The 42,225-nt window shown below is 35.5% G+C and carries 39 protein-coding genes, 2 tRNA genes and 1 pseudogene (1 of these 42 cut by a window edge); 27 read left to right on the forward strand and 15 right to left on the reverse strand.

The annotated features are described in order from the left end of the window. From degS to ABEA36_RS11860, 4 genes are all read right to left on the reverse strand, one after another. Positions 1 to 279, reverse strand: partial view of an outer membrane-stress sensor serine endopeptidase DegS gene (degS, locus tag ABEA36_RS11845; RefSeq protein ID WP_345492421.1) — the beginning only. 771 nt of this gene lie to the left of the window's left edge; 279 of the gene's 1,050 nt are visible here — the first part of the coding sequence; its start codon is at positions 277 to 279; its stop codon lies beyond the left edge, outside the window. Positions 280 to 476: 197 nt separating this feature from the next. Further along, complete coding sequence (locus tag ABEA36_RS11850) at positions 477 to 1,859, reverse strand: Do family serine endopeptidase (RefSeq protein WP_345492423.1); 1,383 nt, start codon at positions 1,857 to 1,859, stop codon at positions 477 to 479. 125 nt (positions 1,860 to 1,984) lie between these two features. After that, positions 1,985 to 2,404 carry a Z-ring associated ZapG family protein gene (locus ABEA36_RS11855; RefSeq protein WP_345492425.1) on the reverse strand — a complete coding sequence of 140 codons (420 nt, stop codon included), beginning with the start codon at positions 2,402 to 2,404 and terminating at the stop codon, positions 1,985 to 1,987. 58 nt (positions 2,405 to 2,462) lie between these two features. Next, positions 2,463 to 2,930 carry a DUF721 domain-containing protein gene (locus ABEA36_RS11860; protein WP_345492427.1) on the reverse strand — a complete coding sequence of 156 codons (468 nt, stop codon included), beginning with the start codon at positions 2,928 to 2,930 and terminating at the stop codon, positions 2,463 to 2,465. Between the two features lie 241 nt (positions 2,931 to 3,171). Here ABEA36_RS11860 and rsgA point away from each other — a divergent pair, with 241 nt between their 5' ends. Next, positions 3,172 to 4,203: a small ribosomal subunit biogenesis GTPase RsgA gene (gene rsgA, locus ABEA36_RS11865; protein ID WP_345492429.1), complete on the forward strand. Its 1,032-nt coding sequence runs from the start codon at positions 3,172 to 3,174 to the stop codon at positions 4,201 to 4,203. A gap of 38 nt (positions 4,204 to 4,241) precedes the next feature. Here the strand turns inward: rsgA and ABEA36_RS11870 are convergent, their stop codons facing one another. Together ABEA36_RS11870 and ABEA36_RS11875 are read right to left on the reverse strand one after the other, a co-directional pair. Further along, on the reverse strand, positions 4,242 to 4,802 hold the full coding sequence (locus tag ABEA36_RS11870) for an HdeD family acid-resistance protein (protein ID WP_345492431.1): 561 nt from the start codon (positions 4,800 to 4,802) through the stop codon (positions 4,242 to 4,244). A 167-nt stretch (positions 4,803 to 4,969) separates the two neighbouring features. Beyond that, positions 4,970 to 5,230 carry a helix-turn-helix domain-containing protein gene (locus ABEA36_RS11875; protein WP_345492433.1) on the reverse strand — a complete coding sequence of 87 codons (261 nt, stop codon included), beginning with the start codon at positions 5,228 to 5,230 and terminating at the stop codon, positions 4,970 to 4,972. Positions 5,231 to 5,396: 166 nt separating this feature from the next. Here ABEA36_RS11875 and ABEA36_RS11880 point away from each other — a divergent pair, with 166 nt between their 5' ends. The 4 genes from ABEA36_RS11880 to ABEA36_RS11895 all read left to right on the forward strand — a co-directional run bounded on the left by ABEA36_RS11880 (position 5,397) and on the right by ABEA36_RS11895 (position 9,122). Next, a complete protein-coding gene (locus ABEA36_RS11880) occupies positions 5,397 to 5,765 on the forward strand; it encodes a DNA-binding protein (RefSeq protein ID WP_345492435.1) in 369 nt (122 codons plus the stop codon). A 113-nt stretch (positions 5,766 to 5,878) separates the two neighbouring features. After that, complete coding sequence (gene proQ, locus ABEA36_RS11885; RefSeq protein ID WP_345492437.1) at positions 5,879 to 6,511, forward strand: RNA chaperone ProQ; 633 nt, start codon at positions 5,879 to 5,881, stop codon at positions 6,509 to 6,511. Between the two features lie 36 nt (positions 6,512 to 6,547). After that, positions 6,548 to 8,611 (forward strand): carboxy terminal-processing peptidase, encoded by a 2,064-nt coding sequence (gene prc / locus ABEA36_RS11890; protein WP_425571945.1) that lies wholly within the window; start codon positions 6,548 to 6,550, stop codon positions 8,609 to 8,611. Positions 8,612 to 9,034: 423 nt separating this feature from the next. Then, positions 9,035 to 9,122: transfer RNA gene (locus ABEA36_RS11895), tRNA-Ser, on the forward strand. 200 nt (positions 9,123 to 9,322) lie between these two features. On the opposite strand, the gene chaA is transcribed toward ABEA36_RS11895, so the two are convergent. After that, a complete protein-coding gene (gene chaA, locus ABEA36_RS11900) occupies positions 9,323 to 10,414 on the reverse strand; it encodes a sodium-potassium/proton antiporter ChaA (RefSeq protein WP_345492441.1) in 1,092 nt (363 codons plus the stop codon). A gap of 239 nt (positions 10,415 to 10,653) precedes the next feature. Between chaA and lpcA the strand changes: the two genes are divergently transcribed. Both lpcA and ABEA36_RS11910 read left to right on the forward strand, forming a co-directional pair. Then, positions 10,654 to 11,238 (forward strand): D-sedoheptulose 7-phosphate isomerase, encoded by a 585-nt coding sequence (gene lpcA, locus ABEA36_RS11905; protein WP_345492443.1) that lies wholly within the window; start codon positions 10,654 to 10,656, stop codon positions 11,236 to 11,238. 30 nt (positions 11,239 to 11,268) lie between these two features. After that, on the forward strand, positions 11,269 to 12,036 hold the full coding sequence (locus tag ABEA36_RS11910) for a class II glutamine amidotransferase (protein WP_345492445.1): 768 nt from the start codon (positions 11,269 to 11,271) through the stop codon (positions 12,034 to 12,036). A 1-nt stretch (position 12,037) separates the two neighbouring features. On the opposite strand, the gene mdtH is transcribed toward ABEA36_RS11910, so the two are convergent. The 5 genes from mdtH to pncB all read right to left on the reverse strand — a co-directional run bounded on the left by mdtH (position 12,038) and on the right by pncB (position 17,750). Then, positions 12,038 to 13,249: a multidrug efflux MFS transporter MdtH gene (gene mdtH / locus ABEA36_RS11915; RefSeq protein WP_345492447.1), complete on the reverse strand. Its 1,212-nt coding sequence runs from the start codon at positions 13,247 to 13,249 to the stop codon at positions 12,038 to 12,040. After that, positions 13,250 to 13,708, reverse strand: a complete 459-nt coding sequence (locus ABEA36_RS11920) for a methylglyoxal synthase (RefSeq protein ID WP_345492449.1) — start codon at positions 13,706 to 13,708, stop codon at positions 13,250 to 13,252. A 154-nt stretch (positions 13,709 to 13,862) separates the two neighbouring features. Further along, a complete protein-coding gene (locus tag ABEA36_RS11925; RefSeq protein ID WP_345492451.1) occupies positions 13,863 to 14,858 on the reverse strand; it encodes a porin in 996 nt (331 codons plus the stop codon). Between the two features lie 263 nt (positions 14,859 to 15,121). Next, positions 15,122 to 16,525: an asparagine--tRNA ligase gene (asnS, locus tag ABEA36_RS11930; protein ID WP_345492453.1), complete on the reverse strand. Its 1,404-nt coding sequence runs from the start codon at positions 16,523 to 16,525 to the stop codon at positions 15,122 to 15,124. A 25-nt stretch (positions 16,526 to 16,550) separates the two neighbouring features. Then, complete coding sequence (pncB, locus tag ABEA36_RS11935) at positions 16,551 to 17,750, reverse strand: nicotinate phosphoribosyltransferase (protein ID WP_345492455.1); 1,200 nt, start codon at positions 17,748 to 17,750, stop codon at positions 16,551 to 16,553. 137 nt (positions 17,751 to 17,887) lie between these two features. Between pncB and pepN the strand changes: the two genes are divergently transcribed. From pepN to ibaG, 8 genes are all read left to right on the forward strand, one after another. Then, a complete protein-coding gene (gene pepN / locus ABEA36_RS11940; protein WP_345492457.1) occupies positions 17,888 to 20,506 on the forward strand; it encodes an aminopeptidase N in 2,619 nt (872 codons plus the stop codon). Positions 20,507 to 20,599: 93 nt separating this feature from the next. Next, entirely contained in the window at positions 20,600 to 20,938 is a 339-nt protein-coding gene (locus ABEA36_RS11945; protein ID WP_345492459.1) for a rhodanese-like domain-containing protein, read from the forward strand. Between the two features lie 111 nt (positions 20,939 to 21,049). Further along, entirely contained in the window at positions 21,050 to 21,880 is an 831-nt protein-coding gene (gene mlaF, locus ABEA36_RS11950) for a phospholipid ABC transporter ATP-binding protein MlaF (protein ID WP_345492461.1), read from the forward strand. Next, positions 21,880 to 22,659, forward strand: a complete 780-nt coding sequence (gene mlaE / locus ABEA36_RS11955) for a lipid asymmetry maintenance ABC transporter permease subunit MlaE (protein ID WP_345492463.1) — start codon at positions 21,880 to 21,882, stop codon at positions 22,657 to 22,659. Before mlaF ends, mlaE begins: the two co-directional genes overlap by 1 nt. Before the next feature lie 12 nt (positions 22,660 to 22,671). Beyond that, entirely contained in the window at positions 22,672 to 23,247 is a 576-nt protein-coding gene (gene mlaD, locus ABEA36_RS11960) for an outer membrane lipid asymmetry maintenance protein MlaD (RefSeq protein ID WP_345492465.1), read from the forward strand. Positions 23,248 to 23,258: 11 nt separating this feature from the next. Beyond that, positions 23,259 to 23,918, forward strand: coding sequence for a phospholipid-binding protein MlaC (mlaC, locus tag ABEA36_RS11965; RefSeq protein ID WP_345492467.1), 660 nt, complete (start codon positions 23,259 to 23,261; stop codon positions 23,916 to 23,918). Positions 23,919 to 24,011: 93 nt separating this feature from the next. Further along, on the forward strand, positions 24,012 to 24,284 hold the full coding sequence (locus tag ABEA36_RS11970; protein WP_345492469.1) for an STAS domain-containing protein: 273 nt from the start codon (positions 24,012 to 24,014) through the stop codon (positions 24,282 to 24,284). Between the two features lie 32 nt (positions 24,285 to 24,316). Next, positions 24,317 to 24,574: a BolA family iron metabolism protein IbaG gene (gene ibaG / locus ABEA36_RS11975; protein ID WP_345492471.1), complete on the forward strand. Its 258-nt coding sequence runs from the start codon at positions 24,317 to 24,319 to the stop codon at positions 24,572 to 24,574. Between the two features lie 56 nt (positions 24,575 to 24,630). Here the strand turns inward: ibaG and ABEA36_RS11980 are convergent, their stop codons facing one another. After that, complete coding sequence (locus ABEA36_RS11980) at positions 24,631 to 25,656, reverse strand: CobW family GTP-binding protein (protein WP_345492473.1); 1,026 nt, start codon at positions 25,654 to 25,656, stop codon at positions 24,631 to 24,633. Positions 25,657 to 25,698: 42 nt separating this feature from the next. Then, positions 25,699 to 25,896, reverse strand: coding sequence for a YbdD/YjiX family protein (locus tag ABEA36_RS11985; RefSeq protein WP_345492475.1), 198 nt, complete (start codon positions 25,894 to 25,896; stop codon positions 25,699 to 25,701). A gap of 244 nt (positions 25,897 to 26,140) precedes the next feature. Here ABEA36_RS11985 and murA point away from each other — a divergent pair, with 244 nt between their 5' ends. From murA to ABEA36_RS12025, 9 genes and pseudogenes are all read left to right on the forward strand, one after another. Further along, complete coding sequence (gene murA / locus ABEA36_RS11990; RefSeq protein WP_345492477.1) at positions 26,141 to 27,391, forward strand: UDP-N-acetylglucosamine 1-carboxyvinyltransferase; 1,251 nt, start codon at positions 26,141 to 26,143, stop codon at positions 27,389 to 27,391. Positions 27,392 to 27,422: 31 nt separating this feature from the next. Further along, complete coding sequence (locus ABEA36_RS11995) at positions 27,423 to 28,631, forward strand: oligosaccharide flippase family protein (protein WP_345492479.1); 1,209 nt, start codon at positions 27,423 to 27,425, stop codon at positions 28,629 to 28,631. Further along, positions 28,612 to 29,799 (forward strand): capsular polysaccharide export protein, LipB/KpsS family, encoded by a 1,188-nt coding sequence (locus ABEA36_RS12000; RefSeq protein WP_345492481.1) that lies wholly within the window; start codon positions 28,612 to 28,614, stop codon positions 29,797 to 29,799. The genes ABEA36_RS11995 and ABEA36_RS12000 overlap by 20 nt, the downstream gene beginning before the upstream one ends. Positions 29,800 to 29,842: 43 nt before the next feature. Then, a complete protein-coding gene (locus tag ABEA36_RS12005) occupies positions 29,843 to 30,655 on the forward strand; it encodes a glycosyltransferase (RefSeq protein ID WP_345492483.1) in 813 nt (270 codons plus the stop codon). A 27-nt stretch (positions 30,656 to 30,682) separates the two neighbouring features. Then, the gene (locus ABEA36_RS12010; protein ID WP_345492485.1) at positions 30,683 to 31,840 is read left to right on the forward strand and encodes a hypothetical protein; all 1,158 of its coding nucleotides are present in this window, start codon (positions 30,683 to 30,685) and stop codon (positions 31,838 to 31,840) included. A 25-nt stretch (positions 31,841 to 31,865) separates the two neighbouring features. Beyond that, positions 31,866 to 32,942, forward strand: coding sequence for a glycosyltransferase (locus ABEA36_RS12015; protein WP_345492487.1), 1,077 nt, complete (start codon positions 31,866 to 31,868; stop codon positions 32,940 to 32,942). Between the two features lie 410 nt (positions 32,943 to 33,352). After that, a pseudogene (locus tag ABEA36_RS13295) lies at positions 33,353 to 33,430 on the forward strand (hypothetical protein); the annotation flags it as partial. A gap of 162 nt (positions 33,431 to 33,592) precedes the next feature. Further along, a complete protein-coding gene (locus ABEA36_RS12020) occupies positions 33,593 to 34,972 on the forward strand; it encodes an undecaprenyl-phosphate glucose phosphotransferase (RefSeq protein WP_345492489.1) in 1,380 nt (459 codons plus the stop codon). A gap of 55 nt (positions 34,973 to 35,027) precedes the next feature. Next, a complete protein-coding gene (locus ABEA36_RS12025; RefSeq protein WP_345492517.1) occupies positions 35,028 to 35,606 on the forward strand; it encodes a DJ-1 family glyoxalase III in 579 nt (192 codons plus the stop codon). Positions 35,607 to 35,702: 96 nt separating this feature from the next. Here the strand turns inward: ABEA36_RS12025 and thiI are convergent, their stop codons facing one another. Continuing rightward, positions 35,703 to 37,148, reverse strand: coding sequence for a tRNA uracil 4-sulfurtransferase ThiI (gene thiI, locus ABEA36_RS12030; RefSeq protein WP_345492491.1), 1,446 nt, complete (start codon positions 37,146 to 37,148; stop codon positions 35,703 to 35,705). 214 nt (positions 37,149 to 37,362) lie between these two features. Between thiI and secG the strand changes: the two genes are divergently transcribed. From secG to ABEA36_RS12045, 3 genes are all read left to right on the forward strand, one after another. Next, a complete protein-coding gene (gene secG, locus ABEA36_RS12035) occupies positions 37,363 to 37,740 on the forward strand; it encodes a preprotein translocase subunit SecG (protein ID WP_345492493.1) in 378 nt (125 codons plus the stop codon). A 13-nt stretch (positions 37,741 to 37,753) separates the two neighbouring features. Then, a tRNA-Leu gene (locus tag ABEA36_RS12040) sits at positions 37,754 to 37,839 on the forward strand. Between the two features lie 888 nt (positions 37,840 to 38,727). Further along, positions 38,728 to 42,225: invasin domain 3-containing protein (locus ABEA36_RS12045; protein ID WP_345492495.1), on the forward strand; the 3,498-nt coding region annotated here is incomplete at its 3' end.

Genomic DNA, 42,225 nt, shown 5'->3' on the forward strand with positions numbered 1-42,225 from the left:
GGTAATAATATAGCCATCTTGGCTCATGATCACACCAGAACCAAGTGGTGTGATGCCTTTACTGACATTTTCAGGCACAGAGGAAATGGAACGACTATAAATATTAACAACAGCAGGCGCGGCTGCTTTGACGGCTTGGTTATAACTTAGGGGTTCGTTATTAAAAATGGTATCTGGTAAAGATAACTGATTACCATTACGCAATGACGGAAAAATAATAAGTAGTACGATTGCCAAAACAGAGCCAATCAGAGCTGGCCAGAGTATTTTTTTTAGCATAAGTTATCCTGTCAAATCATGTCACTTTATCTGTTTTGATAATACCACAGAAATAAAAAAAGCTAATGCAGCAAAGTCATTTTTATTCATCTAATATCAATTATTTAACAGTGATTAGAATGATTTGTGTATGATGGTAAGTCTCATTCATTAATAAAAAGGAGCGTTTAACGCCCCTTTGTGATGAGAAAAATGAGTTAACGTAGAATCAAGTATACTCGGCTGTTCCCACGTACAATATTTAACGCGATTGCAGCGGGTTTACTATCAATAATTTTACGTAAATCAGCAATATTATTAATAGGGTTTCTATTTACCCCTGTGATCACGTCACCTTCTTGTAGGCCTAAACGTGAAGCCGGTGAACCAGCCACAATTTTATCAATTAATACGCCTTCTTGACCATTAGCTTCACCATTAATCAAGTTAGCCCCTTCTAAATTAGGGTGTAACGTTTTTGCCTCAGTTGAAGATTCGTCGCTATTTTTAAGTTTCACTTTAACATTTAACGCCTTTCCATCACGGATTAAGCCCAGCGTCACATCTCGTCCTGCACCCGCAGTCGCAATTTTAGCGCGTAACTCGGCAAAGCTTTCAATCGGTTTTCCATTCATTGATACAATCACGTCACCGGCCTTAATTCCAGCCTCTTTTGCGGCTGACTCATCGAGTACTTCACTCACAAAGGCGCCTTTTTGTACATCAAGATCAAATGCTTTAGCAATATCAGAGGTCAGTTCATTTCCTTTGATTCCTAATACACCACGTTTAACTTGACCAAATTCAGTTAATTGGTCAGTTAAACTTTTCACCATATTACTTGGTATAGCAAAACCAATACCTACATTTCCGCCACCAGGCGCAATAATTGCGGTGTTGATACCAATTAGCTCACCATTTAGATTAACTAATGCACCACCAGAATTACCGCGGTTAATCGAAGCATCGGTTTGAATAAAGTTTTCAAATCCATTCATATTCAGGCCGGTACGAGCAAGAGCTGAGATAATACCAGAGGTAACGGTTTGCCCAATACCAAATGGATTACCAATGGCCACAGCAAAGTCGCCAACGCGTAATTTATCCGAATCAGCCATTGGGATTGCGTTAAGATTTTTAGCGTTGTCGACTTGTAATAAGGCGATATCTGTTAAGGGATCCTTACCAATTAATTTGGCGGTAAATTCTCGACCATCATTGACTTGAATCATAATTTTATCTGCATTATCGATGACATGGTTATTAGTGACTACGTAGCCTTTATCTGCATCAATAATGACACCTGAACCTTGTCCAGTAAAGGCTCTTGACTGGTTTTCTGGGTAACCAAAAAATCGTCTAAACTCTTCGGGAATATTATTTTGAACTTGAGCTGTCCCCTCAACCTTAATACTAACAACCGACGGCAATACGTGTTCAAGCATCGGCGCTAAGCTGGGTAGTGCTTGAGTTTTACCTTCCGATGAAGTAATAAAAGAGGGCAATTTAATCTCTGCTTGGGCTACAGAACCAAGGCATAAGCCAATTGCTAATGTTAAAACAGTTAAACTTTTTTTAGGGAAATTAAATGTATTATTCATTTTTATAACTCTCACTTTTTTATGTAACACAAAGTAAAATTAACCAAATGGATTAATAGACTCAACGTGATTGAGTCTATTTTAAAGAATCTTTAGCTTATCTATAGCTAAATAGGAAGATGATTTTAGTCTTTTGTTTCTTCAGTTTTTAATAATCCTGATGGATTGCCTGAATAATCTTTAGGTGGCGTCGTACCTGTCAGCGGATTATCGATATGGGTTTCATCTTCGCTTAAATGCATAGTGGGTGCAACTTTTAAACTATCAAGATCTTCTTGAGAAATTAAATTGCTCGAATTTTCAGCCATATGTTGATACAAGCGACGAAACTCTTTTGCCATATTATCTAAAATTTCAGCACTATGAGAGAAATGCTTCACAATCATTTGTTTTTGCGCAACAAGTTCTTGTTTGGCTTCATCAAGATCACGTTTGACTTGGTTATATTTTCGTGACTTAGGACTTAGCACATTAGTAAAGATGACGCCAATAATAAGACCTAAAACTAAGCCAATGATCAGATAAGTTGTCATTTCCGAATCCATGTTATCTCCTTGATATTATAAATGTAATTTATTTTAACTTACGTGTTATTTGCTGTAGTTAACTATTGTCTATTTTTGTTGCGTGCTTGGCAAGCTTAATCAAACTGCTTTTTAACTTTGGTGAACAGTTATCAGCAAGAGCTAACAGCATTTCGGCACTTTGAAGTGTTATTTTTCGCTGATAAACAGCCGCATCATCACAGTGTAGTTCGCATCGATTACGATTAAGTTCAGGATTAATTTTAAATTGAATTGAGGCCAATCCACTTAAACCATTTTGGCGTAACTGTGAGCGGAGTTTTTCTTGCTCGTAACGTAACCGTGTTAGCCAACTGGCTGATGAGACTTCAATAATCAAAATACCAAGCCGATAGTTTGCAACACGGCATTGCTCAGCTAATGGCGGGGGTAAAAGTCGATTGAGTAAATGATTTAGTGTGGATAATGCTTTACCTCGCTCTTGAATCGTCAAAAGCGATGGGGCTTTAAATAAGTTAAATAGAGCCTTTGGTTCACTATGGCGCATTATTGTAATCAATACCCAACAAATAATAATAATGATTAATTTACTACAAGTTAGTCATGAAGTCCTAATCAAAAAAAGAGAATTTACACAATATTAAATATTATTTACAGCCAAAACTCAGTCATGATTTGTTTTTATGTGATGAATAAAAATAATTCTTATAAAATAAAACCATCGTTTTTATAATTAGGATATACTGAGTGACAGTAATTCATCGATAAAGTAAAGACAATGAGGATTTGTGGCTAAAAATCGATTATCGAAAGTTCAACAAAGACGTGTTGAGGAAAAACACAACAAAAAGCTTGTTAAACCAGAAGAACACTATGATGATGGGGCTTTTTCTGCGCCACAAGACGGTGTGGTCATTAGTCGCTATGGTAAGGTTGCGGATGTTGAAAACCAACAAGGACAGATTTTTCGTTGCAATATTCGGCGTACGTTAAGTTCAATTGTGACTGGGGATAAGGTGATTTGGCGACAAAATATTGATCCTCTCGTCAATAGTATAATTGAAGCGGTACATCCTCGTCATTCTGAATTAGTCCGTCCCGATTTTTATGATGGTATTAAGCCTGTAGCAGCCAATATTGATCAAATAATGATTATTTCAGCAGTATTGCCTGAATTATCATTAAATATTATTGATCGTTACTTAGTCGCTTGTGCCGCGACCGATATTGATCCTGTGATTGTTCTCAATAAAGTGGATTTACTTGATAGCCAACATTTGGCTGAATTGACATCATATTTAGATTACTACCGTCAACTGAATTACCGCGTACTGCTACTATCTTGCAAAAATGAACAAGGTTTGGACGAATTTAAGCACACTTTACAAAATAAAACCTCAATTTTAGTTGGGCAATCTGGCGTTGGTAAATCAAGTATTATTCACCAACTGTTACCCGAATTATCCGCTCAAGTTAATGTTGGCGATATATCAGAAATGTCAGGATTGGGCCAACATACAACAACATCAACACGACTTTATCATTTACCAAGTGGTGGTAATATTATTGATTCGCCCGGAATTCGAGAGTTTGGCCTATGGCATTTAGAACCTGAGCAAGTTATGCAAGGTTATCCTGAATTTTATGACTATTTAGCAGATTGTCAGTTCCGTGACTGTAACCATTTAACTGATCGTAATTGTGGTCTACAAAAAGCAGCTAAATCTGGCAATATTGCGTCATGGCGATTAGACAACTATCATAAAATTTTACAAACCATGCGTGAAGTAAAAGCCAAAACAAATAAAAGTTTTAAATAAAAAAAACCGTTTCTAAAAACGGTTTTTTATTCATGTAACTAATTGTTTGATTTAATTGCTAAGCCAATGGCGACATAAGCCCAGCCTTGAAATATTAAGTCAATACCAAGGAACATACCCAGTATCCACAAGCTGTTTGATGGCCATCCTGCCATAATCATTAAACCTAAAACGAAGGTAATCATCCCAGAAAATAACCACCATCCCCATTTTGGAAAACCTTGATTATTCAGTGCACCAATAATTTGGGTAATACCACTGACAGCTAATAGGAAAGCGATAATGAGTGTAAATGCAGCTGATGCCGCGAGTGGTTGTGTAAACGCGACAATACCCGCAATAATATACAGCACGCCCATTACTGCCCACAAGGCTGTTTGACCGGCACCTTTAATTCTAAATGAGTGGGCCGCTTGTGCGATACCCGCGATTAAAAGTAGTGATCCGATAAAGTAAATTGAAAAAACCGTGGCTAAAAATTCATAAGAAAGTGCTAAACAGCCTAAGATAATGAGTATTGCCCCAACGGCAATAAACCAACCCCAATTACGTTTAAGTTGCGCTGAAAGATTCGTTAAATCTGGTGTGATTGTTTTCATAAAAATACCTTTTAAATCGGGTTATTGATATGAATATACTACGCTTAAATTTAAGATAATTACATGTATTTTTTTAGGTTTTCGTGCGCTAGGATGTGAGCCGGACAAATATTTAAGCACGTTAATCCGGCACAGTTATCGGTATGAAATGGATGTATTAGATTAATTTAAGTTTTTGTACGCAAGTTTCGCTTAATTGGTTTTTGATTGTGTTGATTGATGTAGCGACTTGGCCAGATTTCTTGTGGTTTCATGCCTATTGCTTGTGCAATAATCATTTCACCTTTTGTCCATGGTCTAACTAAAGCATTACTGAGCGTCGAAGAACTGAGTCCTGCTTGTCGAGAAAGCCCTGAAAGCGTTAAACCACGTTTTTTTAATGCGGCAATAATATCCGCTGAATGCCAGTCTTTAAGTGAATTCGCCATTACCCTTTTCCTTATTTTCTATCTTATGATATGCTCTATTTTGTTACTCAACTTAGTAAGTTTTTGTGTTAAGCAAAGTGAGTAAAATAAGTGTGTTAGCATTTTATTGTAACATATTTTCTTTATTTTCGATATATTTTCTTTAATTTCTAAAAATGGGTGTAAAATGGCAAAAGTATGGTATTCATCAAAAGAGCTAACGGCAATAGAAGGGCTACCATCCACAATGCAGGGAATCAACCGAAAGGCACGTGTTGAAGGTTGGAAAAGCCGAAAACGTAGTGGTGTGCAAGGTAAAGCGATTGAGTACCACATAGACAGTTTACCCGATTTTGTTAAATCTTATCTTATTCATGTGCAAGAGTTACCTGCTGCTTATACCATCACACCCGTTGAACCACTTCAACTTTGGATATCGGCATTCTTAAGATTAAAAGCAGAAGAACAAGATGCAGTCATGGCATGGTTAATGAGAAATGGTGTCAAAGAGTTAGTCAGTTTTGTTGAACAACAAGACAGCCTCGATAGTAAATAACCAAGATGAGATTGTTTTCTTTATTAATAAGTATTTGCTAAAGAGTTAAGCTAGGATATACTTTAATCCTATGGTTTTAATCACATAAAATAATAGTTGTAATGGAATTATCAATGGATACACAGCCAGAGTTAAAAAGTAGTAAAGATATTATTGTTTATTTGTCTAATCAGTTTCCTAATTGTTTCACAATAGACGGTGATGCAAAGCCATTAAAGATCGGTATTTTTCAAGATCTTGTTGAACGGTTAGCAAAGGAAGAGCAATTTAGTAAGACGAAATTACGTGTAGCATTGCGCTCATATACCGCAAGCTGGCGTTATTTGCATTGCATTAAAGATGGGGCTAATCGTGTTGATTTAGATGGTAACGCGTGTGAGGCCATTACATCTGAGCAAGCTGAACATGCTCAACAGCAGTTAAAAGAAAGCAAAGAAAAAGCGAAAGCAAAACGTATGGCAGAAAATAAAAATAAGCCAACGCGTGCTAACGCAGCAGATAAAAAAGCTAAAGTTCATACTCGAAACAGTTCACCTAAATCGAAACCGACTGTGAAATCGAATCCCGCTCAACCTGCCTTACAAAAAGTTGAACTTAGTCGCCTTAAGATTGGGGCTTCTGTAAAGGTGATCTTGGGCTCTAAACCCGTACCTGCAGTTGTGTCTAGCATTGAAAAAGAACAGGTTAAAGTGAAAGTGTCATCTGGCATGGAACTGACAGTCAAAGCTGATCATATCTTACTTTAATTGCGCTATAAATTGAGATCTTGAATGAAGAATATAATGCGTTGTGTATTTGATAAATACCGTTTATTGGGATTAATTTTGATTGCAGGATTGCTATTTGGTAATCTTGCTCAAGCAAAAAATTATACCATTGATGAGTTACCCGTCCTTGAGCCCGATCCGATCCATGATGTCGTTGCAAGGAGAGTTACCAACTATTTCACTCAATCTCATTTTCGTGATTTCAATTTAGATGGCGTTTTTTCATCTAAGATTTTTGATCGATATTTTAAGCTGCTTGATGGTAATAAATCGATATTTATTAAACATGATATTGATTTATTTCGTGAAAAGCAGACTCAACTTGGTCAGGAACTTCGTAATGGTGATGTTAAAACAGCGTTCGATATTTATAATCTATCGTTAAAAAAACGTTTTCAACGCTATGAGTATGCGTTATCACTCTTAGCATTACCAATGGACTTTACCGTTGATGAATCGATCAATTTCAACCGAGATGACATGGCTTGGCCAACAACAGAAGATGAACTGGATGAGTTTTGGCGAAAACGTGTCAAATATGATGAACTCAGTCTTGCTTTAACCGGTAAAACAGAGGATGAAATTCGTGAAACGTTAACTAAACGTTATAACCGAATTTTAAGAACATTGATACAAACAAAATCTGAAGATGCATTTCAAGTCTTCATGAATGCATTCGCCAGAGAGATTGATCCACATACAAGCTATTTAGCACCACGAATCAAACGAGATTTTGATTCTGAAATGAGCCTCTCTTTTGAAGGAATCGGCGCAACACTAAACCAAGAAGATGACTATACACAAATTGTCTCATTTATTACAGGTGGCCCAGCTGAACGCAGTAAACAGCTTGCTATCGGTGATAGAATTATTGGTGTAGGGCAAAAAGGTAAAGCGATTGAAGATGTTATTGGTTGGCGACTTGATGATATTGTCGAGAAAATTCGCGGTCCAAAAGGTACAATCGTTAAGCTTGAAATTTTACCAACAGGTAATAATAGTAAACCTAAAATTATCGAGATTACGCGCGATAAAATTCATTTCGAAGACCGTGAAGCTAAACTATCAATTAATCATTCGGCTAGAGGGGATATCGGTATTATTGAAATCCCGAGTTTTTATATCGGTTTAACCGAAAAAGTCTCACAATTATTAATTGAAGCAAATCAAAAAAACCTACAGGGTATCGTGATCGATTTACGCAATAATGGTGGAGGCTCATTAGCTGAAGTGATCACGCTAACAGGACTTTTTATTGAAAAAGGGCCGGTAGTTCAAGTTAAAGATAATATGCAAAAATTAGCGGTCTATGATGATAGGGATGACAATATCTATTATCGTGGGCCAATGGTTGTAATGGTTAATCGCTATAGTGCATCAGCTTCTGAAATATTTTCAGCCGCCTTACAAGACTATGGACGAGCAATTATTGTTGGTGAGAATACATATGGCAAAGGCACTGTGCAAACATCCCGAAATATTGCTTATCCTATTGATGCTAAAATTCACCCAGATTGGCCAGCTTTAGGTGGCGTTCAATATACGATTCAGAAATTCTACCGTATTAATGGTGGGAGTACACAACTTAAAGGTGTCTCTCCAGATATTGAAATGAGCACTTCACAATACGTTGATGAAACCGGTGAACGCTATTTGGATAATGCTTTGCCTTGGGATAGTGTGTCTGTTGCACGTTATAACGTTTTATTTGATAACAATGCGATTTTACCTGAGTTAACTAAACGTCATGAGACTCGTATTAAAACTGATCCAGAGTTTAACTACTTAGAAGAAGATATTGCCGAATATAATATCAAAAAAGATAAGCAATATGTCGTTTCATTGAATAAAACGTTACGTGAAGATGAACAGAAGCAAAGTGATGATAAAGAACTATTGAGAATGAATGAGCGTTTGAAACGGGAAAATTTACCTGAAATTAGTCAGTTAGATGAAGTTCCTAAAGATTTCAAAGCCCCTGATGCATACCTTAATGAAGCGGTTGAGATTGTATTAGATCTATCTCAGTATTATGGTGATTCGACTAAAAATGGTCAATCATCAAATATTAAATATTAATTATGCTTAAGTGAGCAATAACATTAAGGAGTTTATAATGTGTACAAATTTAAAATACGCACTAGTCACCGTGGTTGCAGTCTTAATTATACTGGGTATTTTTGGTAGCTTTGTGGTTGCCCACTAAATCTGCTCTGCAAGCGATGAAATAATCCATTAGAGTATTGACCTTAAGGCTATCAAACATTATAGTATGCGCCTTGAGTTTTTGTGAGGTTTCTGAGCTGTTTTAAGGGCACACTAAAAACTGTTGCCAATCAGGTATAGCTGGCAATATATCAAGGGTTATATAACGTTTTGAGAGTATCAATTTTTAAATAAATTGAATTAAGTACTTTGTGTCGATTTATCTGGTTGATAGCAATGATCCGGTAAGTCATCCGTAATGATGTAAAGTATTCCAAAAAAGCATTCTGAATAAATGGTGAGGTGTCCGAGCGGTTGAAGGAGCACGCCTGGAAAGTGTGTATACGGCAACGTATCAAGGGTTCGAATCCCTTCCTCACCGCCATTTAGATGTTTTTTGATTTTAGGAATAAAACCCCCTGTTTATCGACAAAATCTGATTACTTACCTTTTGCCTATCTGTAACGACTTTAATGGCGTAAAGATGAATACATGATACGTCACTTATATTCCAACAATTATTTACGATGAATAAATAAAAAGGGACCTAGGCCCCTTTTTTGATGATGATAGTTATACCATTCACTAAGATAATAAAATCATAATATATGCAGCAAATACCACTAAATGAGCCGCCCCATTAAGCTGGTTTGTTTTCCCTGTTAAAAATGACACCACGGATAATATTAATGCTGTGGCAAGAATGACAACATTTGGCATAGAAAGCCCGAATTCAAGATTCTGATTAGTCAAATAAGCAATCAAACAAACGGTCGGTACTGTCAGCGAGATTGTTGCAATAACCGAGCCAAAAAAGATGTTCATAGCCCGTTGTACATGGTTGCTAATTACCGCTTTTAACGCACCAAGTCCTTCTGGTGACAAAATCAATAATGCAACGAGAAATCCTGTAAATGCAGGAGGTGCATTGGCTGCATCTAATAAGTTTTCAAGTGGTATTGCATTCATTTTGGTAACGGCAATAACCGAGACTAAATGCACTAATAGGCAGAATGCATGCCACCAATTACCGTGAGAAGAGGGCTTACCATGGTGGCCTGTATCATCACTTTCTTCATCTTCATGTTCGTAGATAAATAGTTCTTGATGGGTTTTGGTTTGAATGATTAAAAAAACCGCATACATCACAGCCGATAAAATTGCAACGACAGCGGCTTGTAACGGTGAAAAAGTATTACCTGGTAATGTCGTTGGTAAGACTAAAACAATAAAAGCGAGTGGGATAATGGAAATTAAATACTGCTTAATACCGGCGAGATTAACGTGCTGGGTTTCAAATTTTTGACCACCAATCAAGAGTGCAATACCGACTAAACCTCCGATCACAATCATAATGACAGAAAAGAGAGTATCCCGCATTAACGTTGGTGCAGTATCACCTGTTGCCATTAACGCTGAAATTAAGCTTACCTCTAAAATCACGACTGATAAACTTAAAATCAAAGAACCAAATGGTTCACCTAGACGATGGGCAAGCACATCAGCGTGGCGAACAACACTGAAGGCACTGTATAAAATCGCCGCTAAAGATAATAAATTAATGGCAATGATTGTTATTAAACTTTGGCTATCTTGGAAAAAATATAAAATAGGTAACGTGATTAGTGTTAAGATAAGTGCATACTCTTTATGCCGTGATTTTGATTTGTGTGTCATAATGCTCCGTACTCTTTGATCAAATTAATAACGATAATCTGGTTAATTTCACCAATTTTTTTATCTTGAGTTTGAGTTTTAAAGTAAGAACAACTAAACTATATCAATACTTGAGGTGAAACGTTCAGGTAATAACCATTATAGTAATAGGGCAATTATAACGTAATTTGTCTATTTTTTACTAACATATAACCTATTAAAATGATTAATAATTTTAATTAATTGATGAGAACATGATTATGTATTTAAATGAGATCCGCAGTGAATTAAACCAAGCCGTAGACGTTTTAGCTAAATTTATTGGTGATGATAATAATATAAAAGCGATAGAACAAGCTGCCGTGATGCTAGCTACATCATTTAAGCAAGGTGGTAAAGTGTTGTCTTGTGGTAATGGTGGTTCTAATTGTGATGCGATGCATTTTGCTGAAGAACTCACGGGTCGTTATCGGGATAATCGTCCTGCGTATCCCGCAATAGCCATTTCAGATGTGAGTCATGTTACCTGTGTTGGTAATGATTTTGGTTTTGATGCCATTTTTTCGCGTTATGTCGAAGGTGTAGGGCAAAAAGGTGACGTGCTACTGGGTATATCAACTTCTGGTAATTCGGCTAATGTGATAAAGGCAATCAATGCTGCGAAAGCCAAAGGTATGAAAGTCATTGCTTTAACAGGTAAAGATGGTGGTAAAATTAATGGACTTGCAGATATTGAAATTCGAGTTCCCCATTTTGGTTATGCTGATCGCGTGCAAGAAATTCATATTAAGATCATCCATATTTTAATTTTACTGATTGAAAAAGAGATGGCGAAAACAGATTAATCGATAAACTCTTTAAATGGCAGGCTAATTATGTGTGAATTATTGGGGATGAGTGCAAATGTTCCAACCGATATTTGCTTTAGTTTTAAAGGTCTTGCTAAACGGGGCGGTGATAAAGGCCCCCATAAAGATGGCTGGGGCATTGCTTTTTATGAGGGTAAAGGTTGCAGGACATTTAAAGATCCGCAACCTTGTAGCTATTCACCTATTGCTAAGATGCTTGAAGATTACCCGATAAAGTCTGAATTAGTGATTGCTCACATTAGACAGGCTAACCGAGGTAAGATTGCATTAGAAAATACGCATCCTTTCACGCGGGAATTATGGGGTAAAAACTGGACGTTTGCGCATAATGGCCAATTAACAGGTTATAAGCAACTGGATACAGGGCGTTTTGACCCCATAGGGCAAACGGATAGTGAGTATGCATTTTGTTATATTTTAAATCAACTTCAGTCACGTTACCCAACTAAACCAAGACATTGGCCTTCAGTCTTTCGTTTTATAAAACAGTGTGCAGACAAACTAAACCAGTTTGGCGTATGTAATTTATTATTATCTGATGGTCAATTTTTGTTCTCATATTGTTCAACTCATCTTTATTGGATTACGCGTAAAGCCCCATTTGGTAAAGCAAAATTAGTTGATGAAGATGTTGAAATTGATTTTCAAAAGCATACGACACCAAATGATGTTGTTACCGTCATTACGACGCGCCCGTTAACATCAAACGAAGATTGGCATAAAATAAAAACAGGGCAAGCACATCTGTTTAAACTGGGTGAGAAAATTTTTTAATTTAGCTGATTTTTTTTGCATTGGTACGAACCATGGGCGGTTCATTTTTGAACAAGTATTGTAAGTAGCACAATGTGGTCAAACCAATAAGACCTAGTACATACCAAGGTAGGGTTGGCAAATCAATTTTTATAGCAATATCATATAGCCAACCGGCCCCAGTGTAGCCAATAAACCCTCCTAAAGCTAGCCCTAAGCGGCTAAATCCCATATAACTGCCTTTTGCTCGTGGGTTAGCTAAAATCGTGCTTAATGTTTCTCTTGCGGGTTCTGCAATGATCGCACCAAAGTAAAAAAGCGCAATCAGTATAAAGAGTAGTGTTAACTGTGTGGCAAATGCGATAGTTATAAATCCCACGGTCATTAATAAGAGTCCAAATTTGAGCCGTTGATCAAGCCTAAAATATTTTTCACTGAAGCGAGCGAGCGGGTAAAGTAGTGTGAGTGAAATTACCGCTTGAATTGCATACATCCATTTGACATAACTAGGGCTTCCCGCTATTTTTGTGACAGTGAGCGGTAACATCAACATGACTTGTACCCACAAAATATAGTATCCCGTTAACGACCAGACATAAGCAGTAAATTTTTTATCCTTAATGACCATTTTCATGCCACCGACTATCGGTACTTTACCCAATGCGATGTGATAAGCCGGCAAATAAATTAGATTAAAAATCCCACAACAGAAGAAAACAAGAGCGCCAAGCCAGCAGACGAGTTGGAAATCATAATCAATTAACCAGCCACCAATTAATGCACCAATAACCGCCCCAGCATTATCTTGAATCATTAATAACGAAATGAATCTACCGCGTTCGTGTGGACGGGTAAATTTAATGGCGAGTCCCATCCTAGGTGGATCAAATAATAAGCCACCTAATGCTGAGAGCAGGCATGATACAATCAGTATCCAGGGTTCAATCGCCAATGCCATTGAAACAAAGCCGATACAACGTAAAAACATACCAGCGATAATCATTGGCTTTGCACCAAAGCGATCAGCTATGGCCCCGCCAATCAATCCGAAGCCTTGTTGCACGAATTGTCTAAAGCCAAGCGCAAAACCAACAAAGAGTGCACTCCAGCCGATTTGACCAACAAAATGTGTCGATACTAGCGGAAAGACAACATAAAATCCCAGTACAATAAATAAGTTATCTAACAGTAATATTGTTTTACCCATTTTACGGGCTTGGGATGGTATCGGCATTTATTTTACCCTTTCAGCTAAATATCTCTGATAATCTGGAATATCAATGGTGACTTCGTTGGTAAAAATTTGTGACTGAACCAATGCATTAGCCGTTGCTTGATTAGTGGCGACCGGAATGTTCCACACTGTTGCTAGCCTTAATAAGGCCTTCACGTCAGGATCGTGGGGAACAGCATTTAAAGGATCCCAAAAAAAGATCAAAATATCGATTTTCCCTTCAGCAATCAATGCACCAATTTGTTGGTCACCACCCATTGGGCCGCTTAACATCGCTTTAACTTCTAAGCCTGTTTCATTCTTAATAAGTGTCCCAGTCGTTCCTGTTCCACATAAGTGATGATGTGAGAGCTCTTCTTTATTTGATTTACACCAGTTTAATAATGCTGTTTTTAAATGGTCATGTGCAACGAGGGCAATATTCTTTTTAGCTTTCAAAGTACGCGTTGTAAATTGCATAAAATCTTATCCTAATTCCATACTGTTTATACAGGTTTTATCAGAGTTTATAACAAAGTGCAAGAGACGATAAATAAAAATACAGAGAAACGATGACAGGTAAAGAAAAAGGCACCGAAGTGCCTTTCATACTAACTGATCTGTTAACAGATAATTAGAATTGGTAGATTAAACCTAATGCTAAAGTATCTTTGTAATCAGAAGGTGATTTAGATTCTTTAAGTAAGTTGATTTTGTAGTCAACGATTGCAGTTAAGTTTTTGTTGAAGTCATATTGCATACCAACTTCTACATATTTAGCTAGGTCTCTGTTTGTACCTGAGCTTTTATCTTTATGTTGAACATAAGCTAAAGATGGAGTTAAACGACCCACTTCAAAGTCAATACCGTATTGAGCAACAAACTCAACACCACGGATTTTCTTTTCATCTTGTTTAGAGTGGTTATAGATAGCACCTAAATATAGGTTGTTTGCATCATAGTTAATACCAGCGATGTAAGATTTAGCTTTGTCATCACCTGCAGTTTGTGCATAACCAGCACCAACTGTTAAACCAGTATCAAGGATTGCATACTGTGCATTTAAACCATAAGCTTCTTTATCAGAACTTAATTCTTCAGCAACTTTAGCACTGTTTGAATCAGCATATTGCGCAGCAAAGCTTAAACCTTCAACCACACCGAAGAAATCGCTGTTACGGTAAGTTAACACACCTGAAGTACGTTTACCTAAAACAACATAACTAGTTGAATCACCACCGAACTCAGGTAATACGTCAGTATAACCAGTGATTGCTTTTAATACGCCGTCATTTTTACCATAGTCTAAAGAACCAACTTGACCAAAGTTTAAACCAGCGAATGCATAACGCACTTCTTTAACACCATCAGTGTTGTATTCGAATTCAGCACGGCCATAACCTGATAGTGAATCAGTTACTTGAGTTTCACCAGTGAAACCTAAACGTGCAGTAGTTTTGTCGCCTTCGTCGTTACCATTTTTAGCTTTTTCGCCAATATAGTTAAGTGCATAAACACGACCATTTACGTTTAATTTGTTGCCGTCTTTGTTCCAGATTTCGATAGACGCATTTGCTGCACCAGCAACTAAAAGTGCTGGGATAGCGATAGCTAGTAGATTACGTTTCATTTTATACCCTCATTGGTGTTGTTATTAAGACACCTGCCACTGCTCTAGGTTATTACCGTTGAGAGTTTGGTGTCAGTTGTTATTAATGACCACTCACCATAAGTAATCATTGATTTGTTTTACAGTTATACAAATTATATTGAATTTTTTTTAAAATCAAGTGAACTTTTCATAAAATAGACTGTCTAATCGTAAAACCACATCTATTTGCTTAAAAAACGAGCAAAATTGCTACTCGTTTTATATTTTATTTTTCATTTGACTTAAAAATTCGCATTTCTTGGTGTTCTCGGGAACGGGATAACATCGCGTACATTTTGTACTCCTGTAATGTACACAATCAGACGCTCAAACCCTAAACCAAATCCTGAATGTGGTACAGTACCATAACGACGTAGATCTCGATACCACCAGTAATCTTCTTTGTTGAGCCCCATTTCATCCATACGTTTATCAAGCATATCTAGACGCTCTTCACGCTGTGATCCCCCGATAATTTCACCAATACCAGGCGCCAAGACATCCATTGCAGCGACGGTTTTACCATCTTCATTCATTCGCATATAAAAAGCTTTAATGTCTTTTGGATAGTTTTTAACAACCACTGGCGCTTTAAAATGTTTTTCGGCTAAATAACGTTCATGTTCGGAAGCTAAGTCAATTCCCCAACTAACTGGATTTTCAAATGTGGCATCACAGTTTTGAAGTATTGTAATTGCATCGGTATAATCAACTTGCGCGAAGTCAGAACTGATAAAACTTTCTAAACGAGTGATCGCTTCTTTATCAATATGCTCGGCAAAAAATGCCATATCATCGGCACGTTTTTCTAATACCGTTTTAAAAACATACTTGAGCATATCTTCGGATAGTTTGGCCACATCATCAAGATCAGCAAAAGCGACTTCCGGTTCCATCATCCAAAATTCTGCTAAATGACGAGTTGTATTTGAGTTTTCAGCACGGAATGTTGGACCAAAAGTATAAACTTTTGATAAAGCACATGCATACGTTTCAGCATTTAATTGTCCTGAAACCGTTAAAAATGCTTCTTTACCAAAGAAATCTTTATCAAAATCAATTTTTCCTGCATCCGTTCTTGGTAAATTTAATAGATCAAGTGTTGAGACGCGGAACATTTCGCCAGCACCTTCGGTATCTGATGCGGTGATGATTGGCGTTGATAACCAAAAAAAACCACGTTCATCGAAAAATTGGTGAATCGCTTGTGCTAATGTGTGACGAACACGGGTAATTGCACCAACAATATTGGTACGCGCTCGTAAATGAGCCACTTCACGTAAATATTCTATCGAGTGACGTTTAGCTGCCATCGGGTAGGTATCGGGATCTTCGACAAATCCATAAACATCTACGGATGTCGCTTGAATTTCATATTGTTGTCCTTGACCTGGACTTTCAACCACTTTCCCGGTGACTTTAACCGAACAACCCGTGGTTAATTTTAATACGTCATGTTGATAATTGGCTAAGCTGCTTTCAACGACAGCTTGAATAGGATTAAAGCATGAACCGTCATAAATTGCTAAAAATGAAATGCCAGCTTTGGAATCGCGGCGAGTTCTAATCCAGCCTTGGACAGTAACCGTACTGCCAACAGCAATTTTACCTTGTAATACATCTGTGATAGGTGCAATAACGCTCATTTTGTTAGTTTCCATTATTCTTTATTTAACTGTTTGTTACATTAAATGTTCTTTTTAACTCTTCGATAAAACCCGTATCTTGTGAAATGGTTTTACCAGGACTATCTGATAATTTTGCAACAGATTGACCATTGCACTCAACTAATTTTATGACAATATTTAGCGATTTTGTATTCGATGATTCAGTCGTTGGAATATCGCATGCAAGGTGGCCACCCATACCAAATGATAGTTTAACACGATTGTGAAAATGACGGTAAATCTTAATCGAGCGATCAAAATTCAAACTGTCTGAGAAAACCAAGAGTTTGGTTTTCGGGTCAATTCCAAGTCGTTCATAATGGGCAATGGCTTTTTCACCCCATTCAATCGGGTCACCTGAATCATGGCGAAGTCCTTGATACTCGGTTGCAAAATGCAGATTAAAGTCATTTAAAAAGGCATCCATCGTAATACAATCAGTCAGCGCAATACCTAATGTATCTGGATACTCATCTAACCAAACCTGTAATGCTTTTGTTTGACAGTCAGCTAAATTTTCAACTAAACGTTGATGAGCTTGAAACCATTCATGGGCTTGAGTACCAACAGGCGTAAGTCCAAATTGATAAGCCAATAAATAGTTACTGGTACTGGTAAACTGGGTAAAATGATCCTTTAAATAACCCACTACTGCTTTTTGTACTGCAAATGAATAACGCCTTCGGGTACCAAAATCCATAAGATTAAATTCTGATAGATCAAGTCCATGAGTTTGTTCTTCAAATCGAGTAAGCTTGTCTTTTAAATGCTCAATCGCTTCTTTGACCCCAATATGTGGCGTCCGGTCACGATGAACAACTTCACTAATAACAGCTAATAAAGGGACTTCCCACAAAATGACATCTAACCAAGAGCCTTCAATACGAATAGCAAGTTGACCATTATCATTTTGTATGTCGATTAATTGACTATCATAATGCCAGTTTTTAAGCCAATCTAAATAGTCTGTCTTAAAATAGGGGAGTGATTGCAAATAAAGGTATTCATCATCGGTAAGACGCAATGATGCCATCAAATTTATTTGATGTTTAATTTCATCAATATATTGACCTAATTGCTCTTGATTACGACAACGAAATTCAGCGACGACAGTGACATCACGATAGTGATGGAAAACCGCTTGTTGCATATGTAATTTATAAGCATCAGTATCTAACAGCGATGTTAATATTGGTGATTGCATGTAAATTGATTAATCGTATTTGCATGAAAAGTCCAATGATTATAGCAGAATAAAAATTAAGGAGTACATTATTTAATGATGATTATTGTTATTTCGTATAATATTGTGTCATTGTTTTCACTAAAATAGAGTTAATTATGAGCCAACAACCGATTGTTAAATATCGTTTAGATTATACTAAACCTGATTTCACTATTACTGATATTGATCTCGATTTTGATTTATCCGCTGATATCACGACAGTGACCGCAAGAAGTCGTGTCGTTAGACAAAACTCACACGCCACAACACTGGTACTTGATGGTGAAGCACTAAAACTGATTTCAGTCAATATTAATGAACAACCTTGGCAAGATTATCAATTAACCGTAAATGGTATTGAAATCTATGGGGTGCCACCTGAGTTTACTCTGACCATTATTAATGAAATAAAGCCGATAGATAATACAGCATTAGAAGGTTTGTATGTTTCAGGTGATGCGTTATGTACACAATGTGAAGCCGAAGGGTTTCGCCATATCACTTATTATCTGGATCGGCCGGATGTATTAGCTCGGTTTAGTACGCGTATCACGGCAAATAAAGCACAGTATCCCTATCTATTATCTAACGGGAACCGTATTGCACAAGGTGAATTAAATGATGGGCGCCATTTTGCACAATGGCAAGATCCCTTCCCTAAACCTTGCTATTTATTTGCGTTAGTTGCTGGCGATTTTGATGTATTGCGTGATGTGTTTATCACACAATCTAAACGTCAAGTTGACTTAGAAATTTACGTTGATAAAGGTAATTTAGATCGGACTCAATGGGCTATGACCAGTCTCAAAAATTCAATGCGTTGGGATGAAACCCGTTTTGGACTTGAATATGATCTTGATATTTTTATGATTGTTGCCGTCGACTTTTTCAATATGGGGGCAATGGAGAATAAAGGTCTCAACATTTTTAACTCAAAATTCGTATTAGCTAAACCGACTACTGCAACCGATGATGACTATTTAGGTATTGAAGGGGTCATTGGTCATGAGTATTTCCACAACTGGACGGGTAATCGTGTGACATGCCGCGATTGGTTTCAATTAAGCTTGAAAGAAGGACTAACCGTTTTCCGTGATCAAGAATTTAGTGCTGATTTAGGGTCACGAGCCGTAAAACGTATTGATGATGTTAAATTATTACGAACGGTGCAATTTACGGAAGACGCCAGCCCGATGGCTCATCCAATTCGACCTGACCAAGTCATTGAAATGAATAATTTTTATACGGTCACTGTCTACGAAAAAGGTGCAGAAGTCATTCGTATGCTGCATACCTTGTTAGGGGAAGAAAAGTTCCAAGCAGGTATGCGTTTATACTTTGAACGTCATGATGGTAGTGCCGCAACATGTGATGATTTTGTGCAAGCGATGCAAGATGCGTCAGGTATTGATTTGACACATTTCAAGTTATGGTATAGCCAATCAGGAACACCACAGTTGATGGTTACAGACCATTATGACCAAGCTTTGGGGCAGTATTGTTTGACGGTGAAACAAGTCACACCACCAACCGCCGATCAACATGATAAACAGCCTCTGCACATTCCCCTTGATATTGAATTATATCACGCTAATGGTGAGGTGATTCCATTACAATATCAAGGTAAGGTACTTGATAATGTATTAAATATTCACCATAGTGAGCAATCTTTTACATTTGATCAGGTCAAGGAAAAACCGATTATTGCCTTATTGCGTGATTTTTCTGCTCCCGTCAAATTACACTATCATTATCATGATGATGAATTGATTTTTTTAATGCAAAATGCGACGAATGCTTTTAATCGTTACGATGCTGCTCAAATGCTGTTGGCAAAATACATTGCAATAAATGTGGATCATTATCAACACGCTCAACCATTCGTTTGTCCTGATAGTTTGCTTGATGCATTTCGGGGGATATTACTATCCGAATCACTTGACCCAGCGCTCATTGCACAAATTTTAACCCTACCGTCTGAAAATGAAATTGCTAACCAATTTGATGTCGTTGATCCCGATGCGATTCATGCCGTGAGAGCTTTTTTGTTAGCCACATTTGCCAATGACATGTTTGATGAATTACTCGCACTTTATCGCCATCATTTGATGGCAGAGTACCAGATTGATCACACTCAAATGGCTAAACGCGCATTAAAAAACGGTTGTTTAAATTTGTTGGCTTTTGCCAATGATAACGCATTGATTGATCAATTAGTGGTTAAGCAATATCAAGATGCCGATAATATGACAGACAGCCTAGCAGCATTAAATGCCGCTGTAAAAGCTCAGTTGCCAGCAAACAACCAATTATTACGTTCTTTTGATGATAAATGGCATCAAGATGGTTTGGTTATGGATAAATGGCTTATGCTACAGGCAACCAGTCCGCAGCCTGATGCATTGGAAAATGTGAAAGCGTTACTCACTCACCGTTCATTCACATTAAATAATCCGAACCGCATTCGTGCTTTAATTGGTGCATTTGTGAATCATAATCCGGTGGCGTTTCATGCTGCTGATGGTCGTGGTTATCAATTTTTAGTTGAGATGTTAACTGAACTTAATCAAAAAAATCCGCAAGTCGCTTCGCGCTTAATTGATCCACTAATTCGTTTTAAACGCTATGATCAAAAACGTTCTGCATTAATGCAAAATGCATTGCAGCGTTTATTGAAACTCGATAACCTATCAAAAGATCTATATGAAAAAATAACCAAAGCATTAAATGTGTGATTTTTATACTATAATTGCATGTTACGATAATATTTTAACGAAAAAAAGGCAACTTATGTTGCCTAATACATTAAAAATGAGTGTGGATGAACCGTGAATATAGTCATTGAAGAAATAACCAGTCATCAATTAGCTGAAATGCTAAAGACCCAATCAGACGATCTCTTTTTGCTTGACGTTCGAGAAGAGAATGAAGTTGAAATCAGTCGGATTGAAGGCAGTGTTCATATTCCGATGAATTTGATTCCACTTTATTTAGATAAGATTCCTGATGCTAAAAAAATCGTCATATATTGTCATCATGGCGTACGAAGTTTAAATGTCGCTTACTATTTGGTTAATAACGGATTTGATGAAGATACCCTTTATAATCTCAAAGGGGGAATTGATGATTGGGCCATAGACATTGATCCGTCTATGCCACGCTATTAATGACACTGGTATTTAAATGCCTTTTACATTTTGACAATTATCATAAATCGTAAATATCAGGTAGAATGCGTTAATTATGCGTTTAATGATGATTTATGCTGAGTAGAGCCAATGACAAGATCAACCGTCAATTCGTCACCGACCAATAATTTGGTTGAAGTTCATGATATGTCTTTTTATCGAGGAACACGACCAATTTATAAGAATATGAGTTTGTCTGTACCGAAAGGCAAAGTGACAGCAATCATGGGTCCATCAGGTATTGGTAAAACAACGCTATTAAGACTTATTGGTGGTCAACTCAAACCTCAATCGGGTCAAATTCTATTTGATGGTGAGGATATTCCAACAATGTCTCGCTCCCGTTTATACGAAGTGCGTAAACGGATGAGTATGTTATTCCAATCAGGTGCATTATTTACGGATTTATCGGTTTTTGATAATGTTGCTTATCCTTTGCGAGAGCACCTGAATTTGCCTGATCCCATTTTACATAATTTAGTATTAATGAAATTACAATCGGTTGGTCTGCGTGGCGCTGCGAATATGATGCCATCTGAACTTTCTGGTGGCATGGCTCGTCGAGCGGCATTAGCAAGAGCTATTGCTTTAGATCCTGAGTTAATCATGTTTGATGAACCTTTTGCGGGACAAGATCCTATTTCAATGGGGGTCATTGTTAAACTGATTTCCGAATTAAACCAGTCATTAGGGCTGACATGTATTGTGGTTTCTCATGATGTTGATGAAGTGCTTAGCATCGCCGATTATGCTTATATTGTTGCCGAACAACATATTATTGCAGGCGGCACATCACAAGAACTTCGTCAAAATCAAGATATGCGTGTAAAACAGTTTTTAGAAGGGCTTGCTGATGGACCTGTACCATTTCATTATCCTGCGGATGATTATAAAAGCGATCTAAGTCGAGGTAGTCGTTAATGTTGAATCTTCTTGCCAAAATAGGGCGCTCAGGTATTAATTTTATCGAAATGTTTGGTCGTGCTGGTATTATGCTATTTGGTGCCTTAATTGGTAAACCACAATTCAAAAAACAGTTTCCGTTGTGGATTAAACAGTTTTATTTTGTGGGTGTCCAGTCACTGACGATCATCATTGTGTCTGGATTATTTATTGGTATGGTACTGGGTTTACAAGGCTATTTTATCCTAACGATGTTTAGTGCGGAAGCAAGTCTTGGTATGTTAGTGGCCTTGGCACTATTACGAGAATTAGGGCCAGTAGTTGCCGGACTTTTATTTGCTGGTCGAGCTGGGTCAGCCTTAACCGCTGAAATCGGCTTGATGAAAGCAACTGAGCAGTTATCTAGTATGGAAATGATGGCTATCGATCCGCTGCGACGTATCATTGCTCCGCGTTTTTGGGCTGGCTTTTTCTGTATGCCCTTTTTAACAGCCATTTTTGTTGCGGTAGGGATCTTAGGTGGTGCACTCGTCGGCGTTGAATGGAAAGGTATTGATGCTGGGTTCTTTTGGTCATCAATTCAAAGTAATGTTGATTTTTGGCATGATATTGTGAACTGCTTTATCAAAAGTTTTGTTTTTGCTATTGCTGCAAGCTGGATCGCACTTTTTAATGGCTATGATTGTGTGCCGACATCTGAAGGCATTAGTAAAGCAACTACCAGTACCGTTGTCTATTCATCGTTAACTATTTTAGGGTTAGACTTTATTCTAACCGCATTAATGTTTAGTAATTGAGGTCATGTAAACATGAATCGTAAAGTTGAAATCACCGTTGGGTTGTTTATGGTTATTGCCATTTGTTCAATCCTCTTTTTATGTTTTAAGGTTACCGATGCCAGTTCATTTACCCATAAATCAACCTATCGTGTTTATGCGGTATTTGATAATGTCGGGGGATTAAAAGCCCGCTCACCAATCAAAATTGGTGGGGTTGTTATTGGCCGAATTTCAAATATTTCCCTCAATAATTATAAACCTTATGTCACTATGGATATTGATGGGCGATATAATCAAATCCCAAGCAGTAGTAGCCTTTCGATAAAAACATCAGGTTTACTAGGTGAACAGTTTGTTGATGTGTCATTAGGGATTGAAAAGAGCTTTGAAAGCGAACTTGATGATCTTGATGCGCAAGATCGTGGCGTTGCAGATGACCCGTCAGTGAATCATGAAAATCAAATCCCTGATTATTTTGAGGAAGGGTTTGTTGTACATAATACAATCCCCGCAGTGGTTATTGAAGATTTAATTGGTAAGTTCTTATACAGTAATGATGCGTCTAAAGATAGCCAATCGAACAAAAAAGAACAAACGAGTAAATAGGAGTTAAAAGCATGTTAAAAAAATTACTGATTGTTGCCACACTTTTTTTTACCCCTTTTGTGATGGCGGCTCAAGCTGATATGCAAAGTCCATATCAAAAAACGGAAATAGCGGCGGATAACGTTTTCAAAGCAATTAATAGTCAAAATAGCCAAATTAAAAACAATCCTGAAATTTTAAGAAGTATTGTTAAAACAGATCTATTACCTTATGTGCACGTTAAATATGCAGCAGCACTTGCATTAGGTGATAATTATAAAAATGTTGATAAAGCGGATAGAGATGCTTATTTTTCGGCATTTGAACAATACTTGGTACAGGCATTTTCACAAGCATTATCAATGTACAATGGTCAAACCTATCAAGTTGAAAAAGATCAAGATTTAACGGGGAAAAATATTGTTGCGGTCCGCGTATTGTTAATTAATGCAGATAAAAACCAGCAGCCTATTCGTCTTGACTTCCAGTGGCGTAAAAATACGGCAACCGGTGAATGGCAGGCTTATGATATGGTTGCTGAAGGGGTGAGTATGATTACGACGAAACAAAGTGAGTGGTCAACCATTGTTAGACAACAGGGAATAAAAGCGCTAATTGTGCAATTACAACAACAAGCGAACCAAAAAATTGACCCTAATGCCAATCCATCGAGTAATGGTCAAGCAAAATAGTCAGTTGTTATCTGTTATTTAAAGAAATAGATAAAATATATTTGCCCGTATGGTTATGCCATACTTATAAAATATTGTGATTAGGGAATGATAATGCCAGCGACAATTACCACAGAGGTTCGAGATGAGATACTGTACCTTAATGGCGTATTAGATTGTCATACACTTGATTATGTTTGGCAGCAAAAGCAACAGTTGTTAGATACGATAAAGGCGATTGATGTTTCAAAAGTGACACGCGTTGACTCGTCAGGATTAGCCCTATTAACGTATTGTTGTATTCAGCAAAATGCAAAATTAATTGCAATCAATCCGCAACTTAAGACATTAATTGAGTTGTACGATCTTGATGCAATTGTGGTTTAAGTTTTTACTAAAATAATGAGCAATGTTTAAATATGGATAAAAAAGAAATTGAAGATAAACTAATGCAATCGCTTAGTTTAGATGAAGTTTATGCAATGAGTGATGACGGAAGTCATTTCCAAGTTATTGCCGTCGGTAGCCTGTTTGCTGATCTTAGCCGAGTCAAAAAACAGCAAGCAGTGTATGCACCTTTAGCCGAGTTTATTGCGGATAATCGTATTCATGCGTTATCCATCAAAACGTATACACCGACTGAATGGCAACGTGAACGTAAATTACTTGGCTTATAAGTGACAGGTATAAACTAAAAAAGGGATACATAATGTATCCCTTTTTATTGATCAAATTAAGATGATTGTGTCTCGATAAAATCCTGCCTGATTTCATCAAAGGGCAATTTGCGGCTAATAATGACAAATCTCGAAATGCGCTGGTTTGGATTATCCCAAGGGGTACCATAATCAAATCCTACCACTTTATGTACACCTTGTACGATCAGCCGTTGTGGTTGGTCATGAATTGCAAGCACGCCTTTATAACGCAGCATGTCATTACCATATTTCTCTATAAGTTGCTCGGTAAACGCGCCAATTTTTTTCAAATCTAACTCACCGGCTTCAAGAAGATAGGATACGACATCATCGCTCCAAGATTGTTTTGGCTCTGATGCTGCTAAAAATGGCTTAAAGTTTGCTGTTAACTGTTTATTACCATTGATAACAAAAAAACCTTTGTTGATATTTAGCTGCTCATCTAAATCAAATGCATGAATATCTAACCATTGTGTTTTGGGAATATGCCCCTGAATAGCTTCAAAGATTAATGCTTTATTATTGATACGATTGATTCTGTCAATCGCAGTCAGTTTTTGCTGTTCACTCACGCGATCTGTTTTAGTGAGAATAATACGATCAGCAAAACCGATTTGTGATGAGGCAACACGATGTTCGTCAAGTTGTTGCAAAATATGTTCGCAATCAACCAGGGTTATCACTGCATCAAGTTGAATGGTTTGACGAATAAGGTCATCAATAAAAAAAGTTTGTACAATAGGGGCAGGGTCAGCAAGTCCCGTTGTTTCAATAATCAATCGGTCAAAGGCAATTTTACCGTCTAAACGCTGTTGGTGTAATTTGTGTAATGCTTGGGTTAATTCACCTTGTACACTACAACAGATACAACCATTCGTCATTTCAACAATTTCTATATTGGTATCTTGTTTCAATAATCCACCATCAACATTGATTTGCCCAAATTCATTTTCAATGATCATAATTTTTTCATTATTATGATTTAATAAGTAATTAATCAGTGTTGTTTTACCAGCGCCTAAAAAGCCAGTAAGGATGGTGACCGGTAGAAGTGGCTGCATGAGTGAATACCTTTTAACAATAAAACATATCGAGTTGACTGATTAACAACATTTAAAACCACCTTTGCCGCTGTATTTCGCTTCTTGACGTTCTCTAAAAAATGCTTCATACGTCATGGGTTCTTGTTCTGGGTGGGTCAGTTTCATATGCTGCACATAGGTATCATAATCAGGAATACCAATCATCAATTTAGCTGCTTGACCTAAGTATTTTCCTGCTTTAGCTAAATTATCAAACATTGTATTTTTACCTTTTTTAAAAGCGTTACCTTATGCTATCACTTTTTTATGTAATGATCACGATTACAGGTGATTTAAATGATAAGATGATATTTTATTTAGTCATTATCGGTATAACATCAGTACCTTAATCATTTTAAACGAAATAGTTACCTATTTTAGTGAATAATTAATTACTTATTTGTTGATAACATTTATAATATCGACAAATAGTTAATATCTGATATATCGAGATTGTTGGTTTATGGAAAAGTTTAAAATTATTGGTCCGACTCAATTAAATGGCGAGGTAACGATATCTGGTGCAAAAAATGCGGCACTGCCTATTTTATTTGCCTCATTATTAGCGGAAAAACCCGTTGAAATTCAAAATGTACCAAAGTTAAAAGATATTGATACAACGTTGGAATTATTACAACGTTTAGGCGTTAAAATTAAGCGTAACGGTTTTATCGATATTGACGCCAGTGGCGTTGATAATTTTTGTGCACCTTATGATTTAGTTAAAACAATGCGTGCTTCAATTTGGGCATTAGGGCCATTAGTTGCAAGATTTGGTCAAGGGCAAGTTTCATTGCCTGGCGGCTGTGCTATCGGAGCAAGACCGGTTGATTTACACATTTCTGGATTACAAAAACTCGGCGCGTCAATCACGCTTGATGAAGGCTATGTTAAAGCAACTGTTGATGGGCGCTTAAAAGGCGCGCATATTGTGATGGATAAAGTGAGTGTTGGTGCAACAGTGACGATTATGACAGCAGCCACTTTAGCTGAGGGTAAAACGATAATCGAAAATGCAGCGTGTGAACCTGAAATAGTCGATACCGCCAAATTTTTAAATGCCATCGGTGCAAAAGTGACGGGAGCAGGTACTGATCGAATTACCATTGATGGTGTTGAAAAATTAGGTGGTGGCGTCCATAAAATATTACCTGATCGTATTGAAACGGGTACTTACCTTGTTGCATCAGCTATTTCAAAAGGCAATATCGTATGCCGTAATACGGATCCGACAACACTCGATGCGGTTATTGCTAAATTATCCGAGGCTGGGGCAAAAATTGAAACAGGCATTGATTGGATTCGCTTAGATATGCAGGGGCAACGCCCTAAAGCGGTGAATATTCATACCGCGCCACACCCCGGTTTCCCAACTGATATGCAAGCTCAATTCTCATTATTGAATATGGTCGCCGAAGGTACGGGTATTATTAAAGAAACGATTTTTGAAAACCGATTTATGCATGTTCCAGAGTTGATTCGCATGGGAGCTAAAGCTGAAATTGAAGGCAATACGCTTATTACCCATGGTGTTGAGCAATTAACTGGTGCTGAAGTGATGGCAACCGATTTAAGGGCTTCAGCAAGCTTAGTTTTAGCCGGCTGTATTGCAAAAGGCACAACAATTGTTGATCGTATTTACCATATCGATCGCGGTTATGAAAAAATTGAAGAGAAACTTCGCGGTTTAGGCGCGGAGATAGTTAGAATTTAGCTAAAAATAAATTATTATGAGTAGGACTGGGATGCAAATTAAATTAACAGACTCTCTTTTATCAGTAATTGGAGTCGTTTGTGGACAATTACTCTTTTTTTTATGCTTGTGGTTTATTGGTCTCAATTTTGGTGCGAGTCAATTAGGTGAATTTAATTTACATTTATCCATTGGAATGTTTTTAGGTACTATTTTTGTATTTAGATATGAACTTGCTTGTATATCTAATTCACAAAATTCATCTTTGAATGCAACAAGTAATGTTTACTTACTTTCATTGATTGTGACGTTAATATTACTTTTATTCTCATTTATGTTGTATAAGGATTTTTCTCTTACTATTATATTTTCATTAAGCTTTTTAGCTGTTCAAACTTTTATTAATTACCTTAATAGCCAAAGGAAATATGTATATATTGGCTTTTTTAGAGTAATAATCAATTTTTGTTTCTTGCTTTTTATTTTATTTCTTTATTTTTGGCATTATCAAGACAATTTATTTGAAGTATATACTGCATTATATTTTTGTTTATCTTTTGTGCTGTTGGCTTTCATTCTGTATAAACAATATAAAAGTAACATAAGGTTAAATTTTAAGTTTTTTATTAAAGAAAATTACCGATATCCTTTATATATCTTTCCTGCAACATGTTGCTCTTCTATTTATACCTATTCTTTATCAATATTAATTCCTTTCTGGTATGGTTTAAGTGAAGCTGGATATTTTGCGGTTGCTTATAAATTTGGTTTTTTTCCTATAGCCTTATTATCGCAAAGTATAAGCGGTGTATTTCGGAGAGATATGTTATCCGCTGTAGAAATATCAAAAAAGGATGCTGAAAATGTTTATAAAGTGTATATGAAGTATATTTTTATCGCCTCAATACTTTATTGCGTATTTGGTTATTTATTTTCAGAATGGATAATTACACTGATGTTCGGTGAAAAATGGGGTAATGCTGTAATTTACTATAAATTGATGATTCCTCTTTTTTGTATTCAATTATTATACTCTCCGGCATCTCAATTATTTTTAGTTTTCAAAAAACAAAAAATTGATTTTATAGTTAATTTTTTACTTGGTATTACTTTAGTTGTTCTTTTTATTGTTAACTATTTTTTTAAGTTAGATGTTGTTAACTTAATTATTTTGTTTGTTTGTATTTCATCATTTATATTAGTTTGTAATTTATATATAACATATAGAATAGTTTTTAAAAATGATCGTATTTATTATTGATTACATTGAACGTTTTAATTTTTATTCACGAATGTTCACTTCATTGTCTGGTGAATACAAAGTTGTTGTCGTTACTCATGATCCTATCGTGTATTTATTATGTAGAAAATTTCCTTGTAAATGTATCCTAATAAAAAAGAATATTTTACCTATTTATTTATCAGACAGCGATGCTGATCGAGATATTATTACTTCAATTGAGGTACTAAATGATGATTTTAGTTATGAACAAGCAAAAAATAGCTATATTTCAACTGTACATACTTTAGAATCACTTTTTAAAAATAACAGGATTATCAAATGTGTTATATGGAATGGGGAAACTTTGATCGGTAGAGCTACAACTCAAGTGTGTCGAAAATTATCCATTGAGAAAATCTATTTAGAAATATCTAATTTACCTAATAAAATGTTTTCCGATCCCATGGGGGCCAATGCAAAGTCATCTATATTTTATGAGCCAAGTATAATTGATAACTTGCCTTTAGTTTCAGAACAACAGCACCAGGCATGGATTAAATTGTATGAGGATTTAAAAGCAGGAAAATTGCCACAGGCTCAATCAAGATTTTTCAGAAGAATTATAGGGGCAATAAATTACGGTTTGAAATACTTATATGCAAGTGTGTATAAAAAGAGCTTTAAAAGATTTAAAATAAAAAGCCATCCAAATATGGCAAATATTATTTTTAATAACGCATTTGATATTAAAAATGAAGAATATATATTTTTACCTTTACAAGTTTCTACTGATACTCAAATTAAGTTAAATTCTAATTATAATAATATTGATGCGATAAGAGTCGCTTTACATAAAGCCAATCAGATGAATATTAAATTACTCGTAAAAATCCATCCGGCAGAAAAAGAACAAGTAAGTATTAATAACATTATTCAAGAACAAAAAATAACAAAATTTATACTAACTAATATTAATACAATTGATTTAATCAAAAACTCTACAGAAGTTGTGGTCATTAATTCTACTGTGGGCTTAGAGTCATTAATATATGGTAAAAAAGTGACAGTAATTGGAAATGCACTATATTTGAATTTTGATCAAACTAAATTAAAAAAATATATTCATAGCTATTTGATTGATGGCGTAGACTATTTCTCTAATGGCTCTATTTCTCTTGAGAATTCACTAAAATTATTAAAAATTTGAGAATTAATAGTTTTAAAGACATAAAATTTAGGTGGTAAGTTAAATGAAAGATTTAGCCGTTCTCATTCCTGTATATAATGACCATACTGAAATTATTGTTACTCTAAATTCTATAAGAGAAAAAGATAATGAATTTAAAGTTATTATTGTTGATGATGGCAGTACGAGTCCTTTAAAAATAGATACATCCTTATTTCCATTTGAAATTATTGTTATAGCCTTACCTCAAAATCAAGGTATTGTAGAGGCATTAAATTCTGGGTTACGCTATATTTTACAAGATAAAAATATAAACTATATTGCTAGATTAGATGCTGGAGATTTACAGCGTGAAGACCGTTTGAATATACAATACGAATATATGAGATCTAATCCTGACATATTTTTATTAGGTTCTGCTGTTAATTTTATATCAGAGGAAGGAGTATTTCTTTATACTTACCAACCACCGCTAATTGATTCTGAAATAAAGAATAAGATTTTCTTAAGATGTTGTTTTATTCATCCATCTGTAATTATAAATAAAACTGTATTTGAAAAAATAGACATATATTCAGAAAAATATATTTATGCGGAGGATTATGATCTGTTCTTGAGAATTACTCAAAATTATAGAGTTGCTAACTTACCTAATATCTTATTGAGTTGTTCTATTAGAGAAAAGGGAATCAGTAATAGTAAGAGAAGAGTCCAAATGAAAAATACTCTAAATCTCTTAATTAATAATCGGCATTATAATAATATCTATTGGTTTTTTGGTATTACAGTAGTTATTGTAAAATGGATTCTGCCAAGAAGTTTTTTTAGTTACGTTAAGACTATTATTAATAAAATTTTATCTTTTTTTAGAAAGTGAAAAGATTAGTCTACATTTAGGTATATTATGTTTAAAATTTTAAGCAGATACTCATTCTTAGAGTTCTTTCTTTCCATCACATTGGTCTTCTTTTCTCTTAGTCATTTTGTCGCATTAGCGTTAGGAATGAGTTTAGTCTTGATGTTTTTAATTATTGTTTTCAGCAGAAAACAATCCATTTCAATAAATAGGATAAAAATTTTTAAATTTTGTTCATTTTTTGTTGTTTTAAATCTTTTGGTTTCAATTTCAACTTTTTTTGATAATTTTTATCTTAATAATTATGTTAAATTTTTTGCTATACAAATTTTCTTTTTCATGTTTTTATTTTTATCAACTTATTGTATTTCAGAAAAGAATTTAGATAATTCATTAAAAATTTACTTATATATTCAGGCTACTATTTTTTTCATTCAATTAATTATTTATATATTATTTAATTTTTATATTAATTTTGATGAACTAATTCGGGATGAAAATGCTAATGCTTTATATGAAACCAAAGCATTGATTGATTCTTTTATTCCGATAAGGGCAACAGGTTTATATGCAGAACCATCTTTTTACTCAATGTTTGTGCTGGTACCAGCTGCATATTTTTTATCAAAAGGTATTTTAAATTTTGCAACAATTTTAGCAATTCTTACATCATTAATTTCATTATCAATTGTTTCAATTATATGTTGTTCACTTATGATAATGTTTTTTTTAATCACAAATAAACGATTTTTTGCGGCAAAAGTAATTATGATCGTAGCCATAATTATTCTTTTTCCGACAATATATTCAGTTTATCAATTAAGAGTGTATGAAGCAGTTGATTATGATGCAATTGCAAGTCGATCTGTGATTCTTAAAGAACTATATTTGAGAAATAATATCAATGACATTATCGGTAGCGGATTTTTTTGGAATTCTTTAAAGCCGATTGGTGAAACAGGTATGTTTAGTTACCATATTACTGATTCATCCACATATATATATTTATACTATTGCTCTGGAATTATTGGGTCAATTTTCTTTGCTATTTTGATGTTATATATTTTTTCTTTTAATAAAAAAGGCTTTTTTTATTTGTTATGTATTCTGCTATTTAAATTCCAAATTCTAATAGGTTTTTTTTGGTTAGCAATATATTTAATAGGGTTTAAATCATCAAAAAAACAAGAAATTGTTGATAATTAAGATGGTAGGTATTTAGAGGCTAATAATGAAAATACTTCATGCAGCAGAAACAATAAAAGGTGGTGTCGCTACCGTTATAACACAATTGATAACCAACTCTTCCGGTAAGGTGGATATGTACTGTTTAATACCATTTCAGCAGCAAGCGGAATTGAATACAGCAAGTTGTCATAAAATTTTCTTTCAGCGAAAAAAAAGAGGAATACTAGCTTTTGTATTATTTTTCTACAATTTTACCAAACTCATTTGGAAAATAAGACCAGATATTGTTCATTTGCATAGTTCATTTGCGGGTTTTTTAGGTAGGATTTCATTAGTTATATTATATCCTTGGCGCCGACCTAAAGTTGTATACTGCCCGCATGCCTTTTCATTTTTAATAAGTACAAGTGTTTTTAAGAAAAAATGTTATATTTTTATTGAGAAATTATTATTGATAAGGACATCTAAAGTAATTTGTGTTAGTAAATTTGAAAAAGATCAGGCAATTAGACATGGCCTACCTCAGTCTAAATTGGAAGTTATTTATAATGGAGTTTCTATTCCTGCTGATATTAATGGCAAAGAAAAAGCGGACATAGAAAATAAAATTCAGTTATTGTACGTAGGCCGTTTTGATTACCAAAAAGGATTTGATATTATTTTAGAACTTGCAAATAGAATGAATCCCGATAGATTTCAACTAACAGTAGTTGGCGATTTTGTTAATGATCATAAATACAATATCGATAATAACTTGATAACTTATGTTGGTTGGCTGACAAGTCAAGAACTTAGCAATTATTATAGAAATACTCATATAGTAATTGTTCCAAGTCGTTGGGAAGGCTTTGCAATGGTTCCATTGGAAGCAATGAGTTATAAAAAAGTGGTTATTGCTGCAAACACGACATCTTTACCAGAAGCAGTGGTTGATGGTGAAACGGGATATTTGTTCGATATTGAGAATATAGAGCAATTAATATCGATAGTTAATAAAATAGATAGAAAGTCATTATGCGAAATGGGTATTAATGGATATCAAAGATACTTACATTATTTTACATCTGATGTGATGACAAACAATACCATTCAACTTTATAACCAGTTAATGATTAAGTAAGCTTTGTATCTTTATAATTTAAATGGATAGTTATTTGATGATGATTTGCTTACTATATAGTATGCTTAATGGTGAAGAAAGTCTTATTTAAGACTAATATTTATTAAAAATACGACGATAAGATACAATATACAGAGGTGAAAATGTACTCATCACGAGTTTTATTATTGTCATCTATTGATAGTAGCATTACTCCTTGATTGTTGAGTTTTTTAATATTATAAATCAATACATTAGTTTTTTTATGGTGTGTTGAAGCTTTCCCTGTATCTGGTGAAATTAATCGTGTCGTAAAAGATCCAAATAAGGCAATAGAGTTAGTCCAATCAACATTTTCAATGTTATCACATTCACTTGATATGACAGATGGTTTGAGCATCGATTTTGGTCATTGACGTTTTAACTTAAGGACATCAAATACTGAATCAGTAATCCGTTTAAATGTTGAAAGTCAAGGTGATAAGGTATTGATGGAGCAAAAAACTTAATTAATATTAGAAATATTAAAATGAGTGCTTAAATTTTGGTTAGATGTCTCATGTTTATATAAAATAGCTTGATTACGTTATAGTTGCCAAGATAATATGTTTATGATGAAAAAAAGAATAAGAAATATAAATAGTTGTTAATAAATATAGGATATTATTCTTATGATGAAACATAAGGTTACGCGCTCTGCGATGCCTTCTTTTGCTATCTTTCAAATTATATTTGATATATTAGCTATCTTTTGTACTTTTACCGTCATATCGAGTTTGTTTTATCAAGATGGATTTAGCTTACACCTTAATTTCACATTATTAGTTATTGTATTTTTCTTGCTGGCCGCCATTACGCGTGATTTTTATAACTCGTTATTCTCTTCTCAGACACATGCTTTAATGCTTTCATTATTAAAGGTTTGGTTTCTTGGATTTTGGAGTGCGGCCATTTTATATGAATGCGTGAGTGGATTTAGTTTGTCACTTCTCTTCTTATTAACGTTGTTTATTATCACAGCTCTGCTCTTTTTTATTATTCATAAATTATTTTCTTATATCGAAAAAAATCTTTTTCATCCCAAAATCTTGAATGTGGCTTTTGTTGGCCGTCAATCACAAGGGCGATTATTAGCACGTAATTTTAAAAAGATGCCATGGATTAAGCATAATATTATTGGTTTTTATGATGAAGATGATCAATCTGTCAGTGGTATTAAGCGTAAAGGTAATTTTGAACAACTGATCAAAGATGCTAAAAAGGGATTATTTGACCAAATTTATATCGCAGACTCATTAGAGTCACATAAAGATATTATTCATGTTATTAAAAAATTAGCAGATACCACATGTTCTGTGATGCTATTACCCGATATTTATACGTTTGAATTGTTGCGTTCACGTATTTATACCATTAATAATATTCCGGTTATGTCGATCTATGATACACCATTTAAGGGACTTAACTCACTCGTTAAACGGTTAGAAGACATCATTGGTTCTATTATTATTCTTACCTTGATTTCGCCCATATTATTAGTCATTGCTATCGCAATAAAAATGACTTCGAAAGGACCTATTTTATTTAAACAAGACCGTTATGGCGTTAATGGTAAGATTATCAAAGTGTGGAAGTTCCGTTCCATGAAAGTGATGGAAAATGATCATCAAGTTAAGCAAGCGACAAAAAATGATCCAAGGCTAACTAAGATAGGTGCTTTCTTACGTAAAACATCATTAGATGAACTTCCTCAGTTTTTTAATGTGCTTGTCGGTGATATGTCGATTGTTGGTCCACGGCCCCATGCGGTTGTGCATAATGAACAATATCGTTCAGAAATCTTAGGTTATATGTTACGACACAAAGTTAAACCAGGTATCACTGGTTGGGCTCAAATTAATGGTTATCGTGGTGAAACCGATACACTTGATAAAATGGAAAAACGCGTCCAATATGATTTAGAATATATTCGTCATTGGAGTGTTAGCTTTGATATTAAGATCATTTTACTGACAATTGTAAAAGGCTTTATCAGTAAAACAGCTTATTAATGACGAGTAATGATGTCGATTCATCATATGGAATATTCACGTATATATGAGGTTAATTATGCCAAATGCTCTCGTTTTACTGTCTAACGGTTGTGAAGAAACCGAAGCCGTGACAACCATTGATTTATTAACCCGAGCTGGGATTGATGTGACATATGCAAGTATCACTGAAGAGCGTGAAGTGTTATGTTCTCGTGGTGTAGCTTTGTTGGCACAAAAAACATTCTCACAAGTTAAATCGCTGCAATATGATGCTGTTGTTTTACCAGGTGGGGTGAAAGGCGCTGAGAATTTTCGTGACTCAGCACAAGTCATCGAAAAATTAAAACAAACCTATGAGAAAGGTAAAGTGGTCGCGGCAATTTGTGCAACACCGGCGATGGTATTGCAGCATCATAATTTATTTCCAAACGCAAAGATGACTGGCTTCCCAACAACAAAAGAGGCTTTCAAGTTATGGCAAGATGAACGCGCCTATTATGATGACGCTCATCGTATTTTAACAAGCCAAGGGCCTGCGACTTCGATTGATTTTGCCTTAAAAATTATTGAAGTGTTAGTCAGTAAAGCTAAAGCTGCCGAAGTTGCAAGCGGTTTAGTCTTACCTGATGGCATCAATGATTATCGTCACTAATAAAAAAGGATGCATAGGCATCCTTTTTATATAACGTGTTTTTACACTAGAATCATACATTACAACAATAATTTAACGAAATTATCATTAATCTGACTATTTTCGAAATACGCTAACATTAGTAAAACCTTGTTCGAGCAAATAGAGTGCCTGTAATTTGCTCATGACGCCGCGCTCACAATAAAGTAGGTAGTGCTTGCTTTGATCCAAATCACCATACTGTGTCGCTAACTTATAAAACGGGATTAGCTTCACTTCAATATTATCGATTTCCAAAGGCTTATCTTCTTGTTCATCCGGTGAGCGAATATCAATAATCATATTTTGTTCATTGAAAGAGGATACCGTTTCTACTTCATGTATTTTTGACTCAGTTTGTTTAGCAATGTCACGTATATCGATATTTTGCACTTCACTGATGGCTTTTTCTAAAATACGAAAATCAAAATGCGCTTCTTCAGCTTCAATCTTTTCTTTGAGCGCTTTAACCGTTGGACTTTTTGATATGACACCACAAAATTCTGGCATGGTTTTAGCAATATCTTCAGTACCAATGTCACGCGCTAATTTGATGATATGCTCTTTATCATGAGTAATCAGCGGACGTAAAATCAGCGTGTCAGTCGCATTATCAATTAATCGTAGATTAGTTAATGTCTGACTTGATACTTGCCCTAAGGCTTCACCTGTGACGATAGCTTGTACGCCATACTTTTCAGCTATTTGCGAAGCTGCTCTCACCATCATGCGTTTGAGTATGACGCCCATCTGACCATCTTCAACTTTTTCAAGAATTTCACCGACCACATCAGCAAAATTAATGGCAATAAAACGAACCTTGTGTGAGCTACCAAAACGACTCCATAAATAATGCGCCATTTGTTTAACGCCGATTTCGTGTGATGCACCACCAAGATTAAAAAAACAATAATGAACGCGTGAACCACGTCGCATCAACATATAACTTGATACGCCAGAATCAAATCCACCGGAAATGAGTGATAAAACATCTTCTTGTGTGCCAATAGGAAAACCACCAAGGCCTTGGTGACGTGCTTTAATTAAAAGGAGTTTATCTTTATCAATTTCTAAATTAACCGTGACATCAGGTTTTGTTAATTTAACTTTAGCACTGCTAACGTATTGATTGAGCCCTCCGCCGACATAACGTTCAACGTCGATTGAAGTAAAATCATGTTGGCCGCGTCGCTTGACCCTAACACAAAAGGTTTTATTTTCGATGCGTGGCGCAAAGTAGTCTCGCGATTTCTCGTAAATGTCGTGAACATCAGTAAATGATAATTCATCAACCGATAAAATATGGTGAATACCTGGGATGCGGGAAAGAAGTTCAAGAATGAGCATTTCAGTGTGAGCGGTTCTTGGCCTGACTTCAATAAAGTCCCAATGACGAACGACAGCAACATCAACATGTTGCGTCAGTATATTACGAATGTTACTCGTTAAAATTTTGATAAAGCGAATACGAACGGAATCACTTTTGATCGTGATTTCTGGAAAGAGTTTTATAATGAATTTCATTTTTATCTTAATCATCTGCAAAAAAATTGGCGACATTATACTGATTTATTCTATGAATGCGTACTATTGATTAACCAAATAACAATAAAATACTAAAATCTACTTGCTTGTTGGCTCATGTTTCGATAATATTCGGCATCAATATTTTTATTTTTCTTTCATTGCTAAATATTTTAAAAAAATGAGAGAACAATCAAATTAACTGCAGGTTGAAATGTACGAAATCCTTATTATTGCTTTTTTAATCATCGCAATTGCCATTGTTGGTTTAGTTTTAATCCAAAAAGGTAAGGGCGCGGATATGGGTGCTTCATTTGGAGCGGGTGCTTCTGCTACACTATTTGGTTCAGCAGGAACGGGTAACTTCTTAACTCGTACCACAACGATTTTAGGTATTCTATTTTTTATTATCAGCCTTGCACTAGCAAATTTAGGTAGTAAAAAAAGCGCGAATGATGGTTTTTGGAATTTAGAAGATGGTAGCGTGCCTGCAAGTACAGCTCCGTCAACAGTGACTGATGCAGGTAATACAGCACCAAATACGGCTGTTGAACCTCAACAAGTTAATCCGACGTCTGACATTCCTGAGTGATTTTCTTATTGCTGCCGTGGTGGTGAAATTGGTAGACACGCTATCTTGAGGGGGTAGTGCTCTAAGGGCATGCGGGTTCAAGTCCCGCCCACGGCACCATTAATAACGTTGTAATAGTAAAAGTTTAAAAATATTTATATAGTCATAGTTTCCTGTTTTTGCTCACCAAGTATCAACTTCAATTAAGTTTTTCCTTTCGGTCAAAAGTAATATAGTCTTTAATAGTCTTTATATGTAAAAAAATATAATAGAATAACCTTTATATAATGCACATAGATATCCAATGAGTAATATGTCGGAGTTCATAAAACATTTACTTTATGAATACGCATATTACATACCTATAAAAGTTTTAAACCAATTAATTGTCATGTCTTTTTCATTTAAATAATGAAATAGCATCACTATAGTTCTAAAAATTAAATTCAGCTGCCTATTTTTTATGCGTTAAAGATAATCTATAATGTTAACTCATGGACAAATTTGAATAGATGCTAGTATAGGTTTTTTAATTTTTTAGAATTTTTTTACAATAAAGAAATGTTAAACAAGATTTAGACTAATTTATGATAAAATCAAAACAATTTTAACATTTTTGTCATTTTTAAAAATTTATAACTTATTGATTTTTATGTTATTAATCAAAATTAACATTTCGGTGACAAAAATATCATTGACTTAATGTTGGCTTTTCTTTATTTTTAGGGCACTTTTGTAAGAATACCGTAGTTGTTTTATTAATTATTTTGATTTATACGTATTAAAGTAAAGTTTTGTTTTGTTAAGTAAGTTTTTGTAAATGATGTGTAGTGGACAATTATTGATTAGATATTCGTTCATTTTTTGTTAATTAGTAAATAATTTATGATTGTTTTACAATCACCATTAACGATAAATATATTTTAAAACATTTTATAAATTTTAATTAGCACCAAAAAAGTAATAATTCCTTTAGTTAATTGATGATATGGGGTATAGGAATATAACATGATCACAAAAAAATTTAGTTTATTTGGGTTGCCCTTGCTATTGCTAGCGCTGTTGTTTACTAGCAATTCATATGCAGATACTCCCATGGAAATTTTTAATGGGAAAAGTGCAGTAACGTTTAGCTGCGATACATTATATGCTGGTGAAGCAGGTACGCCTACTGCTAACGCAAGGGTATTTAAGATAGATCTCAGTTCCGCTAACGGTACTTCTGTAGGAGCTATACCATTATACCGAGCTACTAGTATGCAAGGGCTTCTCGGTGAACCAATGAGTACAGTTGCTCTAGGTCCTTGGGGTGGATCAGGTGGTGCCCTTACTATGTATCATTGGTATTGGGGAAATCCTTTTTCTGTAACTTATGTCAAAAATGGTGATACATCTAATGTTAAGCTGTTATCTCCATCTGCTCCATACCCTGGTACGGGCGGTTATAATTATTGGTCTGGTGGTGAGGTATTCCAAAAAACTGGTGAAATCTATTTCTCCGGTGGTGAAGACTCTACATTTTCTAATAATTTTAGGATGATGAAGTTCAATCCTGTTACTGGAACTTATGTTAATAGTGGGCGTATTAATCCACAAACCTCATCTGATAATATTGTTGACAACCTCTATATTGCTTCTGATATGGCAATTGATGCCGATGGTAATGCCTATTTACTAGTTGGTACTAATGATACAGATCGCTGGTTAGTCCGTATTTTAGTCTCAGACACAACAGGAGCATGGACCTATAATTTAGTTAGCAAAATTGTTGGTATAGGTGCTTCAACTGATATCTGGGGAATGGCTTTTTTAAATGGTGATCTATATGCAACTTCTGGTGCCTATAACCGCGATCTTTATAAAATTAATGTTATTAGTGGGCAAGCTTCTTTTCTAGGTCGATTATCAACAACTTCAGGTAACACTGGAACTAATGCTAATGTTGATATTTATTATATTGACGATTTAGCAGCATGTCAGACAGCACCCGTTATTAAAGGATCTGTTTATAATGATGTAAATGGTGATGGATCAATTAGCTCTGATGATAAGGTTGCGGGACAAACTGTTGAGTTATGGAAGGTAGAGACTGGTACTCCAACATTTAAAGCATCTCAAACAACAAGTGGTGGTGGGGATTATAGTTTTATTGTCGATTCTACTTCTGCTACTTATTATATTCGTTTAGTTCAACCGAAAATCAATACTATTAATGCGGTTCAAACATGGGCTACGGCAAGTAATAGTTCTTTAAATCCAGTAACTGCTTATTGTTATAATCCCGCGAATGCAACTACAGAGGGACATACTGCTGATGGTGCGTGTAGAGGGGCTAATTATACTGAAGCCTCTGCTAAATCAGGTTCACCTGATTCTTGGAATGTTTATTCTAAAATTACGATGAATTCCGATTCAAAAGTTGCTGAAGCAAGTTTTGCTTTAACGACTGTCGGTAATTTTGGTGATGCACCTGCAACATATAATGATTCTACTTCTCCAGCAAAACATCTTTCCCCTGGTTCTGATGGTGCAACGCCTACTGATTCAATAAACTGGCTACGTTTAGGTGATTTAGTTTCATATCAAAGTGGACCAAAACCAGATAATAATGCAAACAGTATTACTTCACATGATGGTGTGCAAGTATTGCTTAAAAATGCTAGTGATTATATTTCACTACAAAATGCACCACTAGCAGCAGGAAATACTTATAAATTTAAAGTTAAAACAACTGGACCTGCTAGTAGTAAAGGCTTTTTAAATGCATGGGTAGACTGGTCAACAAGCCAAAAATCTAATTCTTTTGTTGGTGCCACGGCTTTAGCATCAGATCAAGCCGGTGTTCAAGATGGGTATGTTACATTCGATTATACGGTTCCTTCAGGAAGCGCAAGAGGATTAGATGCAACATTTGCTCGATTCCGTTTGAGTACGACCAAGGGATTAGGTCCTAACAATAATAATTTACCAACACCTTCTTCAACAGTTCCATGGATTGTTGATGGGGAAGTTGAAGACTATCGTTTATATATTATATATGGCGACGTAAAATTATCTGCAGTCACTAAAGGTGGTGTAGGGCAATTTGATTATTCAATTAGCAATACAATATCTACATCTCCATCAAGTAACACCGATTCGATAGTAACATCAGTTGAAGGAACAAAAGTTTCAAGTAGTGCTTTACATGCATTCACGGCCTTAAATCAATCTATTGTTATAACACAAACATTACCGAGTGAGGATTGGGAAACGGTTAGTGCGGAATGTTTAGTTGATGGTAAAACGAATATTTTAACAACATTATCTGGTAATGTATTAACTATTCCTGCATCTTCTGTTATAGAGGGTGCGGATATCTCTTGTACTTTTACAAATGGTTTAACACCAAAAATTGAGTTAGCAAAAACAGTTGCTGGTACAAGATTAAAAACAGCTGACCAATTCACGGTTCAATTAAAAGATGGCTCAACAGTATCTGCTTCTGCAACAACAACAGGTACAGCAACAACAGCAACAACAGGATCAACAAAAGTTAAAGGTGATGGAACTGTTTATACATTAGACGAAATCATGGCTACTGGAAGTTCGAATCCATTAGCTCGTTATGATGCGTCAATGACGTGTTCTAATACTTATACAACTTCATCCACTACTTTACCATCAGGTTCAGGTAAGTCTTTCTCCGTTACTCCAGGTTATGGCGATAACATTACATGTACCTTAACAAATACCCGTATTGATGCAAGTGCAAGTTCTTCAACAATCGTAGCGGATCCAATCTCGATCATTGCTGATGGTGTAGCCGAATCAACAATCACTGTACAATTAAAAGATAGTAATAATAATGATATTACTTCTGGCGGTGATAAGGTTGAAATTTTATTCACGGATACTGCAAATAAAGTAGGTGTTATTGGTGGTGTTGCAGCAAATAATTCTGCTGTAGCACAAGATAATGGTGATGGCACTTATACTATTAAAGTGACTTCGACTAAATTAGGTAGTGACAAATTTACGTTTAAAGTCAATGATGTCGCAGCGCCAACTACTAAAACGGCTGAAGTAACCTATACATCAGGGACGGTGTTTGACCAAACCAAATCAACAATTGTGGCCGATCCGACGACAATTGACGCTGATGGGGTTGCGACCTCAACGGTCAGCGTGACCATGTACTACGCATCAAATACTGATCAGCTATTAACAGGCTATACCGGTTTAGAGTTGGCACGTAAAGATGGCACGGCAATTTTAGGTACGGTGACTTACATTGGTGAAACTGATGGGGTGTACAGCTTTAGCGTGAAATCGGCAACGCGCGGCAGTGATGAGTTTGTGTTTAAAACCAGCAGCACCACCAGCACCAAAAGTGCCACGGTAACCTACGCTGCAGGTAGTGTGTTTGACCAAACCAAATCAACAATTGTGGCCGATCCGACGTCAATTGATGCCGATGGGGTTGCGACCTCAACGGTCAGCGTGACCATGTATTACGCCTCAGAT

It is taken from the genome of Orbus sasakiae (assembly GCF_039542345.1).
GTDB lineage: Bacteria > Pseudomonadota > Gammaproteobacteria > Enterobacterales > Orbaceae > Orbus > Orbus sasakiae.

What these genes read in the sequence shown, in the direction of transcription:
- ABEA36_RS12015 (WP_345492487.1), top strand. Translation starts at nt 31,866, where the DNA reads ATGAAAATACTTCATGCAGCAGAAACAATAAAAGGTGGTGTCGCTACC.
- mlaC (WP_345492467.1), top strand. Translation starts at nt 23,259, where the DNA reads ATGTTAAAAAAATTACTGATTGTTGCCACACTTTTTTTTACCCCTTTT.
- lpcA (WP_345492443.1), top strand. Translation starts at nt 10,654, where the DNA reads ATGTATTTAAATGAGATCCGCAGTGAATTAAACCAAGCCGTAGACGTT.
- ABEA36_RS11910 (WP_345492445.1), top strand. Translation starts at nt 11,269, where the DNA reads ATGTGTGAATTATTGGGGATGAGTGCAAATGTTCCAACCGATATTTGC.
- ABEA36_RS11870 (WP_345492431.1), bottom strand. Translation starts at nt 4,802, where the DNA reads ATGAAAACAATCACACCAGATTTAACGAATCTTTCAGCGCAACTTAAA.
- proQ (WP_345492437.1), top strand. Translation starts at nt 5,879, where the DNA reads ATGGATACACAGCCAGAGTTAAAAAGTAGTAAAGATATTATTGTTTAT.
- ABEA36_RS11860 (WP_345492427.1), bottom strand. Translation starts at nt 2,930, where the DNA reads ATGCGCCATAGTGAACCAAAGGCTCTATTTAACTTATTTAAAGCCCCA.
- prc (WP_425571945.1), top strand. Translation starts at nt 6,548, where the DNA reads ATGCGTTGTGTATTTGATAAATACCGTTTATTGGGATTAATTTTGATT.
- ABEA36_RS11980 (WP_345492473.1), bottom strand. Translation starts at nt 25,656, where the DNA reads ATGCAGCCACTTCTACCGGTCACCATCCTTACTGGCTTTTTAGGCGCT.
- ABEA36_RS11855 (WP_345492425.1), bottom strand. Translation starts at nt 2,404, where the DNA reads ATGGATTCGGAAATGACAACTTATCTGATCATTGGCTTAGTTTTAGGT.
- ABEA36_RS11995 (WP_345492479.1), top strand. Translation starts at nt 27,423, where the DNA reads ATGCAAATTAAATTAACAGACTCTCTTTTATCAGTAATTGGAGTCGTT.
- secG (WP_345492493.1), top strand. Translation starts at nt 37,363, where the DNA reads ATGTACGAAATCCTTATTATTGCTTTTTTAATCATCGCAATTGCCATT.
- ABEA36_RS11920 (WP_345492449.1), bottom strand. Translation starts at nt 13,708, where the DNA reads ATGCAATTTACAACGCGTACTTTGAAAGCTAAAAAGAATATTGCCCTC.
- ABEA36_RS12005 (WP_345492483.1), top strand. Translation starts at nt 29,843, where the DNA reads ATGAAAGATTTAGCCGTTCTCATTCCTGTATATAATGACCATACTGAA.
- ABEA36_RS11985 (WP_345492475.1), bottom strand. Translation starts at nt 25,896, where the DNA reads ATGTTTGATAATTTAGCTAAAGCAGGAAAATACTTAGGTCAAGCAGCT.
- pepN (WP_345492457.1), top strand. Translation starts at nt 17,888, where the DNA reads ATGAGCCAACAACCGATTGTTAAATATCGTTTAGATTATACTAAACCT.
- mlaE (WP_345492463.1), top strand. Translation starts at nt 21,880, where the DNA reads ATGTTGAATCTTCTTGCCAAAATAGGGCGCTCAGGTATTAATTTTATC.
- ABEA36_RS11850 (WP_345492423.1), bottom strand. Translation starts at nt 1,859, where the DNA reads ATGAATAATACATTTAATTTCCCTAAAAAAAGTTTAACTGTTTTAACA.
- chaA (WP_345492441.1), bottom strand. Translation starts at nt 10,414, where the DNA reads ATGACACACAAATCAAAATCACGGCATAAAGAGTATGCACTTATCTTA.
- asnS (WP_345492453.1), bottom strand. Translation starts at nt 16,525, where the DNA reads ATGAGCGTTATTGCACCTATCACAGATGTATTACAAGGTAAAATTGCT.
- mlaF (WP_345492461.1), top strand. Translation starts at nt 21,050, where the DNA reads ATGACAAGATCAACCGTCAATTCGTCACCGACCAATAATTTGGTTGAA.
- ibaG (WP_345492471.1), top strand. Translation starts at nt 24,317, where the DNA reads ATGGATAAAAAAGAAATTGAAGATAAACTAATGCAATCGCTTAGTTTA.
- ABEA36_RS11970 (WP_345492469.1), top strand. Translation starts at nt 24,012, where the DNA reads ATGCCAGCGACAATTACCACAGAGGTTCGAGATGAGATACTGTACCTT.
- ABEA36_RS12010 (WP_345492485.1), top strand. Translation starts at nt 30,683, where the DNA reads ATGTTTAAAATTTTAAGCAGATACTCATTCTTAGAGTTCTTTCTTTCC.
- ABEA36_RS11880 (WP_345492435.1), top strand. Translation starts at nt 5,397, where the DNA reads ATGGCAAAAGTATGGTATTCATCAAAAGAGCTAACGGCAATAGAAGGG.
- ABEA36_RS12020 (WP_345492489.1), top strand. Translation starts at nt 33,593, where the DNA reads ATGATGAAACATAAGGTTACGCGCTCTGCGATGCCTTCTTTTGCTATC.
- pncB (WP_345492455.1), bottom strand. Translation starts at nt 17,750, where the DNA reads ATGCAATCACCAATATTAACATCGCTGTTAGATACTGATGCTTATAAA.
- ABEA36_RS11875 (WP_345492433.1), bottom strand. Translation starts at nt 5,230, where the DNA reads ATGGCGAATTCACTTAAAGACTGGCATTCAGCGGATATTATTGCCGCA.
- ABEA36_RS11925 (WP_345492451.1), bottom strand. Translation starts at nt 14,858, where the DNA reads ATGAAACGTAATCTACTAGCTATCGCTATCCCAGCACTTTTAGTTGCT.
- mlaD (WP_345492465.1), top strand. Translation starts at nt 22,672, where the DNA reads ATGAATCGTAAAGTTGAAATCACCGTTGGGTTGTTTATGGTTATTGCC.
- thiI (WP_345492491.1), bottom strand. Translation starts at nt 37,148, where the DNA reads ATGAAATTCATTATAAAACTCTTTCCAGAAATCACGATCAAAAGTGAT.
- murA (WP_345492477.1), top strand. Translation starts at nt 26,141, where the DNA reads ATGGAAAAGTTTAAAATTATTGGTCCGACTCAATTAAATGGCGAGGTA.
- mdtH (WP_345492447.1), bottom strand. Translation starts at nt 13,249, where the DNA reads ATGCCGATACCATCCCAAGCCCGTAAAATGGGTAAAACAATATTACTG.
- ABEA36_RS12000 (WP_345492481.1), top strand. Translation starts at nt 28,612, where the DNA reads ATGATCGTATTTATTATTGATTACATTGAACGTTTTAATTTTTATTCA.